The organism is Pseudomonas arsenicoxydans (assembly GCF_006438915.1).
In the GTDB taxonomy this organism is placed as follows: domain Bacteria; phylum Pseudomonadota; class Gammaproteobacteria; order Pseudomonadales; family Pseudomonadaceae; genus Aquipseudomonas; species Aquipseudomonas arsenicoxydans_A.
The window spans coordinates 1-57,671 of sequence record NZ_RCZE01000021.1 but is presented as its reverse complement, the minus strand read 5'-3'; the positions used below and the strand labels follow the sequence as shown (position 1 = coordinate 57,671).

42 protein-coding genes, 2 rRNA genes and 6 pseudogenes are annotated in these 57,671 nt (G+C 59.6%); 17 read left to right on the top strand and 33 right to left on the bottom strand.

The features are described 5' to 3' along the window. Window positions 1–374 precede the first annotated feature (374 nt). From EAH78_RS30570 to EAH78_RS30550, 5 genes are all read right to left on the bottom strand, one after another. The gene (locus tag EAH78_RS30570; RefSeq protein ID WP_140671912.1) at window positions 375–563 is read right to left on the bottom strand and encodes a hypothetical protein; all 189 of its coding nucleotides are present in this window, start codon (window positions 561–563) and stop codon (window positions 375–377) included. Window positions 564–644: 81 nt separating this feature from the next. Further along, on the bottom strand, window positions 645–1,226 hold the full coding sequence (locus EAH78_RS30565; RefSeq protein ID WP_140671910.1) for a hypothetical protein: 582 nt from the start codon (window positions 1,224–1,226) through the stop codon (window positions 645–647). Next, entirely contained in the window at window positions 1,223–1,789 is a 567-nt protein-coding gene (locus tag EAH78_RS30560) for an RNA polymerase sigma factor (RefSeq protein WP_140671908.1), read from the bottom strand. The genes EAH78_RS30565 and EAH78_RS30560 overlap by 4 nt, the downstream gene beginning before the upstream one ends. Window position 1,790: 1 nt before the next feature. Beyond that, a complete protein-coding gene (locus EAH78_RS30555; RefSeq protein ID WP_140671906.1) occupies window positions 1,791–3,494 on the bottom strand; it encodes a vWA domain-containing protein in 1,704 nt (567 codons plus the stop codon). A gap of 88 nt (window positions 3,495–3,582) precedes the next feature. Further along, complete coding sequence (locus tag EAH78_RS30550) at window positions 3,583–4,143, bottom strand: YbhB/YbcL family Raf kinase inhibitor-like protein (protein WP_140671904.1); 561 nt, start codon at window positions 4,141–4,143, stop codon at window positions 3,583–3,585. 139 nt (window positions 4,144–4,282) lie between these two features. Between EAH78_RS30550 and EAH78_RS30545 the strand changes: the two genes are divergently transcribed. Further along, window positions 4,283–5,812, top strand: coding sequence for an apoptosis inducing factor family protein (locus EAH78_RS30545; protein ID WP_140671902.1), 1,530 nt, complete (start codon window positions 4,283–4,285; stop codon window positions 5,810–5,812). Window positions 5,813–5,887: 75 nt separating this feature from the next. Here the strand turns inward: EAH78_RS30545 and EAH78_RS30540 are convergent, their stop codons facing one another. From EAH78_RS30540 to EAH78_RS30510, 7 genes are all read right to left on the bottom strand, one after another. Beyond that, window positions 5,888–7,396 carry a YdgA family protein gene (locus EAH78_RS30540; RefSeq protein ID WP_140671900.1) on the bottom strand — a complete coding sequence of 503 codons (1,509 nt, stop codon included), beginning with the start codon at window positions 7,394–7,396 and terminating at the stop codon, window positions 5,888–5,890. A 326-nt stretch (window positions 7,397–7,722) separates the two neighbouring features. Further along, on the bottom strand, window positions 7,723–8,358 hold the full coding sequence (locus EAH78_RS30535; RefSeq protein ID WP_140671898.1) for an NADH:ubiquinone oxidoreductase subunit N: 636 nt from the start codon (window positions 8,356–8,358) through the stop codon (window positions 7,723–7,725). A gap of 82 nt (window positions 8,359–8,440) precedes the next feature. After that, entirely contained in the window at window positions 8,441–9,889 is a 1,449-nt protein-coding gene (locus tag EAH78_RS30530; protein WP_140671896.1) for an efflux transporter outer membrane subunit, read from the bottom strand. Next, window positions 9,886–10,773 carry an efflux RND transporter periplasmic adaptor subunit gene (locus EAH78_RS30525; RefSeq protein WP_123436299.1) on the bottom strand — a complete coding sequence of 296 codons (888 nt, stop codon included), beginning with the start codon at window positions 10,771–10,773 and terminating at the stop codon, window positions 9,886–9,888. The genes EAH78_RS30530 and EAH78_RS30525 overlap by 4 nt, the downstream gene beginning before the upstream one ends. Then, window positions 10,770–10,979, bottom strand: a complete 210-nt coding sequence (locus EAH78_RS30520) for a DUF1656 domain-containing protein (protein WP_140671894.1) — start codon at window positions 10,977–10,979, stop codon at window positions 10,770–10,772. Before EAH78_RS30520 ends, EAH78_RS30525 begins: the two co-directional genes overlap by 4 nt. Further along, a complete protein-coding gene (locus tag EAH78_RS30515) occupies window positions 10,976–13,048 on the bottom strand; it encodes an FUSC family protein (RefSeq protein WP_140671893.1) in 2,073 nt (690 codons plus the stop codon). The genes EAH78_RS30520 and EAH78_RS30515 overlap by 4 nt, the downstream gene beginning before the upstream one ends. Continuing rightward, the gene (locus EAH78_RS30510; RefSeq protein WP_140671891.1) at window positions 13,045–13,473 is read right to left on the bottom strand and encodes a MarR family winged helix-turn-helix transcriptional regulator; all 429 of its coding nucleotides are present in this window, start codon (window positions 13,471–13,473) and stop codon (window positions 13,045–13,047) included. The genes EAH78_RS30515 and EAH78_RS30510 overlap by 4 nt, the downstream gene beginning before the upstream one ends. Window positions 13,474–13,671: 198 nt before the next feature. Here EAH78_RS30510 and EAH78_RS30505 point away from each other — a divergent pair, with 198 nt between their 5' ends. Next, window positions 13,672–13,950: an antitoxin of toxin-antitoxin stability system gene (locus tag EAH78_RS30505; RefSeq protein WP_140671889.1), complete on the top strand. Its 279-nt coding sequence runs from the start codon at window positions 13,672–13,674 to the stop codon at window positions 13,948–13,950. Beyond that, window positions 13,947–14,228 carry a type II toxin-antitoxin system RelE/ParE family toxin gene (locus tag EAH78_RS30500; RefSeq protein WP_140671887.1) on the top strand — a complete coding sequence of 94 codons (282 nt, stop codon included), beginning with the start codon at window positions 13,947–13,949 and terminating at the stop codon, window positions 14,226–14,228. The genes EAH78_RS30505 and EAH78_RS30500 overlap by 4 nt, the downstream gene beginning before the upstream one ends. Window positions 14,229–14,231: 3 nt before the next feature. Here EAH78_RS30500 and EAH78_RS30495 read toward each other — a convergent pair whose 3' ends face one another. Further along, window positions 14,232–14,477 (bottom strand): DUF2789 domain-containing protein, encoded by a 246-nt coding sequence (locus EAH78_RS30495; protein ID WP_140671885.1) that lies wholly within the window; start codon window positions 14,475–14,477, stop codon window positions 14,232–14,234. Between the two features lie 117 nt (window positions 14,478–14,594). Next, window positions 14,595–15,056 (bottom strand): aminoacyl-tRNA deacylase, encoded by a 462-nt coding sequence (locus EAH78_RS30490; RefSeq protein WP_140671883.1) that lies wholly within the window; start codon window positions 15,054–15,056, stop codon window positions 14,595–14,597. Between the two features lie 199 nt (window positions 15,057–15,255). Between EAH78_RS30490 and EAH78_RS30485 the strand changes: the two genes are divergently transcribed. Both EAH78_RS30485 and EAH78_RS30480 read left to right on the top strand, forming a co-directional pair. Then, window positions 15,256–15,789 carry an NfeD family protein gene (locus tag EAH78_RS30485; RefSeq protein ID WP_140671916.1) on the top strand — a complete coding sequence of 178 codons (534 nt, stop codon included), beginning with the start codon at window positions 15,256–15,258 and terminating at the stop codon, window positions 15,787–15,789. Window positions 15,790–15,791: 2 nt separating this feature from the next. Then, window positions 15,792–16,550 carry a slipin family protein gene (locus tag EAH78_RS30480; protein WP_027926014.1) on the top strand — a complete coding sequence of 253 codons (759 nt, stop codon included), beginning with the start codon at window positions 15,792–15,794 and terminating at the stop codon, window positions 16,548–16,550. Between the two features lie 22 nt (window positions 16,551–16,572). On the opposite strand, the gene EAH78_RS30475 is transcribed toward EAH78_RS30480, so the two are convergent. Then, entirely contained in the window at window positions 16,573–18,144 is a 1,572-nt protein-coding gene (locus EAH78_RS30475) for a glycosyltransferase family 39 protein (RefSeq protein WP_140671881.1), read from the bottom strand. Between the two features lie 275 nt (window positions 18,145–18,419). Between EAH78_RS30475 and EAH78_RS33505 the strand changes: the two are divergent. After that, window positions 18,420–18,617, top strand: a pseudogene (locus EAH78_RS33505) (type II toxin-antitoxin system RelE/ParE family toxin); the annotation flags it as partial. Window positions 18,618–18,655: 38 nt separating this feature from the next. Further along, window positions 18,656–18,961 (top strand): XRE family transcriptional regulator, encoded by a 306-nt coding sequence (locus EAH78_RS30465; RefSeq protein WP_140671879.1) that lies wholly within the window; start codon window positions 18,656–18,658, stop codon window positions 18,959–18,961. Between the two features lie 72 nt (window positions 18,962–19,033). On the opposite strand, the gene EAH78_RS30460 is transcribed toward EAH78_RS30465, so the two are convergent. From EAH78_RS30460 to EAH78_RS32220, 12 genes and pseudogenes are all read right to left on the bottom strand, one after another. Beyond that, window positions 19,034–20,617: an efflux transporter outer membrane subunit gene (locus EAH78_RS30460; RefSeq protein ID WP_140671877.1), complete on the bottom strand. Its 1,584-nt coding sequence runs from the start codon at window positions 20,615–20,617 to the stop codon at window positions 19,034–19,036. Further along, complete coding sequence (locus EAH78_RS30455) at window positions 20,614–21,678, bottom strand: HlyD family secretion protein (RefSeq protein WP_140671875.1); 1,065 nt, start codon at window positions 21,676–21,678, stop codon at window positions 20,614–20,616. Before EAH78_RS30455 ends, EAH78_RS30460 begins: the two co-directional genes overlap by 4 nt. Before the next feature lie 26 nt (window positions 21,679–21,704). Then, window positions 21,705–23,240 (bottom strand): MFS transporter, encoded by a 1,536-nt coding sequence (locus tag EAH78_RS30450; RefSeq protein ID WP_140671873.1) that lies wholly within the window; start codon window positions 23,238–23,240, stop codon window positions 21,705–21,707. 211 nt (window positions 23,241–23,451) lie between these two features. Further along, entirely contained in the window at window positions 23,452–24,378 is a 927-nt protein-coding gene (locus EAH78_RS30445) for a LysR family transcriptional regulator (RefSeq protein WP_140671871.1), read from the bottom strand. 202 nt (window positions 24,379–24,580) lie between these two features. Then, window positions 24,581–25,447 carry an ABC transporter permease gene (locus tag EAH78_RS30440; RefSeq protein WP_140671868.1) on the bottom strand — a complete coding sequence of 289 codons (867 nt, stop codon included), beginning with the start codon at window positions 25,445–25,447 and terminating at the stop codon, window positions 24,581–24,583. Window positions 25,448–25,467: 20 nt separating this feature from the next. Beyond that, window positions 25,468–26,328 (bottom strand): ABC transporter ATP-binding protein, encoded by an 861-nt coding sequence (locus EAH78_RS30435; RefSeq protein WP_140671866.1) that lies wholly within the window; start codon window positions 26,326–26,328, stop codon window positions 25,468–25,470. A gap of 5 nt (window positions 26,329–26,333) precedes the next feature. Next, the gene (locus EAH78_RS30430) at window positions 26,334–27,359 is read right to left on the bottom strand and encodes an ABC transporter substrate-binding protein (RefSeq protein ID WP_140671864.1); all 1,026 of its coding nucleotides are present in this window, start codon (window positions 27,357–27,359) and stop codon (window positions 26,334–26,336) included. Between the two features lie 18 nt (window positions 27,360–27,377). Further along, complete coding sequence (locus EAH78_RS30425; RefSeq protein WP_140671862.1) at window positions 27,378–28,265, bottom strand: TauD/TfdA dioxygenase family protein; 888 nt, start codon at window positions 28,263–28,265, stop codon at window positions 27,378–27,380. 304 nt (window positions 28,266–28,569) lie between these two features. After that, window positions 28,570–29,937: an HlyD family type I secretion periplasmic adaptor subunit gene (locus EAH78_RS30420; RefSeq protein ID WP_140671860.1), complete on the bottom strand. Its 1,368-nt coding sequence runs from the start codon at window positions 29,935–29,937 to the stop codon at window positions 28,570–28,572. Further along, complete coding sequence (locus EAH78_RS30415; protein WP_140671858.1) at window positions 29,927–32,083, bottom strand: type I secretion system permease/ATPase; 2,157 nt, start codon at window positions 32,081–32,083, stop codon at window positions 29,927–29,929. Before EAH78_RS30415 ends, EAH78_RS30420 begins: the two co-directional genes overlap by 11 nt. Before the next feature lie 36 nt (window positions 32,084–32,119). Continuing rightward, a pseudogene (locus tag EAH78_RS33500) lies at window positions 32,120–32,276 on the bottom strand (TolC family outer membrane protein); the annotation flags it as partial. Next, window positions 32,213–32,602 (bottom strand): hypothetical protein, encoded by a 390-nt coding sequence (locus EAH78_RS32220; protein WP_161599714.1) that lies wholly within the window; start codon window positions 32,600–32,602, stop codon window positions 32,213–32,215. The pseudogene EAH78_RS33500 and the gene EAH78_RS32220, both read right to left, overlap by 64 nt. A 390-nt stretch (window positions 32,603–32,992) precedes the next feature. On the opposite strand from EAH78_RS32220, the pseudogene EAH78_RS33495 reads away from it, so the two are divergent. The 5 genes and pseudogenes from EAH78_RS33495 to EAH78_RS30400 all read left to right on the top strand — a co-directional run. Beyond that, window positions 32,993–33,793, top strand: a pseudogene (locus tag EAH78_RS33495) (retention module-containing protein); the annotation flags it as partial. Then, window positions 33,785–41,584 (top strand): annotated as a pseudogene (locus EAH78_RS33490) (beta strand repeat-containing protein); the annotation flags it as partial. The pseudogenes EAH78_RS33495 and EAH78_RS33490, both read left to right, overlap by 9 nt. Continuing rightward, window positions 41,579–41,899: pseudogene (locus tag EAH78_RS33485) on the top strand (Ig-like domain-containing protein); the annotation flags it as partial. The pseudogenes EAH78_RS33490 and EAH78_RS33485, both read left to right, overlap by 6 nt. A 177-nt stretch (window positions 41,900–42,076) precedes the next feature. Further along, on the top strand, window positions 42,077–45,067 hold the full coding sequence (locus EAH78_RS33480; protein ID WP_430539955.1) for a type I secretion C-terminal target domain-containing protein: 2,991 nt from the start codon (window positions 42,077–42,079) through the stop codon (window positions 45,065–45,067). A 149-nt stretch (window positions 45,068–45,216) separates the two neighbouring features. Continuing rightward, complete coding sequence (locus EAH78_RS30400) at window positions 45,217–45,555, top strand: hypothetical protein (protein ID WP_007948790.1); 339 nt, start codon at window positions 45,217–45,219, stop codon at window positions 45,553–45,555. Between the two features lie 157 nt (window positions 45,556–45,712). Here the strand turns inward: EAH78_RS30400 and EAH78_RS30395 are convergent. The 4 genes and pseudogenes from EAH78_RS30395 to lapG all read right to left on the bottom strand — a co-directional run. Beyond that, a pseudogene (locus EAH78_RS30395) lies at window positions 45,713–45,967 on the bottom strand (DUF6124 family protein); the annotation flags it as partial. Between the two features lie 500 nt (window positions 45,968–46,467). After that, window positions 46,468–46,743, bottom strand: coding sequence for a DUF6124 family protein (locus tag EAH78_RS30390; RefSeq protein WP_140671854.1), 276 nt, complete (start codon window positions 46,741–46,743; stop codon window positions 46,468–46,470). Window positions 46,744–47,231: 488 nt separating this feature from the next. Beyond that, entirely contained in the window at window positions 47,232–49,178 is a 1,947-nt protein-coding gene (lapD, locus tag EAH78_RS30385; RefSeq protein WP_140671852.1) for a cyclic di-GMP receptor LapD, read from the bottom strand. Between the two features lie 14 nt (window positions 49,179–49,192). Further along, a complete protein-coding gene (lapG, locus tag EAH78_RS30380; RefSeq protein ID WP_140671914.1) occupies window positions 49,193–49,885 on the bottom strand; it encodes a cysteine protease LapG in 693 nt (230 codons plus the stop codon). A gap of 217 nt (window positions 49,886–50,102) precedes the next feature. Between lapG and EAH78_RS30375 the strand changes: the two genes are divergently transcribed. The 5 genes from EAH78_RS30375 (at window position 50,103) to EAH78_RS30355 (ending at window position 57,119) form a co-directional block, all read left to right on the top strand. After that, the gene (locus EAH78_RS30375; RefSeq protein ID WP_140671850.1) at window positions 50,103–50,813 is read left to right on the top strand and encodes a GntR family transcriptional regulator; all 711 of its coding nucleotides are present in this window, start codon (window positions 50,103–50,105) and stop codon (window positions 50,811–50,813) included. Between the two features lie 684 nt (window positions 50,814–51,497). After that, the gene (locus tag EAH78_RS30370) at window positions 51,498–52,274 is read left to right on the top strand and encodes a DUF3050 domain-containing protein (protein ID WP_140671848.1); all 777 of its coding nucleotides are present in this window, start codon (window positions 51,498–51,500) and stop codon (window positions 52,272–52,274) included. Next, complete coding sequence (locus EAH78_RS30365) at window positions 52,271–53,200, top strand: diiron oxygenase (protein ID WP_140671846.1); 930 nt, start codon at window positions 52,271–52,273, stop codon at window positions 53,198–53,200. The genes EAH78_RS30370 and EAH78_RS30365 overlap by 4 nt, the downstream gene beginning before the upstream one ends. A 14-nt stretch (window positions 53,201–53,214) precedes the next feature. Next, window positions 53,215–56,628 (top strand): non-ribosomal peptide synthetase, encoded by a 3,414-nt coding sequence (locus tag EAH78_RS30360; RefSeq protein ID WP_140671844.1) that lies wholly within the window; start codon window positions 53,215–53,217, stop codon window positions 56,626–56,628. 23 nt (window positions 56,629–56,651) lie between these two features. Further along, a complete protein-coding gene (locus EAH78_RS30355; RefSeq protein WP_140671842.1) occupies window positions 56,652–57,119 on the top strand; it encodes an SRPBCC family protein in 468 nt (155 codons plus the stop codon). Between the two features lie 79 nt (window positions 57,120–57,198). On the opposite strand, the gene rrf (EAH78_RS30350) is transcribed toward EAH78_RS30355, so the two are convergent. Together rrf (EAH78_RS30350) and rrf (EAH78_RS30345) are read right to left on the bottom strand one after the other, a co-directional pair. After that, a 5S ribosomal RNA gene (gene rrf, locus EAH78_RS30350) occupies window positions 57,199–57,314 on the bottom strand. A gap of 107 nt (window positions 57,315–57,421) precedes the next feature. Next, window positions 57,422–57,537 (bottom strand): 5S ribosomal RNA (gene rrf, locus EAH78_RS30345). Between the last annotated feature and the right edge of the window lie 134 nt (window positions 57,538–57,671).

Below are 57,671 nucleotides of genomic sequence, written 5' to 3'. Positions count from 1 at the left end.
TGATTTCTCGCGGAGTAACTTGTGATGCTGATAATCTTGTTGACTATCAGTCTGACTCCACAAGCACCCACACGAATTGCTTGATTCAGTTGTTAAAGAGCGGTTGGTTAAGATCTTTCGTCTCAACCGAGGCGCGCATTCTACAGCAGCCTCTGTTGCTGTCAAGCGGTTATTTTCAGAAGTTTTCAAAGTTTCGCTTGGAAATCTTTAACAACTTCAACCACTTGCGCTTCCGATCACTCGGTAGCGGGAGGCGAATTCTACAGCGTTCCAATACTACGTCAAGCCTCTTTTTGAACTTTCTTTCCCGCTTCGTACACTTGTACTTCAGAGGCCTTTCCAGCGCGCATCAGCAGGGTAACCCAGCGGAGTTCCTACTCAGTCGTCCAGTCGAGATCGTCATCCCACTCCTCATCGTCCTCAAAGTCTTCCTCATCCTCCTCCTCCGCTTCCGGTTGGTTAAGGAGGAAATCCTTACGACTCTCAGTAATTGCCCGCCTTAGTTCCTCCCCCTTCACGGGGCAGTTGAGCATTTGGGCGATGCGATCGATTTTTTTCGCCACGGCTTCCTCCAACGCATCGTGCTATGCCCCGATAGTGCGCGCTTTCGGGCACGGATGCCAAATGGCTGACCGTCTTGCGACTCAGTTTCTCTGCAACTCCTTGAGTCGGGCCTCGACGTTTTCGTCAGGAAAGCGTTTGTGCAATGCCTTCATTAACGTATCTGCCGCCTGTGCCTGACCGGCATTCTGCAGGCGCACCACCTCACGCAGTTGCTCATCCAGCGTTATTGCTGGCGCCGTTGCACGCTTGGCAACTTTCGCCTCTTCAGCCCTCTCGGCATTAATCGACTCGCTCTGCGCGGGCGCAACATCATCAGCCATCGGCGCTGCCGGGGCAGCCAGAGCGCGCGAAGCCTCTTTTTTAACAACCGGTGCGGATGCCTTAGGCGCCGGGACGACGTCATAGCCCGGCGCTTGCTCCGGTGTACGCTGCACCAACGCCAGCATCAACGCGACACCCACAAGACTCGCAAACCCAACCTGCCAGCGAGGCTTCTGGCAAACCTGAACCCAGCGTCGCCAGAGGTTCGGCTTCGGTACCGGAGTTTCCGTATGGGCCACGGCAAGGATCAATGAATCCAGGTGAGCCGGCGGTTCACCCGTCGCGTGCTCATGAAAGTGCTTCACCATCTCATCTTCAGGTGTGGGACGGGCGTCAGTCATGTCAGTACCTCCTCGGCCAGCATCCGACGCAGTTTTTGCTGGGCGTAACGCAAACGGCTTTTGATGGTTTCCAGTGGTGCTCCAGTGAGCGTGGCGATCTGCGCCAGGTCGAGATCGCCATGAACACGCAGGAGGAAGACTTCACGCTGGTCAGCGGGAAGGTCTTGCAGCGCCGTTTCCAGACGCTGACTGTCGCGACTCAAGCTCAGCAATTGCTCCGGATCGGTCGCCTCATCAATTACCGCATGAGCCTGTTCGTCATAGCTGTCGTGCAAGGGATTGTGGATTCCGTGCTTGCGCCAGTGATCAATCAGTCGATTACGGGCGATCTGGTAAAGCCACGTACGAAAGTTCGCCCGACCTTGTGGCTGACTGGTGCTGCGAATCAGGCTGAGCCAGGTGTCCTGGTAAACCTCTTCAGCCAGCTCGGGTTTACCGCTGAGGCCGAGCAGGAATCGATAGAGGCCCAGGCGATGGCGGGCGTACAAGATCTCGAACGCCGACCCGTCACCTGCTCGATAACGGGCCAGCAGCGTTTCGTCGCCCGGCTCAGGAGCTGACATGTCAGTTGTAGCCTCCTTTAATAAGCGGCTCACTGTTCGATGCCGTCGTGGTGCGCAAGCTTTGGGCCAACTCAACCAACTGCACAAACTCGGCACGCAGCCCGTATCGATCCTCACCCCGCGCACCGCGAGCCAGTGCTTGCGTGTCCTTCAAACTGAAACCACCTGTATACCGCCCATCTTTAAGCTGCTGGGAAAACGCGGCGACGGCCGCCGCAAACCTCAGGTCATCGCTGGCCTTGCCGGCCTGACTGCCACTGATGGGTCGCTCGATCAAGCGACTATTCCCACCTTCGGGCAGCTGATACCTCACTCGCAGCATCGCCATTTCTCCGGTATTCCCCGAAACGGCCGACTCAGGTTTGCCATAACGCAACGGCTCCAACCATCCCTTCTCGCCCTTGGGCACAACTTCGTACAGCGCTGTCACCGTATGTCCTGCACCGATCTCGCCCGCATCGACCTTGTCGTTGCTGAAATCCTCGCGCTTCAGCGCCCGATTCTCATACCCCAACAGTCGATATTCGCTGACCTGAGCCGGATTGAACTCCACTTGCAGCTTCACATTCTTTGCCACGACCGCGAGGGTTGAGCCGAGCTGATCCACCAGCACCTTGCGCGCTTCACGCAGGTTGTCGATGTAGGCATAGTTACCGTCGCCGGCGTCGGCCAGTTGCTCCATCAGGTGTTCATTGTAGTTATCCACCCCAAAACCCAGGGTCGTCAGGGAAACGCCTGTCTTGCGTTTATCCACAGCCATTTGTTTGAGGCTATCGAAGTCGCTGATGCCGACATTAAAGTCACCGTCGGTGGCCAGCAGGATGCGGTTGATCCCCTTGGGGATAAACGCCTGCTGCGCCATTTGATAAGCCAGTTCGATGCCCGACGCGCCAGCGGTCGAACCGCCGGCAGACAATTGATCGATTGCTGTACGAATTTTCGCCTTTTCGCGTCCGGAAGTTGGCTCGAGCACCACACGCGAATCGCCAGCGTAGACCACCAACGAAACACGATCCTGTTCGCGTAATTGATCAACCAGTAATTTCAGGGTGCTTTTGACCAGCGGCAGACCTTCGCGACGATCCATTGAACCGGACACGTCCACCAGAAACACCAGGTTCGCCGGGGCCAATTCCGTCACTGCGCGGTCAGACGCCTTGATGCCGATGCGCAGCAGGCGTGTATGCGGGTTCCAGGGTGACAGCGCCAGTTCAGTAGTCACGCCGAATGGCGAGCCATCGGAGGGTAACGCATAGTCGTAGGGAAAGTAGTTGACCATCTCCTCCAGCCGTACCGCACCGTCGGGAGGCAAGCGCCCCTGATTGAGTAACCGTCGGACGTTGGCGTAAGCGCCAGTATCCACATCGGCGCTGAAGGTCGAGACCGGCGCCTCGGCGACGCTGTGGATGGGGTTGTCCGCCAGCGTCTGGTATTGCTCTCGCTGTTCATCTCGATACCCCGGCGGCAACGACTCAGGCGCAAAACGTGCGACCGGTGCCGGACGAGCGCTGCGTTTGGCCATCGACGTATCCGCCATGGCCGTTTCGCTACGCATCACCCCGGCCGCCTTCATCTCGCTCTGAGCCGGTGGCGACACTTGTGCGGAATCGGGTGTGGAGGAAACGCCACAACCGGCGATGGCCAGCAGCAACCCGGTAGTGAAACCCTGGGCGGCCGGGCGGAGAAAATGCAGAGGGAGGGACATGGGGGCTGACCTCAGGAGGAAAATGATCCATTCATCCTCTGAGACGAGCCCCCGTTCAGGTTCGGGTTAAACCGGCTGAAAATTAATCTCAGCGGTGGTAACGGCGCACCACGCTGCTGTTCCTGAGCACATGACCTTTGATTTTTTCCAGCAGTTGCGCACGTGTCAGACCGGCAGGCAAGGCGTCTGGAGCGAGATCCAGTGCATACAACTGAATAATGTAGTGATGGGCGCTGTCGCCAGTCGGCGGGCACGGCCCCATGTAACCGGTGGTGCCTTTGCTGTTGGTGCCGCCGACACCTTCAAGGGCTGATTTTGCCCCGACGCCGGCGGGAATCTGGTGGGTGGTGGCCTTGATGCCGTAATGCACCCAATGATCAACACCCTGGCCCTTCTGGCCGTCCGGGTCGTGCATGACGATGGCATAACTCAGCGTTCCCGCCGGCCCGGTATTCCAGTTCAGCGCCGGCGACGCATTATGTCCGCCACAACCCGGGGCATCGCTGGCAGCCGCCGAGGTAAACAGCCGGTCATCCGTGACACCAGGGATGTTCAGGGTGAAACGCTCCTGGGCCTGCGCCGAAAATTGCACGCAAAAGGCGACTGCAACGGCCGCCAGCCAAGGGTTCAGAGAGGTCAATCGGGTCATTCCGGAGCACCTTGTGCGGATAGGGCCGTCGTCGGCTTGCGAACTATAGCTGGACCGTTCGTGCGGTGGCAGTGGGAATTGGCTGAACCTCGCGTAAAGGGCCAAACTCTTAAGTGAAACGTCTGTCTGGAGAGCCGCCATGGCACTGCACCGCGTTGCGCGTTTCGCCGATGTGTCCGAGAGCCGGGGCCTTGAAGTCCGGATTGCAGACACCAAAATTGTTTTGTTGCGAGTGGGTGATCAATTGCGCGCCTATCAGGGCGAATGCCCGCACGCCGGGGCACCGCTGGCGGACGGTGCGCTGTGCCACGGACGCTTGATCTGCCCGTGGCACAAAGCTGCGTATCGGATTGAGGACGGGGCATTGTGCGAGCCGCCGGCCCTGGACAGTCTCAAGCGCTATCCGCTGGAAGTACGCGATGGCGAGATCTGGGTCGACGACCAGCCATTAGCCGATGCGCATGCACCGCCGGCAGACGACGAACGCAGTTTTGTCATCGTCGGTGCCGGGGCGGCCGGTACGGCGTGTGCGGCGGCGCTGCGCGAAAAGGGCTTCGGCGGCCAAGTGCTGCTGATCGACCGCGAAGCCGTCGCAGGCTACGACCGCACCGTCCTGAGCAAATTTGTCATTGCCGGGGAAATGCCACCGGAAGAAGTCCCGCCGCTAAGGGATGATGCGTTTTATCGCGACCAGCGTATCGAGCGCATCAGTGGTGAAGTCGCCAACCTGGACTCGTCGAGCAAAACCCTGCGGCTGACTGATGGGCGATCGTTGAGCTATGACGCCGCGATGCTTGCCACTGGCGGCAAGCCCAATCCACTCACCCTGCCTGGCGCCCATTTGCCACAAGTGTTCGTGCTGCGTTCAAAAGATCAGGCACGGCAGATTCTGCAGGCGGCAAAACCCGGCCAGCGAGCAGTGATCATCGGCGACAGTTTCATTGCCCTTGAGTCCGCTTCAGCCCTACGTGAATACGGATTGGACGTGACTGTCCTGGCACGACATGCCATCCCCTTCGCCGCACAATTTGGCGAAACCGTCGGCAAGGCGATTCGCGCGTTGCATGAAGCCAATGGCGTGGTGTTTCACACCGAAGGCGAAGCCTCCTATATAGAAGGCACGGAAAACGTCGAAGCGGTGTGCCTGGACAATGGGCAACGCTTGCCGGCGGATCTGGTGCTGGCCGGCATCGGCGTCACCCCCGCAACCGATCCGTTTACCGATCTGCCCAAGGAAAAAGACCGCTCCCTGAAGGTCGATGGCGCCATGCGCGTCACCGACGGGGTGTGGGCGGCCGGTGATATCGCGACCTTCCCGCTGCACGGCCAGCCTCAGCGCATCGAGCATTGGCGCCTGGCTCAACAACAGGCGCGGATCGCCGCCGCGAATATGCTGGGCGCCGACGAGCATTACCTCGATGTACCGTATTTCTGGACGTGGCACTTCGGCAAAAACTACGACTATCTCGGCCATGCCCAAGCCTGGGACGAAGTCGAGTTCAAGGGTGATCCCTACCATCCGCCCTTTATAGGCCTGTTCGGCAAAAATGGCGTGGTGGCGGCGGCGGTTGCCTGCGATGAAGAACGGGCCATGGCGCTGCTTGCCGAACGCATGAAACAGCCGCTGTCAGTGGATGAAGCGTGGCAACTGATTCGGGACATGGGTTAGCAGGCAAACACCCCACAGCAAAACGCCCGGCCTCTGCGTGCAGCAATGGCCGGGCGTTCCTTTGAGCCGCGCGTCTTATTCCTGGATCTCGCCACCGCCACCGATTTTGCTCATCACGAAACCGACAAACTCTTCAACGGTCATTTTCTGGCCATTGAATTCCACCTGATTGTTGGCGTAGTGAAATTTGCTGACGATGTTATTGCCGTCCAGTTTGGCGAACTGCGTACCGACCGCCATGCTGCCGAACATATCGGCCGTGGCGGTCGCCTGGTCGGCGATGAGCTTGGCGTCGGTCTGACCATCAAGCTGGCTTTGCACGGTGAACACGTCGACAAGCATTGGCTTGGACACTTGTACGTTGATATCCAGCAGTGCAATCAACTGTTGGGTCAGTTGATCGGGTGGCAGGTCCATGGTCGGCGGCTTGGTGAGGTCGAGCACCAGGTTGGCGCGGCTTTCGCCATTGGTGGTGTTGAACGACAGGTTTTCCAACGCCACCTGCGGGCCGGCAGCCAGCAGTTTTTCGAGGCCGGTTTTGACCTGCGCCTCTTCGGCCGGGGTCAGGACCAGTTCTGGAGACGGCTGACCGGCCGCAGCGGCCTCGGCGGCGGCTTTCTCGTAAGGCTGCAGTTTGGTCTGGTAAACCTGCATCAGCGACATGGTCGCCGGGATATCGAGGTTCTTCAGGCTCATGGCCATCTGCGCGGAACCAACCGCCTTGCCGTTCACCGACACTTCACCCACTTTGTAATCGGCACGCCCCGAAGCGCTGGTGCCCGATTCCTCGGTCTGGTTTTTCATTTCGAATTTTTTCAGGCCCAGTACCGATTGCTTGGGGCCGAAGGTGGATTTGCTGTCGGTCAGCTCGAGGGTGTTCTCGCCGGTGTAGTAGCCGTACGTGCTTTTTACCAGGTTGCTGGCCATGGTCAGGCCATTGAGCTCGACCTTCACCGGGGTTTGATCTTCGGCCACGGTGGTCAGCGTCAGGCTGTCCATGTAGCCGTTGGCCTTGACCTTCTGGGCCTGGGCGCTGGCGGCGACTTCGAGGTTTAGACCGGAGAATTTCAGGTTGGACTTTTCATCGAGCGCGACGTCCAGCGGCAGTAATTCGAGGGTGCCGTTGGTGGCATTGTCGTAACCGATGTTGACCACGCCGGTGAGCGGCGATTTGTCTTTGGCGGCGGCAAACCATTTCTCGGTGAGCGGGGTGCGTTCCAATTCATAGTGACTGGTGGCCATGACCGGCAACCATTTCAACGAGACCAGGCGCGAGAACGGCAGCGGACCGTGTTCGATGTGGTCGACAAAGAGCAACTCAACCGGTGATTCACCAAACATCTCGCCTTCGCCCTTGAGGCGGTAGTGCGCGGTGCTGCTGAACACATGACGCTCAAGCGACACCAGTTCCAGCGAGGCCGTGCCATTGGAACCGACCAGCGCAGCCTTCAGCTCTTTGTTGGCGTCGGCGATCGAGGTGTTCAACACGCCTTCGATTTTGGTCCCGGTGTACCAGGCACCCCCCGCGCTGATTGCACCGATGGCTACGACGATTCCAAGAAGCACGCCTGCTGATTTATTCATGAATGACCCAGTCAATGTCCGTTGTTTGAAGGTGTCGTCGTCTTCCCTGAACCCTTGAGGGGTTGCGGCTCGACTCCGCTAAAAGTGCGGTGGAGATTAGCACTAGGCGCATCGGGCGGCCCAATGTTTAAAGGTTAAAGAGTGTCTAGAAACACTGTTGCCTATGGACACTTCGCAGGAGGCGAGAGTTTCAGAGGTTACCAGGCTCTCTTCGCGAGCAAGCCCGCTCCCACATTAGATCTTCAGTGGACACATAATTTGTGAACAAGGAGATCAAATGTGGGAGCGGGCTTGCTCGCGAAGGCGTCAGTTCCGCCAATACACATTCAGGAATACTGCACTTCCATCTCATCCAGCTGATGATCAAAGCTCTTGAGCCGTGCCGTCCACGTATACACCAGCACCTCGAAGTCTCGATTGATCACCGCCCCGCCGGTCACCTCCGAGCGCGGATCACAAACGTCCAGTTGATAGCGCTCCCGCGCCATTTTGGTGGCGACGTCCGACAGCTCACGGGCATTGTTGAGCCAGTGCCAGCCGTCCTCGGACACCTGTTTATCCAACGCCAGGCATTGTTTCTTCAAGGTCTCGAGGCTTTTTTCCAGCGGTGTGCCGGTGAGCTCGCCCATGACTTCCTGGAACGTGCGCCCCGGTTGCCAGTAGCTGCCCCAGAAATATTGGTCAAACACCGTTTCGACACGACGCAGCGCCACCTTGGTGTCCCAGATAACCACCAGGGTCTTGCCTTGTTCGAGTTGTCTTTTTTTGATGCGCTGACCCTGGACGGAAGCCCAGGCCACCACCACGATTGCCATCACGGCGATAAGCGCGGTAGCGCTGTCGAGAAACACCAGCGCCTTGTCGATCTGGTGGGCCAGCATGATGCCGTAGAAATAGGTGGCCGACAGCAAAACCAATGCTGCAATAGCGCACCAGAAGCCAGGAGCATAAGGGTTTTTCATTATTTTTAATCCCCATGACCAACGCGAGCTTGATCGATGAAGTCGACTCGCGACTCCATCAAATCAAAGCATAGCAACGGCCTCAGGGTTTGCTGGTGTTCGTGCCTTGCGTTCGTCCGCTTTCCCAGCCGCCGCCCAAGGCGAGGAACAAATCAATTTGGCTGGCGGCAACCTGGGTGTTGGCAGCGGCCAGTTGCGCCGTGACATCCGTGTAGGTGCGGGTCGCTTGCAGGTCCGCCAGGAATGATTCGCGCCCGGCCTGGAAGAAACGATGCGTCTGGTCCGCTGCCAGCCTTGCCGATTGCTCGGCGTCTGCCAGGGCGTCACGACGTTGCAACAACGCAGCGTACTGGGCCAGGCTGGTCTGGGTTTCGCGAATGGCGTTGAGCACCACCCCATCGAAATGCGCCAGCGTCGCCTGGGTCACCGCTTCGGCTTCGCGGATGCGTGCCCGGGCGCCGTTGGTCGGCACGTTCCAGGTCAGCGACGGACCGAAACCCCAACGGTTGGTGGACGGGTCGCCGAGATCGTCGAGGATACCGACAGTGCCGATGGTCGCGCCGATGCTGATGTTCGGGTACAGCTCACCCGTGGCGACGCCAATCCCGGCCGTCGCAGTCGCCAGCCGGCGCTCGGCCTGCCGCACATCGGGACGACGCTTGAGCAATGCGGCGCCATCGCCCACCGGAATCAATTGCGCGATTTTCGGCAGCTCGTCGCAGGTGGCGGTGCCGGCCGGCAGTTGATCCACTGGCTTGGCCAGCAACATCGACAGGCGATACAGCCCGGCCTGACGCGAGGCCTCATAACGCGGCATGTCGGCGCGCAGGGATTTGAACTGGGTTTGCGAACGGGTGACCTGGGTTTCGTCGCCACGGCCGGCATCGCGCAGGCGCTGGATCAGCGTGGTGCTCTGGGCCTGCAGGTCGAGGGAGTGCTGGGCAATCTCCCGCTCCTCATTGGCCGCGCACACTTGGTTGTAGGCTCGGACCACGTCGGCCACCACGGTGATGCGAGCCGTATCGGCAGCTGCCTGCGTCGCATCGGCGTTGGCCTTGGCCGCTTCGATGCCGCGCTGCAACGTGCCGAACAGATCGAACTGGTACGACGCGCTGATGCCGATATCACCGACGTTGGCCACCGGCACTTTTTCCGGAAGCAGGAACGCTTGGCCAGACTCCTGCAGTCGCTGGGCGCCCATCTTCACACCGCCGCTCCAGCCACCCGCTGCTTCTGCCTCATCGACCTGAGCGCGGGACCGCGAAAGACTGGCCGCCGCAACGCGCAAATCGGTATTGGACGCCATGGCCTGTTGCACCAACTGGTCGAGTCGCGGGTCCTTGTACAGGCGCCACCAATCGGCCGGCACCGGTGCGGACACCACCGTTTTGCCGTCGACCGCCAGATCGCCCTGCAAATCGGGTCGATGGACAGCCGCTTCGTCGGGCAAATGGTAATCCGGGCCAACGACCTGACAGGCCGACAGCAGCAAACCTAATCCGGCAACCGCCAAACCCGACGCCTTGCTCATTTCGCCGGCTCCTGCGGTTGATCGTCGAGGATCGACACAGTCGCGGTGCGCCCGGCGATCATGCGAAAGTCCGCCGGCACATCGTCAAAGACAATCCGCACCGGAATCCGCTGTGCCAGCCGCACCCAGCTGAATGCCGGATTGACGTTGGGCAGCAGGTTGTTGCCGATGGTGCGGTCGCGGTCTTCGATGCCGGCAACGATGCTTTCCACATGACCACGTAGCCGCGCGCGGTCGCCGATCACGCGGATGTCGACACTTTGGCCGACATGAATGCCGTTCAGTTTGGTTTCTTCGAAATAGCCGTCGATGTGGAATGAATTGCTGTCGACCACCGACAAAACCGGCCGCCCGGCGGTGACGAACTCCTGCGCCCGCGGTGCACGGTCGTTGACGTAGCCGTCGACCGGGCTGCGGATGGTCGAGCGGTCGAGGTTCAACTGGGCGCTGTCCACCGCCACTTGCGCTTCCATCAACGCCACTTCGGCGCGAGCGACCCGGGACTGGCTTTCTTCCAGTTGCTCGCCCGGCACCAGATTGCCCAGGCCACGGTTACGCTTGGCTTCGCGTTGCGCCTGAGCCAGCGTTTCCTGACGGTCGGCGACCGCCGCTTTGGCTTGGCGCAGGGCCAGTTTGAAACGGTCCTGATCGATACTGAACAGCACCTGACCGCGTTTCACCAACTGGTTGTCGCGCACATCCACCTGCTGAATCAGCCCGGAAACGTCCGGAGCGATTTGCACGATGTCGGCACGGATATGCCCGTCGCGGGTCCACGGCGCAAACATGTAGTACATCACCATGCGCCAGACCACGACGACGGCGAAGGTCACGATCAACAGGGTCAGCACCACGCGACCCAGGGTCAAGAAAGGTTTTTTCATGTCATCAGGTATCGACTGAGTGAGTCCACAGCGCCGAGCAGCAAAGCGTAGAGAGCCACGTTGAACAATGCCCGGTGCCAGACCAGACGGTAAAAGTGCAGGCGCATCAGCAACCCGTGCACCAGCAGGTACAACACATACGTAATGCCCATCAGCACCAGCAGCGTGGGCAGAAACACCCCGCTCACATCCACATCACCGATCATAAGGGTGCTCCATCGATGCCATGGGACAGCGGTTCTTCGAGTTCGCCCGAGCTGACGAATTCCACGCCGGGCAACAACGCCAGGCGCAGGCCACTCAGGGCATGCAACAAATTCAGACGTGTGTCCTCATCGCAACTTGTATCCAGCGCTCGGCGGGCGCGGTCGAGGGTCATCAACAACGGGTTCGGTGGCGGCAGTCGCTCACCCGCCTTGAGGCAGGTTTTGAAATACTCGCCGACTTCTGCCACCACCTGATGCAGCAACGCTTGCGGGGCACCGACTACTCGCGGGGTGTACGCCAGCAGGTCGAGCAGGTTCAGCGCCACGCGCACTTCGCGCAAGGCGATGCCGGTGTCCTGGCCGGTCATGGCCAGACGCGGCAAGTGCTGCATCAGCCGATCGAGCACCTGGATGCCCAATTGCCGGTGTTCGGCCAGGCTGGCCGGTTCGGTGAGGCTGACAATGTCGCGCCAACTGAAACGGGTCAGCCGCTTGGCCGCCAGTTCTGCACCAAACGGCCGGGCGATCAGGGTCCAGATGAAGGCAAACAACAACCCGATGGGACCGGCCAGGTTGGAGTTGGCGAAGCTGAGGAAATCCGCGTCGTAGGCGCCCTGAATACTGATAAACGATGACGTGTTGACCAGGGTCAGGAGCATGCCCAGGTAAAACTGCGGCTTGACCGTCAGGGTGCCGATACAGATAAACGGCACGGCAAACGCCAACACCAGCATCGGGAAATCGTGCAGGTTGGGCAGCACCAGAAACAGGTAAAGGCTGGCCAGCACCACCGACATCGCGGTCCAGAAGAAGAACCGGTAAATCTGTGGTGCAGGGTCATCCATCGAGGCGAAAAAGCTGCACGCCACGGCGGCCAGAATCACTGCCGAGCCTCCATCGGTCCAGCCGAGCAGAATCCACAGCACCGAGGCAACGATGATCGCGGTGACCGTCGAGGCCGCCGAGTAGAGCATCAGCCCACGGTCGAGAAACGGCGACAGGCGACCCAGGCGCCAGTGGCGATAAACCGCGCGCCAGCTGTCCGGGCTTTCGCACTGGATGGCGTATTGCAGGCTGCGGCAGTCTTGCCACACGTCGATCCATTCGCCGAGGCGATACAACGCATTTGAGAACAGCAGCTGTTTGCGATCATTCAGGGCTTCGGCGGACGGTTGCAGGGCATCAAGCTGATCTTTGAGCGCCTGCCAGCGCGCGAGGTCGGCGTCTTTGTGATTGAGCCATTCGGTGGTAGCGGCCAGTAGCGGTGCGAATTTTTCCACCAGCTCGGGCGTGCGCCGCTCAAGGGCATACAGCGCATCGTCGAGGGCGTCGATCACCGGCAACAGGTGAATCATCCGCCCACGCAATTCCTTGGTGTTTCGCACGGTTTGCCGGTGCGCGCCCTCGTGCGGCAACTGGCCAATCATCAATTCCAGGGTGTTGAAGGTTGTGACCATCGCGGAGCGCAGCGCGCTGACTTCGTCCGGCTGCACCTGGCGGCCGAGGAAACGCAGGCTGTACGTCGAGGCATCGGTAAACCATTTGCTCACCGCATCGTTGAACACCGGCGCCAGCCGCCGAGGCCAGAACATGGCGCCAACCACCGCCGCCACGGCAATGCCGAGGAAGATTTCTTCAGTGCGCGCTTCCGCCACGTCCCAGACGCCCAACGGATTGTTCACCACCGGCAGGGCGATCAGCGGCAAGGTGTAACCGGCCAGCATCAAGGCGTAGTTGTTGGCGGTGCGCAGGTGCAAGGACAGGAACAGCAGCGTCCCGGTCCACAGCGCGATGACCACCACCAATACGTAAGGGCTCTGGACAAACATGGGCACAAAAAGAACCGCCGCCGCCGCGCCGAAAAAGGTGCCGATTGCCCGGTAGAGCGCTTTGGAGCTGGTAGGGCCGACAAAGGGACTGGACACGATATAAACCGTGGCCATCGCCCAATACGGACGCGGCATTTGCATGAGCAGCGCGATGTACAACGCGATCATTGAGGCGGCGAAAGTACGCACACCGTAGAACCAGTCTCGCGCTGCAGGCATACCGGTGAAAAATCCGCTCAAGGGTTGACCACCGACGGCGCATTCGCCGCTTCAAAGGCTCTCAGTACCCGTAGCGTAGCTTCCAGATCGCTTGGGTCGATGCCTTCTAGCACTTCATGGCGCAAACGCACGAGCTCGATTTCGACGGCCTGCACCAATTCGCGACCGGTGGCGGTCAGGCTCAGGCACTTGGCGCGTCGGTCATGGGCATCTTCCGTCCGGCAGACGTAGCCCGAATGACACAATTGGTCGAGCAAACGCACCAGGGACGGACTTTCCATCCCCGCCGCCTGCGCCACCGTCACCTGGCGCACGCCCTCGCCCAGGCGGCCGATCATCAACAACGGGACGGCGCAGGCTTCGGAGATTCCATAGTTGACCAGCGTGGTCTGGCAGATCTTCCGCCAATGCCGGGCGGCCACCACCATGGAGCTGCTGATGTTCATCTGGAGAGCGTCGAGGTTCTTCGGCACGAGGGGAAACACACACTGTTAGTTTGCTAACTATCAATATCGCATTTGGGGGGAAAGGTGGTCAAGTTTTGAAACAAATTGGCAGTCATCCGTCGCGGAGCGTTCAATCTGAAATAGATTTAGTACTGACGATGTATATACTTCGTCAGCACACGGACCGAGGATACAGAAATGTCAAAACAAGCCGTTTTCACGATGAAACTTGAACCAGAACTGCGCGAACAATTTATGGCTGAGGCAGAAGCCTCCCATCGTCCTGCTTCGCAGATCGTCCGGGAAATGATGCGCCAGTTCGTTCAAACACAACGAGAGTCGCGCGAGTACGAAGCGTTCCTGCAGAGGAAAGTCGACAGCGCACGTGTTTCCATGCGTGCCGGTGATGGCTTGACCAATGATGAAGTCGAAGCGCAATTCGCGGTCAGGCGTGCACTGGCGGCCAAAAAAGGATGAGGATAATCTGGACGCCCGCAGCAGCACAGGATCGTGCAGACATTTGGGATTACCTGTATGAGCTCAACCCAGTAGCCGCCATCGACATGGACAATCGCTTTCGCGACGCAGTATCTCGTATCGCGAGATACCCTGAAACCGGTCCGCTCGGCATCATTACGGGGACTCGTGAGTTGATACCCCATCAGAGTTATCGCTTGGTTTATCAGCCAGAATCGGACGCTACCTGGATACTCGCACTAGTCCACACTTCCAGACAGTGGCCACCGAGCAGTTGATGCTCACACCCCCCGCCCCTTCCTCAACAAAACATCCAACTGATCCACCACCTCCGCCCAATCCGCATCATCCAAAATATTGTCCCGCAAAAAATCCGCCTGGCTCTTGCTCCAGAAAAACGCATCTGCAAGGTGCAGTTCGGGCTTGAGCGGTGAGTGGGTGGCGATGAATTTATCGATGCTCTCGGCGTCATCCGCCAGGCCGAGTTGTTTGAACAGGTTGGGCAGGGTGTGGGTTGGGGATTCCATTTGGGGCTCCTATAGCAGATGAAAAATCATCGCGAGCAGGCTCACTCCTACATGAACACTCGGTCAACTGTGGGAGCGAGCCTGCTCGTGATGGCGGCGGCACTGACAACACAAAACTCACTGACTCAATTCCCGCACCTCGGCATGCGGCACCATTTTCAAAAACTGCGGCATGTTCATGTGCAACAGGTTGATGTGATTGCCGGCTTCCAGATAGATGTCTTTCTGCCGGGTTACCAGCGGGTCGATGACCACATCCAGCCCATAGGCCTCACCCAGCGCCGGCACGGCACCGCGTTCGCAATCATCGAACAGGTGCGGCAGATTGCTTTCCCGGGAGACCTGCCATTCGCCGCTGCTGCGGACTTTGCTCAGGTCCAGGTGACGGCTGGCAGGCAGTACGGCCATCAGGTAATGCCCATGGTGATCGTCGAGGATGACCGACTTGGCCACCCGTTCGGCAGGAACCCCCGCGAGCCGCGCCGTTTCCAGGCTGCTGGCCGAATGGGGATGGGTGACGATGTCATATTCGCAGTGAGCCGTTTCCAGGCTTCTCTGCACGGTTCTTGCCATACGCATGATGCACCTCGGTGTCCGCAACAGTGACGGGCGGACGATGGTTGACGCTTTTCTTCGTACTGAAAGTCTAGGCCTGATGGTGCATGCCGGCGGGAAATCCGCCCATCGGACGCCAGTCGGAAAGTGAGCAAAATTCAGATACGCCAAGGCTCAACTAAACTGTATACAGAGCCACCTGATGACTCTCGCGGAGGGTCACGTGAATATTCGCTGCTGTGCCGTTGCACTACTGCTGGCGTTGAGCGGGTCGGTGTTCGCCGCCGATAGCGTTGTGCTGCTGATGCCAAATCCCGTCGGGATCTGGTTGATCACCTTCGGCATCGCCTTTCTGATCGCCGAGGCCGCGTTGCCCAATTATGGCGTGATCGGTTTGGGCGGCATTGTGATGTTCGTAATCGGCGCAGTGATTCTGACCAATACCGAAATGCCTGTTCCCTTGATGATCGGCCTGGGGCTGGTGAGTGCCCTGCTCCTGATTTTCCTGCTGATCCGCGCCCTGAAAACCCGACCGCGGCGCAACGTCAGTGGCGATGCCGGGCTGCTGGGCAGCGTGACGCCGGTCCTGTCGTTGCTGCCCGACAATGCCTGCAACGGCTGGGTGCATCTGCAAGGGGAGCGCTGGCAGGTTTCAAGCTCGACACCGCTGCAGCCGGGGCAACACGTCCGGGTGGTGGCGCGAAAAGGATTACTGTTGCAAGTGGCCGCGGCTGACGCGGCGCCGGTGGGAGAATAAACATGGGCCTGCAAGTAGGTTTCGCCGCGCTGCTGCTACTGCTGATTGCACTGGCGGGGTCGACCTTCCGCATCCTGCGCGAATACGAGCGCGGCGTGGTGTTCCAGCTCGGACGTTTCTGGCAGGTCAAGGGCCCCGGTTTGATCCTGCTGATCCCGGTGGTTCAGCAAATGGTCCGCGTTGACCTGCGGACCATCGTCCTCGACGTTCCTCCACAAGACGTCATCACCCGCGACAACGTCTCGGTCAAGGTCAACGCGGTGCTGTATTTCCGCGTGCTCGATCCCCAGAAGGCGATCATCCAGGTCGAAGACTTCCTCGCAGCCACCAGCCAATTGGCCCAGACCACTCTGCGGGCGGTGCTGGGTAAACATGAGCTCGATGAACTGCTGGCTGAGCGCGAACGGCTGAACATCGACATCCAGCAAGTGCTCGACGCACAGACTGACGCCTGGGGCATCAAGGTCGCCAACGTCGAGATCAAACATGTGGACCTCAATGAATCGATGGTCCGCGCCATCGCCAAACAGGCCGAAGCCGAACGGGAACGCCGAGCCAAGGTGATCCACGCCGAAGGTGAATTGCAGGCCTCGGAAAAACTCATGCAGGCCGCCGAAATGCTCGGCCGTCAGCCTGGGGCCATGCAGTTGCGTTACATGCAGACGCTGAGCTCGATTGCCGGGGACAAAAGCTCGACCATCGTCTTTCCGCTCCCTATTGAATTGCTTAAGGGCATGGCGGATTTGTCGTCGAAGCCGTAAGGCCGAGGTGATACCAAGACTTTCAATGCAGCACAAACAAGCGCGCGTTAGCCCCGCCCGCCTGCGTAATACCGGCACTCTTCCAACCCACGGGCAGCGGCGCGAATTCATCCGCTAAACCGACGGTGCCGATCAGCCACACCCGGCCAGTGCCTTTGGGCAAGCTGTCGAGGCGATCCAGATAAATGTCCTGGGTGACCAGCGTGCCGAATCCATAGGCGTTTGGCCGGCTCGACCCGCCATTGGCTAACGGCTTCGTGTACAGCAGCGGTTTCGCGTCGGTGCGGTTGTAATAAACGTAGGCGAGGTACCAGAGCATATCGCTGGTGACGATCTGGTCGCCGGCAACGAAGTGCTGGTTAACGTAATCGACCATCACATTGATCTGATCGTGGGTATCGACCGTGGCGTTGTTCTTCAAGCCGACCAGTTCGACGCCGACAAACAACACCAGCACCGCCAGCGCCAGCACTCGAAAGCCTGAATACAGGCGATCAACAGCCAACGCGACAATCATCGGCAACCCCAGTGCATAGGCCGTCAGGTAGCGCTCGATGAACACCGGCGAGATAAATGACACGCCGAACACCAATAGCATCGGCAACGCCGTGTAGATCACCAGCAACATACTGCCGCGAATGACGCTGCGGTCGCGCGCCAACGCCACGCCGGTAATGCCCAGCAACGCCAGCGGCAGCGCGATAAAAATCAGCGTTGGCAGGTTTCCCCCATCGTCCTGGGTCAGTAACGACCAGATCATCGACGGCAACGAGCCGAATGTGACCGGCAACTCCCACCCCACATCGCCATTGGCTTTGAGCTGATCCATGTGCTGGGTCAGATCAATCAGGTTGGGTACCCACGGCAGGAAGATCAGCACGATTGCCACGTTCGCAAGCCACCAGCCGGGGCGTTGAATACAGCGCAAGCGATACGCTGGCAGTACACGAATCAACCCCAGGTACAGCCAGTGACACAACACGCACAGGGCGGTGAAGTAATGGGTGTAGAACGCCGCGCTCATCAATAGCACATACGCCACCAGATAGCGTGTACGCCGGGGATAGCGGATCCAGTAGACCAGCGCAATCGTCGCGCCGATCAGCCACAGGCCCAGCAGCGAGTACATCCGCACTTCCTGGCTATAGCGCACCGCCGTCGGCAACAGCGCCAGCAGAAAACCGGCCAGCAACGCGGCACGCCGGGTGGCGATCAAGTCCATCAGCCAGACGCCAAGCCATACCGTGACGATCCCGGGCAGAGCGCTGAGACAGCGAATCGAAAAAATGCCGTCGCCGAACACCTCGATCCAGCCATGTAACAGCATGAAATACAGTGGCGGGTGCACGTCATGGGCGGCATGCCCCCATATTTCCGCCAATGAATAGTGGCTCATCAGCAGGCTCGACCCTTCGTCGCCCCAAATGGCCGCCGCCGTCAGGTCGTAGAAACGCACCAGGGCAGCCAACGCCAGAATCGGCAACAGCCGGTGCTCCTGCGCCCACCGCAACCAACGCTGTACCACCGCCCAACCGCCAGGCACCGCGTGCGGATCCTGGGTACCGCCAAGCGAAGTTTCTCTGCGTGCTTCCATTGCCTCCCCCTGCAACCGGCCCGACATCACGAAGCCTATGGATCACTTTAAGGCGGCGCAGGTTCTTCGTCGATGCTGGCTTTGCGACCAGTGACCTCGGCGATCGTATCTCTCAGGGGATGACAGGAAGCGTTGACCCCGAGCTGGCGCGTCAGCGCAGAGTAATCCCTTATTAAAAGCGAAGACGCTGGACAGCGTTTTGCTGGGTAAGGTGATTTCAATACATCGAAAATATAACCTTGAAGGAATATTCCATAGAGTGCATATTCCGCGTCATGAATTGGGATATCGAATATACCGACGAGTTCGGTGACTGGTGGGCAGAACTGAGCGAAAGCGAGCAGAGCTCTGTGGCTGCAAGCGTCAAGCTGTTGGGCCAACTGGGCCCGGCTCTGAGGTTACCCCACAGCACAGGTATAAACGGAGCGCGCCATGGCCATCTAAGGGAGTTACGAATTCGATCAGCTGTACGATGAGCATCTCGACACATTGCGCAAAGAGGGTCACTGCTATGGCTAAGAAATTTGCCGAACTTGAAGCGCGGATGACACCCGAATCCCGGGCACGCGCCGAGTCGATTTATGAACAACACATTAAGGAAATGCCATTACACGAATTGCGTCAGGCCAAAGCTCTCAGCCAGGCCACGCTTGCAGAAACGCTGCATATCAATCAAGCAGCCATCTCAAAGATGGAACGTCGCACGGATATGTACATAAGCACGTTGCGTAACTACATCCGTGCCATGGGTGGTGAACTTGAAATAATTGCCACTTTTCCCGATGGCCAGATAAAGATCGAAAATTTTGCTAGTTGAGCAGCCAACAGGCTGCTCAATCGCGTTGAACCATAACTATCAAGACAGGCCACCTGGATTGATACGAGTGAACTAACGCTTCGTCAATTGCGCCAACGGATACACCGACTCCCATCCCCCGCCAAGCGCCTTGTACAACCCGACCATCGCCAGCGAAACCCCGGTCGAACTCTCCACAAATTGCTCCTGAGTTGCCAGCAATGCGCCTTGCACCGTCAGCACATTAACGAAGTCCACCACACCTTCGGTGTATTGCTGCTGCGCAGTGCGCAGGGCGATCTGGTTTTGGCGGACGGCTTCGGCGAGGCTGTCGCGGCGCAATTGGCTGGCGTTGTAGGCGGTCAGTTGATCGTCGATTTCATGCCAGGCGCGCAGCACGGTTTGTTGGTAGGCGATGGCCGCTTCCTGTTGCTGGGCTTCGCGCAGGTTCAGCACACCGCGCAGGCGACCGCCGTCAAACAGCGGCAGGCTGAATTGCGGGCCGATACCGAATGAACGCGAGCCCCACGAACCAAAATCGCTGAGCTGCATGGCTTGCGAACCCAGGTTGCCTGACAAGGTGATCCGCGGGTAGAAGTCGCCCTTGGCCACGCCGATGTTCGCGGTGGCAGCGTGCAGTTGCGCTTCAGCCTGGCGAATATCCGGACGGCGTTCCGCCAGCTGCGACGGCAAGCCGATCGCGACTTGGCGTGGGGTTTGCGGCACTGGGGCGTCTGTGGATAACTCGGCGTGCAGCGCTTGCGGCGGTTCACCCATCAGCAGGCTCAACGCGTTGATCAGTTGCGACTGCCGCTGCTCCAGCGCAGGCAAGCGCGATTCGATGGCGGCGACTTGGGCGGCAGCCTCGGCGACGTCCAGGTCGGTGGCAACGCCGTCGGCCAGACGCAGTTGCGAGAGTTTCAAACTGTGGCGGGCGACGTCGAGGTTCTGCTCGGTGACGGCCCGAGTGCTTTGCACGCCGCGCAGTTGAATATAGTCCTGAGCGGTTTCCGCGAGCACCGACAGCAGCACACCGCGACGATCGTTTTCCGCGACTTCCAGCGTGGCGTCGGCGGCTTCGGTTTCACGGCGCACGCGCCCCCAGAAATCCAGTTCCCAGGACGCGGAGAAGCCGGCATCCCACAGGTTGAATGCCGAGTCACCGTTGTGGCCCGATGGATCGCTCAGGCCTTCGCCGCTGTTGCGATTGCGTCCGTAACTGCCAGTCGCGGCCGTGTTGGGATAACGGTTGGCGGTGATCACTTGGCGCGCGGCACGGCTTTGTTGCAAGCGGCTGCTGGCGAGTTTCAGGTCGAGGTTGTCGGTCAGGGCGCGCTGGGTCAGGGCGGACAATTTGGGGTCGTTGAAGACCTCCCACCAGTGTTCGTTCATGTCGGAGGTGACCGCTTCACTGGCGGCGGGTTTGGCGGGTTTTGACCACTCGCTGATTTGTTGTGCTTGAGGTTTCTGGAAGTCGGGGCCGACGGTGCAGGCGCTTATTGAGAACAAGCTCAACACAAAAGCAACTGACTGAACGCGGCTCTTGTGGCGAGGGGGCTTGTCGGAACGCCGCATCGCCCCGTTCGAGTGCGAAGCGCTCGCCATTTTTGGGGCCGCTCCGCGACCCAACGGGGGCAAGCCCCCTCGCCACAGGGAAAGCGTTTTACCGAAGTTCATCGCTGAGTGACCTCATGCGACACCGCGCTCGCCGTATCAATATTCGCCTCCACCGACATCCCCACGCGCAACCGCGAGGTCAGCGCCTGACCCGGCTCCAGCACAATCTTCACCGGAATCCGCTGCACAACCTTGGTGAAGTTACCCGTGGCGTTGTCCGGTTTGATCGAGGCAAACGTGACGCCCGTCGCCGGGGCGATGCTCTCGACCCGACCGTTCAGCGCCTCACCGCCGAGGCTATCAACCCGCACCTGCACATCCTGCCCTGGCTGAACGTTGGTCAGTTGCGTCTCTTGAAAATTGGCCACCACGTAAGCCTGAGCCAGCGGCACCACCGCCAGAATTTTGCTACCCGGTGTCACATAAGCGCCGACTCGCACGGCGCGCTCGCCGACCATACCGTCCTGCGGCGCGACAATACGCGTGTAAGACAGCTCATAGCTGGCGATTTCCAGCGCGGCTTGCGCCCGTTTCAATCCGCCTTCCGCCGCATCGCGCTGGGCGGTCAAAATGTCCACTTGCTTGCGTTCCGCCGCCAGCACCGCCATCGCGTTGGCCAACCGCGCGTTGGCCTGATCGATGCGCGTGCGCGCTTGTTGAGCATTCTGCACCGTGCCAGCCCCGACGCCGGCCAGATGGTCGTAGCGATTCAACTCATGTTCGGCGAAAGCCATTTCAGCCTTGGCCGACACCACCGAGGCTTGAGCCTGAGCGATCACTGAGGCCTGACGTTCAAGAGTCGCGCGGGCATTTTGCAGCTGCGCCTTGGCCACCAGGGTTTCGGCGTCAGCCGCCTGGGCTGCAGCGCGCAGATCGCGATCGTCGATCAACGCCAGCAACTGCCCGGCCTTGACCTGCTGATTGTCTTCCACCAGCACCTCCTTGATAAACCCGGCCACGCGTGGGACCACCAGGGTGAAGTCCGCCGAGACAAACGCGTCATTGGTTTTTTGCTGCGTGCGCTGACCGAAAAGGCCGGGCGTCAGCAGACAAATCAGCACACCGACCGCCACCACTACGGCGACACCGACAGCTATTTTTTGCGTTGTTTGAGTCGTCATAAAAACCTTCTGTTTCAGTGAAGCGTTCATGTCGGCGCGCGCGGTGGATACATCCGCGTCGGCAGCCAGAAAATCAACAGGATCAGCGTCAGCGCGATGCCCGCCATGCACAGATAAAGATCGGAAGACGTCAGCACCACGGCTTGCTCGTGCAGGCGGTGGGCGAGGCGTGCGCTCTCGCGGTCGGCCAGGGGCGAATTGCCGAGGTTGTCTACCAGCATCGTCGAGTGAAAATGCAGTCTGGCGGTGGTCAACGCCTCGATGACGCCGGTAGCAATCACCGCTGACAGGCCTTTCACCGTGTTGAACCAGGCCGAAGCGAACGGCCCCTCCATCGGCGAGATGCTGCCGGTCGCCAGCATCAGCAGCGGCAGGACGGCCATGGGCTGACCGAAGATTTGCAGCAGTTGCAGCGCATAGAAATCGTCGCGAATCCACGCCGACGTCAGCTGCGAACCACCGATACACGACAGCGCCAACATGCTCAAACCCGCGCCCAGCACCCAGCGACAATCGACCCACCGCAGGTTGCACAATGCCGCCACCAACGGCAGCGCAATCAACTGTGGCAACGCCGCCAACAGCGTGATCGGCGCAGTCTGCACGGGGCGATAACCCTGCACCTGAGCGAGATAAGAGGACGGAATGATGATCACCGCCAGCAACACAACCAGCACCCCCGCCAGAGTGAGCAGGGCGAAGGACAAGTTGCGGATGCCGAGCATCTGCATCTTGAAAAACGGAATCGGCTGCGACCACTCATTGATCAGAAACAACACCAGCAACACCAGCCCACCGCCGAGCAATCCGCCGATCAGGCTCGACTCGAACCAGTCCAGCCGATTGCCCTGCAAAATGCCGATCACCAGCATGCAGATCGCCGGAAAACCCAGCAGCAGACCGCGCCAGTTGAAGTTTTTGAAGCGCTCAAGGCGCAGCGGGTCTTGGGGCAAACCATAAGCCACCGCTCCCAGAGCCAGCAGACACGGCACGATGATTTGCCAAAACGTCCATTGCCAACCGACATACTCGGTCCACAGCCCGGCCAATGGCGTGCCGAGACCGGGCCCGAACGTGGCAGTCAGGGCATAACCGGCCAGGCCATAGAGCTTCACATTGGCCGGCAAGAACCGCAACGCTACGGTCATCAACATCGGCGGCAATGCACCGCCAGCCAGGCCTTGCAACGTGCGCATGACCAGCAGGCTTTCGTAGTTCGGGGCGAACGGGCACAACATGCCCAGCAGCGTGAAGACGCTGATGGCGCAAAGGGTGAATCGCCGCAACGAGAACGTCACCGCACACCACGGCGCAAACGCCATGGCCGCCACCGAGGTCGCGGTGTAACTGGCGACCAGCCAGGTGCCTTCGTCGTAACCGATGGCCAACGCACCGCGAATGTCCGCCAGGGCTACCTTGGTCACCATCTCGTTCAGGCCCGACACCAACACCGCCAGCAACACCCCCACCAGACCGATGATGATCCGCGGGCCGAAGACCGGTGGCGTTACGGCGGAAGGTGGAGTCGCGGCGAGGGGTGCCGTGACCGTGAGGGAAGTCATTACTGCTTGCTCCGGGGGTTGAGTACCGGGGCATTCTAAAAAGCGATTGGGCTGACGAAAACTGACTTATCGACAGGTTATAAGTGCGCTGGACGCAACAATAAAAACCCTGTGGGAGCGGGCTTGCTCGCGAAGGCGGTGCCTCGGTCAAATACATGTCGACTGACACACCGCCTTCGCGAGCAAGCCCGCTCCCACACTAGATCGGCGGTCAACTTGAGTGTGGTTGCGCGGCCAGCCATGTTTCATCGCAGCAGGATTTGAGGGTTTGACGCAGCCAGCGGTGGGCCGGGTCATTGTCAAACCTGGGGTGCCAGGCCTGCGTCAGCATCAGGGTGGGCAGCGGAATCGGCAGGGTGAACGAGCGCAGTTTCAAGCCCAGGCGACGGACGCTTAGCAACGCTTCCTTCGGCACCGGCAGAATCAGATTGGAATCCGGCAACGCGAACATCGCCGCATGGAAACTCGGCGCAATCACCGCCACCCGACGCTCCAGCCCCAGTGCGTTGAGGGCCGTGTCGATCGGCCCACGGGCAATGCCCCGGCGCGACATGCTGATATGCGAAAAACCGGCGTAGCGCTCGGCGGTAATCTCTTCGTCGAACAGCGGATGGTCCTCGCGCACCAGTCCGACAAAGTGCGTTGAGAACAGGTTCTGCACCTTCACTTCCGGCATGACGGGACGATTGTTGCTGACACTCAAATCGATCCGCCCTTCGCGCAGCGCTTCATCATCGCCGTCGCCTTCCGGCACAAAGCGCAATTCACAGTGCGGCGCCTGGCGCTCCAGGGTGTCGAACAGTTTGCCGCCATAGACGCCGACGAAAAAATCATTGGCACGGATGCTGAACCGGCGGCGCATCGAACCGAGGTCCACCTCATCGGCTGAACGAAACAGCAGCGCGGCTTGCTCGACCACGTCGCGCACTTGTTCGCGCAACTCCAGCGCCTTGGGCGTTGGCACCAGGCCGCGACCGGCGCGCACCAGGATCGGGTCGCCGATAGCTTCGCGTATCCGCGTCAGCGTTCGGCTCATGGCCGCCGGGCTGAGGTTCATCCGCCGCGCGGCGCCGACCACGCTGCCCTCGTCGAGCAAGGCGTCGAGGGCGACCAATAGGTTCATGTCCGGGAGTTGCATGCTGAGCACTCGTGGCTGATCTGGATTGATTCAGACGCAATGCTAGCAAACATTCTTGGATTAGAGGGTGACAGGTCTGGCCCCTTCGCGAGCAAGCCCGCTCCCACATTAGCTCAGCTGTGAACACAGGGTTTGTGATCAGCCTAAATCCAGTGTGGGAGCGGGCTTGCTCGCGAAGAGGCCAGACCAGTCACCACAGAATTTAACGCTGCATCCCCCACCGCTTAACCGTCACCCGCTCCAGCGAATCAAACACCAGATTCTCCACCAGCAACCCAATCAAAATCACCACCGCCAACCCGGCAAACACCTTGTCGGTGTACAGCTCATTGCGGTTCTGGAAAATGTACCAACCCAAACCACCCTTGCCGCTGGTAGCGCCAAACACCAATTCCGCCGCGATCAACGTACGCCAGGCAAAGGCCCAACCAATCTTCAACCCGGCAAGAATCGACGGCAACGCCGCCGGAATCAGGATAAACAGCACGAACCGCATCCCCTTGAGCCCGTAATTACGCCCGGCCATGCGCAGCGTTTCCGAAACCCCGAGAAACCCGGCATAAGTGTTCAACGCCAAGGCCCACAGCACCGAATGCACCAACACAAAAATCAGACTGTTCTGCCCCAGGCCGAACCACAGCAGCGCCAACGGCAACAAGGCAATCGCCGGCAACGGGTTGAACATCGACGTCAACGTGCTCAGCAGATCCCGACCGAACTGGGTCGACACCGCCAACGTCGTCAGGGCAAACGCCAGGAAGATGCCGATCAGGTAACCCTTGAGCAACACCACCAGCGAAATCCAGACCTTGCCCAACAACTCACCACTCAGCAGGCCGTCGTACAACGCGCTGGCGGTTTGCAGAAAACTCGGCAGCAACAGGTCGTTGTTCTGAACGCGGGCGACCACTTCCCACAGCACCGCCAGCAACATCAGGATCAGGCTTTTACGAATCCAGCCCTGCTGCCAGAGGCGCTGACCGAGCGGTAATTCACGCTCCAGCGGTACGCTGGTCAGCGGCTGCAAAACCGTTTCGAACGCTTCACGCACAGATGATAAATGGCTCATCGGGCACTCCTCTCAATGGCTCAATAAGCGATGCGAATGTCGGAGAAATCCAGCTCACGCTCGGTTTCCGGCGACTGACCTTCATCGAACAACAACCGATGAATCCGCCGCGCCGACTCCTGAAACGCCACGCCGCCAAGGCTGTGCAAATCGTATTGATGGCTGTGGACTTCCGCCCGCACCCGACCCGGGTGCGGCGACAGCAACAGAATACGATTGCCCACCACCAGCGCCTCTTCGATGGAGTGCGTGACGAACAGCAGGGTGAAACGCACTTCTTCCCAGAGCAGCAGCAACTCTTCCTGCATCTTGCGGCGGGTCAGCGCATCGAGGGCGGCGAAGGGTTCGTCCATCAGGAGGATTTTCGGCTGCATCGCCAAGGCGCGAGCGATGGCGACTCGGGCTTTCATGCCGCCGGACAAGGTGTGCGGATAGGCGTCGGCAAACGCCGCCAGCCCGACTTTTTCGAGGTAGTGCAGCGCCCGCTCTTCAGCCTCTTTTCGCTTAAGGGTTTTGGACGCCAGCAGCGGAAACATGACGTTCTGTTTGACGGTTTTCCACGGTGGCAGCTGATCGAACTCCTGAAACACCACAATCCGGTCCGGCCCAGGCGCATGCACGGTTTGCCCTTGAAGACGGATCTCGCCCTCACACGGCTGGATGAACCCGGCAACCGCTTTGAGCAGTGTCGACTTGCCGCAACCGGACGGGCCGAGCAGCACAAAGCGGTCCGCCGGATCGATTTCAAAACTGACCCGATGGGTCGCTCGAACCACACGCTGTGGCGTGCGGTATTCGAGGCTGACGTTGTCGACCGACAGCAGCGCCTGGGCTGCGACGTTCGGTTTGCTGACCGTGTGGCCTTGCAAAGGGGCGTTCATTTCGATCAGCTCCCTTGCAATGGCTTGGCGTCCTGGAAGAAGTAGTCCTTCCACGAATCCGGTTTGTTTTTGATCGCACCGACGCGGTAGAGAAACTCGGCCAGTGGATACGTATTCTTCGGCGTGACGCTGAATTCGAACTGCGGGTTGTCGATGATTTTCAGCAAGGCTGCGCGGTCAATTTTTGCCTTGGTGACGCGGATGTAGGTGTCGGCGGCAGCGCCTTTATCGTTCTGGGCAAACTCCGCCGCTTCGGTCAGCGCCGCAATGAAGGCTTTATAGGTTTTCGGGTTTTCTTCGCGGAATTTCTCGGTGGCGAACAGCACCGTCGGCGAGTTCGGGCCGAGCACGTCGTAGGAGTTCAACACCACGTGGACGTGGGGGTTAGCCAGTTCCTGATCCTGGAACGGCGGGTTGGAAAAGTGCCCGGACAACTCTGTGCCCCCGGCCACCAACGCGGCCGTAGCGTCCGGATGCGGCACGGCGATGGTGTACTTGTCGAGGCGATTGAATTCCTTCTCACCCCACTGCTTGGCGGCCGCGTATTGCAGGAAACGTGACTGCACCGAAACCCCCACCGCTGGCACCGCAATCCGGTCCTTTTCGGTGAAGTCGGCGATGGTTTTGACCTTGGGGTTGTTGCTCACCAGGTAGTAAGGGAAGTTGCCGAGGGAGGCCACGGCTTTGACGTTCTGCTTGCCGTGGGTGCGATCCCAAATGGTCAGCAACGGACCGACGCCGGCGCCAGCAATATCAATCGAGCCCGAAAGCAGCGCATCGTTGACCGCCGCGCCGCCAGACAACTGGGTCCAGTCGACCTTGATGTCGATGCCTTCCTGCTTGCCGTACTTCTCGATCAGGTTCTGATCGCGCACCACGTTGAGCAACAGGTAAACGATGCCGAACTGCTCGGCGATGCGGATTTCACCTTCGGCGTGGGCCACGGTCGGCGCCACCAGGCTGCCGGCGATCAGGCTGAAACCCAGGCCGATGGCGGCCGCCAGCGGTGCAAAGGGAAGACGTTTGGACATGATCAAATCTCCGGCAAATCAGAAAGGCGCGTCGCCCTGGATGGTGGTGCGATACAGCTTGCGGCGCAGGTGGCTGGGGCATCCGGCGGCGAGGTGGATCAGCGAGCGGTTGTCCCAGAACACCAGGTCATGCGGCTGCCACTGATGGCGGTAGATGTTTTGTGGCAGCACGCTGTGGGCGTAGAGCTCGGCGAGCAGCTGCTGGCTCTCGTCATACGGCAAACCGACGATGCGGGTGGTAAAGCCTTCGCTGACGAACAACGCCTTACGGCCGTTTTCCGGGTGCGTGCGCACGATCGGGTGGACCACTTCGGCGACTTGCGCCAGTTGCTCTGGCGTCAGGGTCGGGCGCCAATTACCTTCGAATTTGGTTTCGCTGTAGCGCGCGGTATAGGAGTGCGCAGCGGAGCGGCCTTCAACCGCTGTGCGCAACGCGTCGGGCAGGTTGTCCCAGGCTTTGTGCATGTCGGCGAACAAGGTATCGCCGCCCTCGCACGGCAGCTCCTGGGCGTGCAGCATCGAGCCCAGGCTGGGCAGTTCTTTATAGGAAAGGTCGGAATGCCAGAACTTGCCGGCGTCACCGAGACCGATGGATTGGCCGTTTTCGATGATGTTGGAAACGATGAGAATTTCCGGGTGGCCGGTCAGCAGGAATTGTTTGAGCACGTGGATCTGCAACACGCCGAATCGACGGCTGAAAGCGATCTGCTGCTCGGGGGTGATGCGCTGGTCGCGGAACACTACGACGTGATGATCCAGGTGCGCGCGATGGATGCGCGCGAAGTCCTGGTCATTGATCGGGATAGACAGATTGAGGCCGATGATTTCGGCACCGACGGCGCCGCTGAACGGGCGGATGTCGAAGGTTTGTGGCGCGATGCGGTTGGTAGCAGAAACAGCTGACATAAAAATCACTCCCACGCACGGCACGCTCAAGGGCGCGCGCGTCGATCAAGAAACTCACGGAGGTCCCGTGTTGGTTCGTGTCGTGCGGCGCGCCGATTGGTCGGCAGGTACGCAGGAGAGTGACTTTATAGGTATAAGAATTGAAATTTAAATACCGTTAGTGAATAACGATATGGCTTTTGAATTGCGCTGCTCTTGAGGCTGCCTTCGCGAGCAAGCCCGCTCCCACACTTAACCTGAGTCACACACAGACCTAATGTGGGAGCGGGCTTGCTCGCGAAGGGGCCATCAGCCTCACTAAAAATTATCGCTCGTGCAACGCCTCAGCCCGCGCCCGAATAATCGGCTTGAGCAAATAGCTGAGCACCGACTTCTTGCCGGTGATGATATCCACCGACGCCACCATCCCCGGAATGATCAGCAACGGCTTTTCATCTGTCCCCAGGTGACTGCGGTCGGTGCGCAGCTTGATGATGTAGTACGTGGTCTTCTTGTCTTCATCGGTGATGGTGTCCGCGCCGATTTGCTCAAGCTTGGCCTTCAACCCACCGTAGATGGTGTAGTCGTACGCCGTGAACTTCACCGTTGCCTCTTGCCCCGGGTGCAGGAAGGCGATGTCTTGCGGGCGAATTTTCGCCTCGACCAGCAAGGTGTCGTCCAACGGCACGATTTCCACCAGGTCACTGCCCGGCTGGATCACGCCGCCAATGGTGTTCACCAGCAGCTTGTTGACGATGCCGCGCACCGGCGATGCCACCAGCGTTCGGCTGACCCGGTCTTCCAGCGCTTTGCCGGTGGCCTGGGCCTTGTTCAGATCGGTGCGTGCTTCGTTGAGTTGAGTCAGGGCTTCGCTGCGGAATTTACCGCGCGTCTCGTCAATCTTGCGCTGCACTTCCTTGATCGCCGATTCGGCGCGAGGGATCGCCAGTGTCGTGGCATCCAGTTGTCCGCGCGTTTCGACTTCGGCACGCCGCAGGCGCAGCACTTCAACCGGCGACACCGCGCCCTGGGCCACCAGCGGCTCGGACATGTTGATTTCCTGACGTTGCATGCTCAGCTGCTGGCGATACTGCGACTGCTTGGAGGTGAACTCACGCAGCTCTTGCTGACGCTGGATCAACTGCTCCTGCAAGCCACCGATTTCATCGTGCAGTTGCTGACGACGGCTGGTGTACAGCGACTCTTCGCTAGCCGCCTGAACGGGCACGGCTTTGAGCACGTCCGCCGCGAAATTCAGCGGACGGTCGTCGACTTCCGCGCTCAGGCGTTCGACGCGCAGCAGCATCGACAAGCGATCCGCTTCGGTCTCGCCGACGTTGGAGGCGAAGCGTGTATCGTCGAGGCGAATCAGCGGCGCACCGGCCTCGACGATCTGCCCTTCTTTGACGAACAGCTCGGAGACGATACCGCCCTCAAGGTTCTGGATTTTCTGGATCTTGGACGACGGAATCGCCTTGCCGTCGCCCTTGGTGACCTCATCGATCACCGCGTAGTTGGCCCAGAGCATCAGGAACACGAAGAAGGCGATGATTGCCCAGATCGTCAGTCGCACCACGCGCGGGGCGTCTTCGATGAGGGCTTTGTTGACCTCGGGCAATGGCTGGCCATGCAGCGAATCGGAGCCTTTGAAGTAACGGCCGATCGAATTTTTGAACCCCGACTTAAGCAACACTGATCTGCCCCTTCTTCAACGCTTCCATCACGGCGACTTTCGGGCCATCGGCAAGAATTTGTCCACGGTCGATGACGATCAAGCGATCCACCAGCGATAACAGCGAAGCCCGGTGCGTGACCAGCACTACGGTTTTACTTTCCACCACCGCCGCGAGGCGTTGCTTGAGGCGTTCTTCACCGGTGTTGTCCATGGCACTGGTCGGTTCGTCGAGCAACAGAATCGGTGGATCAAGCAACAGTGCCCGGGCCAGTGCGACATTCTGGCGTTGACCGCCGGACAGGTTCTGGCCGCGCTCACCGACTTGCAGTTCATAGCCTTGGGGGTGCAGACGGGCAAATTCGTGCACGCCGGCCAGTTCAGCGGCTTGCAGGACCAATTCGTCTTCGACATAACGCGCGCCCGACACCAGGTTGTCGCGCAAGGTGCCGGCCAGCAGCTGGATGTCTTGCGCTACGTAGCCGATGTTGTGGCGCAACTCGCTGACGTCGATCTGACGGATGTCGACGCCATCCACCAACAGCGCGCCGTCGTCCGGCTGGTACAGGCCCACCAGCAGTTTGGCCAGGGAGCTTTTACCCGAGCCGCTGCGACCGATGATGCCGATTTTTTCGCCCGGCTTGATGGTCAGGTTGATGTTCTTCAGCGCCGCGTTCTGCTGGTTCGGGTAGGTGAAGTTCATCTGCCGACACTCGATGGCGCCCTGCAGCACCTTGCGGCTCAGCGGGCGCTCTTCGAAATTGCGCTCTTGCGGCAGCTCCATCATTTGATCGACCGAGGTCATGGTCACCCGTGCTTGCTGATAACGCGTCAGCAGGCCGGACAGCGACGCCAGCGGGCTCAGTGCGCGACCGCTGAGCATGTAGCAGGCGATCAAACCGCCCATGCTCAGGTTGCCGGCGATGATCTGGTACACGCCGAAGACGATCATGATCACCCCGGCCAGTTGCTGGATCAGCAAGGTGATATTCATCGCCAGACCGGAGAGCATTTTCACTCGCAGCTCGAGGCGGCTGAGGGTGCCGATGGTCTGTTCCCACTGATACTGGCGTTCGCTTTCGGCGTTGTTGACCTTCACCGCGTCAAGGCCGGCGAGGGTTTCGATCAGGCTCGACTGACGCTCGGCGCCGAGGGCCATGGTTCGTTCCATGGTCGCCACCAGCGGTTTCTGCAAGGCGTAGCCGATCAGCAAGGCAATCGGGAACGCCAGCACCGGAATCCACACCAGGTGCCCGCCGAGGATCGCGATGACCAGGAAGATCAGCAGCGTAAACGGCAGGTCGATCAGGCTGGTCAGGGTCAGCGAGGCGAGAAAGTCGCGCAGGCTCTGAAACTCGTGGATGTTCTGGGCGAAGCTACCAACCCGCGCCGGGCGGTACTTCATGGCCATGCCGACAATGCGCTCGAACAACGTGGCGGAGATGATCAGGTCGGTTTTCTTGCCGGCCAGGTCCAGGCACAGGCTGCGCAGGCTCTTGAGGATCAAGTCGAACAGGTAGGCACCGGTAATGCCGATGGCCAGGACCCACAGGGTCGATTCAGCCTGGTTCGGCACCACGCGGTCGTAGACGTTCATCACGAACAGCGGTGCGGCCATGGCGATGATGTTGATCAGAAAACTGGCGGCGATGGCGTCGGCGTACAGCCAGCGCGACCGCTTGAGGGTGTCGCGGAACCACGAACGCGCACGCGGGATCAGCGTGCCGTGGTTGACGTCGAATTTGTGCTGCGGTTGCGCGAAAAACACTTTGCCGGTGTAGTCGTCGGCGAGCAGTTCGCGGCTGACCACGCTTTCGCCGCCATCGCTTTCGCTCAGCAGCACCCGGGCCTGGTCATCACCGTGCCAGCCAAGCAGGACCGCACTGCGGCCATCCTTGAGCAACAACAGGGCCGGCATCGCAATCGCCGGGATCTGCTCAAGCTTGCGTTGCAGCACCCGACCTTGCAGACCGGCGCGAGCGGCGGCGCGAGGCAGCAGCTCAACGCTCAGGCGTTGTTTGGGCAATGGCAGGCCGGTGGTCAACATCGCGGCGCTGGCTGGCTTCTGATGCAGAGTGCACAGGGCTAGCAGACCATCCAGTAACGGATCGTCATGCTGCGCGCGTGGATCATGGATGTGCTGAACCCGACTGACTTCTGATTCCACGCTCGACACTCTTGGCTAACGATAAAAAGGGAGGACTCAATTCATCCCGGGGAGCTGACCCTGGCTTCACGTCGTTCTGCACAACGGATGCCAACGGTGCGACCACTCCCTGGCTTTTGAGCAACCGGCTCATGGTCGCCTTGAATCGGTATTGAGTAAATAACTGAATGTTTCTGATCTCGGCGGCTTGTTGACGCACCCGTTCGCTGCACGACGAAAAACCGTCAACAGCCATTGGCGAGAAGCACTGGCGCGACGCCTGCGGAGCAAAATTTTCCGGTGATTATGGGTCGATGCTGTCCGCGTGGTGACGCTATCAGTGTCTCCATAACAATTACCGCCCAGCAGATCGCCACTTGGAAAGTATCCCCAATTGGCCGTCATTAACCGATAATCCGCGCCCAACCGACTATTAACACCTGCCTGGACTTCCGGATGGACTTCCAGTGCCCGTCGCATGGCCTGTGCAAAGCGCTGTACCTGAACAAAACCAGTGCCTGAAGCGATGAGTGAAGCCATGAAGCACTGCAGACGAACGGTTTCGATTTCCCTGAGTTACTTGTCGTGAATCACGGCGAAACATACGTACGCATCGGAAAATGAATACGCGCATTACCGTATGTCGGAAAGTTGAAAATTTGAACCGAATCACACTCGGCAAGACCCTTCGTCACTCAAATATCAATGTGACATTACTGGGACGAGTGTTTAGGATGGCACCTGCAAGGTCAATAGTTTGGCATATAGTCAATAGCGAAAAAGCATAGCCAATTTATTGACGAATGTCCGCGTCAAACTTGCGTCTATTCTTGTTTTAAACGTACGCCCGGACAGGGCTGGCCGAGTGCCGTCATGCCCCTGTAAGTCACCTGTGCAAGTCAACTGAATGTTCCACCCGGAGAGTCTTCAATGAGCAGTGTTGTTGCCATCGTCAAAAGCATTGTCGGTCAAGTTTTCGCGGTGTCCCCAGAGGGCGTCCGTCGTGTACTCGTTGAAGGCGATCGGTTGCTTGTGGGCGATCAGGTAGACACGGGGGCAGCGGGCGCCGTAACGCTCGAACTGGCTGACGGCCGGACCCTGGACCTGGGGCGCGACACTCAATGGAGCGCCAGCGCTCCGGCCTCCAGCACCGACCTGGCAGAGGCCACCGCACAGGCCGCTCCATCGGTTGAAGAATTGCAGCAAGCCATCGTCGCCGGCGCCGACCCGACCAAAGACCTTGAAGCCACTGCGGCGGGCCCTACGGCTGCCGGCACGGGCGGCGCGGCAGGTGGCGGTCACAGCTTCGTGATGCTGGATGCCACCGCTGGCCGGGTGGACCCGACCGTTGGTTTCCCGACGGCGGGTTTTGGCACCAGCGCATTAGCGGCACAGAACCCCCTCGACGGACAAATTGCCAACAACAACCCGACCCTGCAACGTGAGTCGACCCTGAGCCTGAGCGCCACGCCGACCATCACCGAAGCCGGCGGCGTACTCGTTTACACCGCGACCCTGACCCAGGCACCGCTGACCGACCTGAGCATCACCTTGTCCAACGGCTCGGTGATAGTGATCCAGGCCGGCCAACTGACTGGCACCGTCAGCGTGCCGCTGGCGCCGAACGACACCGTTTATAACGACCCGACCCAGATTGATGTGACCGTCACCGGCACCACGGGCGGCAACGGCATCATCGTCACCCCGCCGACGACCCCGGCCGTGACTCAGGTCACCGACACAGTCGACACCACCACGGTTTCGCTGACCGCAGGCGCCAGCGTGACCGAAGGCGGCGTGATCACCTACACCGCGACGCTGACCAATCCGGCTCAAACCCCGGTAACCATCACGCTGTCCAACGGTTCGACCATCACCATCGACGCCGGCAAAACCACGGGCACCGTTAACGTGCCGACTGCGGCCAACGACGTCTATAACAATGGCAGCACCGTCACCACCACGATTACCGGTGCTACCGGTGGCAACTTCGAAAACCTGGTCCCGAGCACCACGCCGGCGGTCACCACCATCACCGACTCCCGGGATGACACCGGCCTGAGTCTGTCGGCATCGACCGAAGTGGCCGAGGGCGGACAGATTCTGTACACCGCGACCCTGACCCATCCGGCCGGTACGCCAGTCACCGTGACCTTGAGCAACGGCGCGGTCATTACCATCGCGGCGGGCGCGACCACCGGCAGCGTGAGCGTCCCGGCACCGGCAGATGATGTCTACAAAGACGCTGGCAAAGTCGAAGCGACCATCAAGGACGCCACGGGCGGCAATTTCGAAAATCTGGTCAAAGACCCGGCTGCCGCCGTGACCAGCGTCACCGATACCCTCGACACCTCGACCGTCACCCTGACCGCCACCAGCAGCGTGGCCGAGGGCGGCACCGTGGTTTACACCGCATCGGTCGGTGCTCCGGTCACCGGTTCGCCCGTCATCGTGACCCTGGCCAACGGTCAAAGCATCACCATCGACATTGGCAAAAGCAGCGGCACCGTCAATGCCGTGGTCTCGAACGATGTGGTCAATGGTCACGCACCGGTCACCAACTCGATCACCAGCATCAGCGGTGGCAATTACGAAAACCTGGTCGCCGACAAGACACCGGTCAGCACCAGCGTGACCGACACCGTCGACACCACCACCCTATCGCTGACAGCTACCGGCAACGTCAACGAGGGTGGCTCGATTGTTTACACCGCGACCTTGACCAACCCGGCCGGCACGCCAGTGACCGTCACTCTGAGCAACGGCGCGACGATCACCATCGATGCCGGTAAAACCACCGGCACTGTCAAAGTCGATGCGCCGAAGGACGACGTCTATAAAGACGCCGGCAAAGTCGAAGTCACCATCAAGGATGCTACTGGCGGAAACTTTGAAAGCCTGGTCACCAACCCGGCGCCAGCCGTGACCAATGTGGCTGATACCACCGACACCACACGCCTGACCCTCAGCGCGGACACCGCGGTACTTGAAGGTTCGCACATTACTTACACCGCGACCCTGACCCACGCCGCGCAAACCCCGGTAACCGTCACGCTCAGCAACGGTGAGACCATCACCATTGCCGCGGGCAAAACCAGCGGTTCGGTGACCATCGCGGCGCCAAGCGACGACGTCTACAGAGACACCGGTTTGCTCAGCGTGAAGGTGACCGACGCCAGCGGCGGCAACTTCGAGAACCTCGTCGTCAGCCAGGCACCCGCCATCACCATCGTCTTTGACACCATCAACACCACGTTACTGTCTCTGTCAGCCAGCCACACCGTCAGCGAAGGTGGCCAGATCACCTACACCGCCACCCTGACCAACCCGACAGACACAGCCATGACCGTGAAGTTGAGCAACGGCGCGGTCATCCAGATCGCCGCTGGCGCTTCCAGCGGTTCGGTCGACATCGCCGCACCGGCTGACACACCGTACGTCGATGGCGGCAAAGTCGCGGCGATCATCGTCAGCCAAAGCGGTGGCAACTTCGAAAACGTCGCGGTCAATTACGCGCCAGCGGTGACCACCGTTGCCGATACAAAAGACACCACCGGCCTGACACTGAGCGCCACTCCGACGGTCGCCGAGGGCGGCTCGATTGTCTACACCGCGACCCTGACGAATGCCGCTGGCTCCGCCATGAGTGTGACGCTCAGCAACGGCGCCGTGATCAACATTGCCAAGGGCGCCACCACCGGCTCGGTGAACTTCGCCGCGCCCAAGGATGATGTGTACAAGGACGCCGGCAAAGTTGACGCCAGCATCACCAAAACCACCGGGGGCAACTTTGAGAACCTGGTGGCCGACAAGACGCCAGCCGTCACTAACGTGACCGATACGATCAACAACAGCACCGTATCCCTGACCGCCACGGCCCACACCGTCGAAGGCGGGACCGTGGTCTACACCGCGTCCGTCACCGCGCCAGTCACCGGCTCGCCGGTCGTCGTGACCTTGTCCAACGGCCAGACCATCACCATTCCGGTCGGCGCCAGCAGCGCCCATGTGAACGTCAAGGCGCCCAACGACGCCCTGGCTGGCGGCGCGACGCTGAGCGTGAAAATCGACGGCACCACCGGTGGCAACTACGAAAACCTGGTGGCCAATAAAACGCCGGCGGTCACTTCAGTGACCGATGTCAAAGACACCACCACCGTTAGCCTGACCGCCACCGATTCCGTCGCTGAAGGCGGCTCGATCGTTTACACCGCCAAACTGACCAACGCTGCCGGTACACCCGTGACCGTCACCCTGAGCAACGGCGCGGTGATCAACATCGCGGCGGGGGCGACCACTGGCTCGGTGACCGTCAAGGCACCGGCCGATGACGTCTACAAAGACGCCGGCAAAGTCGAAGCAACCATCAAGGACGCCACGGGCGGCAACTTCGAAAACCTGGTGAGCAGCCCGGCAGCGGCGATTACTGAAGTCACTGACACGATCAACACTTCGACCGTCAGCCTGACCGCAACGCCTGCCACGACCGAAGGCGGCAACGTGGTGTACACCGCGTCCGTCACTGCACCGGTCACTGGCCAGGCCGTGGTCGTCACCTTGGCCAATGGTGAAAAAATCACCATCGCGGTCGGTGAAAGCAATGCCTCGATCACCGTCAAGGCGCCGAACGATGCGCTGGTCGGTCACGAACCGCTGATCAACTCCATCAAGGAGGTGACCGGTGGCAACTTCGAGAAGCTGGTCGCCGACACAACGCCGACCTCGACCGCCATCAGCGATACCGTGGACACCACCAAGGTGACCATGACCGCCAGCGACTACGTGGTTGAAGGCGGCACCATCACTTACACCGTCAACCTCAGCAACGCCGCCGGCACTGACATGACGGTCAAGTTGAGCAATGGCGAGAGCGTCGTGATCAAGGCCGGCGACAAGTCGGGTTCCATCACCGTTCCGGCGCCGGGCGATGACGTCTACAAGGACGGCAGCAAGATCACCGTCGGCATCGCCAGCACCACTGGCGGTAACTTCGAAAAGCTCGACGTCAGCCAGACCACGCACACCACCACCGTCAATGACACCCTCGACACCACAACGCTGAAACTCAGCGCAGACGTGAGCACCGTCGGCGAAGGTGGCCAGATCCTCTACACCGCGACCCTGAACCACCCGGCTGACACGGCGATGACCGTGACGCTGAACAATGGCCTGGTGATCAACATCAAGGCCGGCGAGTCCAGCGGTTCGGTGCCGTACACCGTGCCGAATGACGTCTACACCGGCGCACCGGTTGTCCGCGCAGCGATCGCCGACAGCACCGGCGGCAACTTCGAAAAACTCGACACCGACCGCTCCGCCGTCGTCACCAAAGTGACCGACACCGCCGACACCACCAGCCTGACCTTGAGCGCCAGCGGTTCGGTGCAGGAAGGCGGGCAAATCGTCTACACCGCGACCTTGTCCAATGCCGCCGGCAGCGACATGACCGTGAAGCTCAGCAACGGCGCGATCATCACCATCCTCAAGGATGCCGTGTCCGGCCACGTCAGCGTGGACGCACCGAAAGACGACGTGAACCTGGACGCCGGCAAAGTCACCGCCAGCATCGATGAGGTCAGCGGCGGCAAATTTGAAAGCCTGGTGCCGGACAAGTCGCTGGTGTCCACCGACATCACTGACACCCTCAACGACGTGGTCGCCAAACTGACGGTGGATAACACCAGTGTCACCGAAGGCGGCAAGATCACTTACACCGTGACCCTGACCAACGCCGATGGCTTGCCGGTCAACAATCACGGTGACCTGACCTTTACGTTGACTGACGGCACCGTGGTCAAAGTTGCGGCCAACCAAACCAGCGGCAACACCGTGGTGACCACCCAGGACAACCACATCGTCAACCAGCCGGTGACGGTGGTTAATCAACTGACGGGCGTCTCGGGTACCAGTAACTACGAAAACCTGGTACTGAGCACCGACAAGACCAGCGTCACTGTCCTCGACAACGACCACGCGCCAGTGTCCGTTGGCGGTGCTGTCACTGGGCTCGAAGATTCGACGATCACCCTGAGCTGGAATGACTTCAAGGTCACCGACGTCGATAACGACAGCCCGCTCGGCATCACAATCACCCAGGTATCGGGCGGTGGCACCTTGCTGTTCAACGGGGTGCAGGTCACCTTGGGCCAGACCATCAGCCAGGCGGATATCGCGCTGGGCAAACTGACCTTTGTACCCGCCGCCAATGAATCGGGCGCCGATGGTTACGGCGGTACCGGCGTTGGTAACAAGGCGTCGGATTACGCGCAGATCCAGTTCAAACCTACCGACGGCTTCAACCAGGGCGCGGAATCGACCTTGAAAGTCGACATCACCCCGGTAGCTGACGCGCCAACGCTGAACGTCGCCGGCAACAACGTAACGTCGACAGGGTTGATCAAGGAAGTCTGGACCGGTCTGTCGGGCCTGGGCACCGATGGCAATGGCGCCGCTACGAACACGCTGAAAAGTGTCATCGATGGCGCGGGCACGCCGAATTCCAGCAGCACCGTGACCAACGTGCAATCCGGTGGCGATGTGGCCCAAGGCACCGCGTCGAAAACCTCCGGCCTGATGTATCTCGAAGCCGGCAAGACTTACACCTTCAGCGGCACCGGCGATGACAGCTTGCTGGTGACCATTGGTGGCAAGAACGTCGCGGCCACTACGTGGGGCGCAGGTGCCAACCTGAACGGTTCGTTCACCCCGTCCACCAGCGGTTACTACACGCTGGACATCTACCACCACAACCAGAGCGGCCCGGGTAACTACGACGTCAACCTGTCGGTCAACGGCAGCCCGGCGATCGATCTGAGCAGCGCTGGCGTGCCGCTTTATACCGGCGTGGCGGATCTGGCCGCTTCCGGCGTGACCGTGTCCGATTTGCACGGCAGCAACGGCGAAGGCTACTACGACGGCTACAAACTCAACACCGGCGCCGAAGGCACCAGCATTCACCTGTCCGCCATCAACACGGCACTGACCGACACCGACGGCTCCGAAAGCCTGAGCGTGAAGATCAGCGGCATTCCGGCGGGCTCGATACTCACTGACGGCGCGGGCCACACCTTCACCGCGACCGCGACGTCCGGCGAAGCCAACGTCACTGGCTGGAACCTCGGTTCTCTGACCGTGACTCCGCCGGCGACCTACAACGGCCAGTTCAACCTGACCGTGACCTCGACGTCCACCGAGACCCTCGGCGGTTCGGCGCCAAGTACCGCGACGATCCCGGTCACGGTATACCCGCCGGCCGCGATCAGCGAAGTGGTCGCAACCCTCACGGTGGATAACACCACCGTGGCCGAAGGCGGCCAGATCACTTACACCGTCACCTTGGCCAACAAAGACGGAATCGCCATCGATAACCATGATGCGCTGACTTTCAAGCTGACTGACGGCACCCTCATTACCGTTCCGGCCAACAGCACCAGCGGCTCCGCAACCGTGGTCGCCCACGACGACGTGTACAACGGTGGCCAGCCTTCGCTGGTCAATAAGCTGGAAACTGTCTCGGGTGGTAACGGGAAGTTCGAGCCGACGCTGGATAAAACTCAGCTGACCACCACCGTCACCGACGAACCTTCGGGTCAGGGTGACCAGACCACTGTTGGCATCAGCGGCACGACATCGGTGGATGAAGGCCACGCTGCGCATTACACACTGACGCTGAGCAACACCGCTCAGACTGAAGTGACGGTCACTTTGAAATACAGCGGCACCGCGACCAATGGCGTGGACTACAACGGTGTGGTCACCGTCAAGATTCCCGCCAACAGCAATAGCGTCGGTTTCGACATCAACACCCTTCATGACAAGCTGGCCGAAGGTACCGAGAACTTCAAAATCGCCATTGATTCGGTCAGCGGCGGTAACTTCGAAAACCTGGTGATCGACTCGGCCCACAAAGATGTCAGCACCAACATCACCGACCACGACCACGCCCCAGTGGCAGTCGGCGGCGCTGTCACCGGTGTCGAAGATACGGCCATCACCTTGGCCTGGGACAACTTTCACGTCACCGACGTCGATAACGACAGCCCACTCGGCATCACCATTACCCAGGTTTCGGGCGGTGGCACCCTGCTGTTCAACGGTGTGCAGGTCACCTTGGGCCAGACGATCAGCCAAGCGGATATCGCGCTGGGCAAACTGACCTTTGTGCCCGCGGCCAATGAATCGGGCATCGACGGTTATGGCGGTACCGGCGTAGGCAACAAAGCGGCGGATTACGCGCAGATCAAGTTCACGCCTACCGACGGTTTCAACCAAGGCACTGAAGCGACGGTGAAAATAGACATCACGCCGGTGTCTGACACGCCTACCCTCACTGTCAACAGCAACGCCGTCACCTCGACGGGCCTGATCAAAGAAGTCTGGACCGGCCTGTCGGGCCTGGGCACCGATGGTAATGGCGCCGCTACGACCACGCTGAAAAGTGTCATCGATGGCGCGGGCACGCCGAATTCCAGCAGCACCGTGACCAACGTGCAATCCGGTGGCGATGTGGCCCAAGGCACCGCGTCGAAAACCTCGGGCCTGATTTACCTCGAAGCCGGCAAGACCTACACCTTCAGCGGCAGCGGCGATGACAGCCTGCTGGTGACCGTTGGTGGCAAAAACGTCGCGGCCACCACGTGGGGCGCGGGGGCCAACCTGAACGGCTCGTTCACCCCGTCCACCAGCGGTTACTACACGCTGGACATCTACCACCATAACCAGAGCGGCCCGGGCAACTATGACGTCAACCTGTCGGTCAACGGCAGTCCGGCGATCGACCTGAGCAGCGCTGGCGTGCCGCTGTACACCGGCGTGGCCGACCTGACCCATGCTGGCGTGACGGTTTCCGACCTGCACGGCAGCAATGGCGAAGGCTACTACGACGGCAACACGTTCAATGTGGGTGCCGAAGACACCAGCATTCAACTGTCTGCAATCAAGACAGCACTGACCGACACCGACGGTTCCGAAAGCCTGAGCGTGAAAATCAGCGGCATCCCGGCAGGCTCGGTACTCACCGATGGCACGCCGGGCCACACCTTCACCCTGAACGGCACCGGCACCTTCGGCGAAGCCAATGTCACAGGCTGGAACCTGGCCACGCTCAAACTGACACCGCCGACGAACTTCAATGGCGACATCAACCTGACCGTAACGGCCACCGCCCAGGACGGCACTGCCGCTCCAGCCAGTACCTCGGCGCCACTGGTGGTGCACGTCACCCCGGTCGATGACCCGAGCGTCCTGACCCAGGACACCAACACCGTCGCGGAAGACCATGCGGCCACCGGCAACGTGCTCGAAAATGACCACGATATTGACAGCACGCTGAGTGTCGCCACATTTACCGTACAAGGTGTCACCGGTTCCTTTAACGCGGGTCAAAGCGCGCCTATTGACGGTGTCGGCAAGGTGACAATCGGCGCCAACGGCGACTACACCTTCACCCCAGCGGAAAACTGGAACGGCAACGTGCCGACCGTCACCTACACCACGAACACCGGCTCCACCAGTACGCTGAACATCACCGTCACGCCGGTCAACGACGCACCGACCGTCAGTTCCACTTCCGCCCACGGTGATGAAGATCATTTGATCGCCGTGCATCTGGGCGGCAATGACATTGACGGCAGCATCGACCACTTCACCCTGACCAGCCTGCCCGCCAAAGGCAGTTTTTACGCGGACGCCGCCGGGACCATTGCGTTGACCACCAGCAGCGCGATCTCCGCAACCGGCAACGGCGCAACGGTTTACTTCAAGCCCACTCCCGACTGGAGCGGCACCACCAGCTTCACCTACAACGCGACCGACAACGGGGGCCTGCCTTCCGCGTCTTCGGCGACCGGGACCATCGTCGTCGCCCCTGTAACCGATACCCCGAGCCTGTCACTGACCGGTGGCGGGACAGTCATCTCGACTGACCTCCAGGAAGTCGCGCTGAACAGTGCCTATGGTGACGTCGGTGTCGGCAAGCTCGGCAACGGCGCGTGGCACACAGACAACAGCGGCGGCATGGTCGAAATCGGCAAGGCCAGTGTCTACGGTGCCGGCGGCGATAATCAGGTCATCGAACTGGAACGTAATGCCGGCGATGCAAGCAACCTTTACACCACGATCGATGCCAAGGGCGGCAGCACCTACAACGTGTCGCTGGACTATGCACCGCGTGCGGGTGTGGCTGATTCGCTCATCAATGTGTACTGGGGAAGCCAACTGATTGGCACCCTGAACACCGCGACTACCGGCATGCAGCACTACAGCTTTGACATTCCGGTCACTGTCGATGGCAGCCAGAAACTCGAGTTCCGCGCCGGGGACAGCAACAGCCTGGGCGGCGTGCTGGACAATATCAACGTCACTCAGGTGCTCAACTCGGGCCTTGAAGACAACGCGATCCTGTTGTCCACCATCGTGGCCAAGACCACTGACGTCGATGGTTCAGAAACACTCAAGTCCATCACGCTGAATAACGTGCCTGCAGGCTCCACACTCACCGACGGCACCGCAAGCCACTCGTTCAATGCTGTCGACGGCAAGACCTCGGTGGACATCACAGGCTGGAACCTGTCCACGCTCAAACTGACACCACCGGCGAACTTCAATGGCGACATCAACCTGACCGTAACGGCCACCGCCAAAGACGGTGATGCCACAAGCGCCAGCACCTCGGTGCCACTGGTGGTGCACGTCGCCCCGGTCGATGACCCGAGCGTGCTGCAATCTGACAAGATCACCGTCGACGAAGACCACAGCGCAGTCGGCAACGTGCTGACCAACGACCACGATATCGATAGTGCCCTGAGCGTTTCCAGCTTCACCGTGGCTGGGGTCAACGGCAGCTTCACGGCAGGCGGCCTGGCCACCATCGCCGGCGTCGGCACCTTGACGATCGCCAGCAACGGCGACTACAGCTTTACCCCTGCCGACAATTGGAGCGGCAAGGTTGCGACGGTGTCCTACACCACCAACACCGGTTCAAGCACCACGCTGGACATTGGTGTGACCGCGGTGGCGGATAAACCGATCGTGTCCGCCACCACGACTCAGGTGGCCGAGAACGGCAGCGTAGCGTTGGGCTTGACGGTCACGTCAGCGGACAAAGATGGTTCTGAAACCCAGACCATCACCAAGATCAGCGGGATCCCGGCCGGTGCGACGCTGACCGACGGCACGCACACTTTCACCAGCACTACCGCTAACGGTGCCATCGACAACCTCAGCGGTTGGGATATGAGCAAGTTGAGCTACACCCCGGCTCCGTACGCCACCGGTACCAGCACGCTGACAGTGACGGCCATCTCAACCGAGAGCCAAGGTGGTTCAGCCAGCGGTACGACAGACATTGCGATCACGATTAATCCGGCGGTCTACAACGCCGTTACCGCCACGTCCGGCAATGACAACATCACTGGCACCAGCGGCAACGACATCATCGTCGCCGATATTGGCGGGCTGACCGTGGTGCCGGGCACCAACTACAACATTGCGTTCATGGTCGACACGTCTGGCAGCATGAGCTCAACATCGATCAGCGCCGCCAAGGACTCGCTGACCTCGGTGTTCAACACACTAAAGCAAAGCATGGGCGGCAACTCGGGCACCGTGAATATCTTCCTGGTGGACTTCGATACCCAGGTCAACAAATCGGTGTCGGTCAACCTGAACGACCCGAATGCACTGACCTTGCTCAAAGCCGTTCTGACCTCCATGTCGTCCGGTGGCGTGACCAACTACGAAGACGTGTTCAAAACCACTGCCAACTGGTTCCAGAGCACTGAAGCCGTGGCCAATACCGGGGCGAAGAACCTCACCTACTTCATCACCGACGGCCAGCCGAACTACTACCAGAGCGGCGAACAGACCAACCCGACGCTGTACGGCAGCGTGAAGCTCGATGACGTGGTGAAAACCAGCAATTACAAGCAGGGAGATACCTTCTCCACGACCATCGACAGTACTCACAAACTGACCATCGACAGTTACGGGAATGCAACGCTGTACACCTTGAACGGCTCCAAGAACTGGAAAGCCAGCGACGTGGGAACCCTGCACGCTCAGGGCGACGGTACTTACGAGGTGTCCTACACGACGGGCAGCGGCAGTGATCAGACGATTGTCGATAACTCCACGTCCAGTTTTGCGCTGCTGAGCAATGTGTCCAACGTTGAAGCCATTGGTCTGAACAAGGGCGTCACTCTCGCCGACTTGAGCCCGTACGACTCGAACCATACGGCGCAAACCAACATCGATCCGAAAGACCTGGCCAACTCGATCGTCGGTCATACCGAAGCGACGCAACCGGGTTCCGACACGGTCAATGGCGGTGACGGCAACGACATCCTGTTCGGCGACCTGGTGAGCTTCAACGGCATTGCCGGCGAGGGTTATCAGGCGATGCAGGCGTTCGTCGCCCAGCAGACCGGTGTGGACGTCAGCAAGGTCACTACCAGCAACGTGCACCAGTTCATCACCGAGCATTACACCGCGTTTGATATGTCCGGCGCCCACGACGGCAACGACACGCTGTTAGGTGGTGCGGGCAATGACATTCTCTTCGGCTCGGGCGGCAACGACAGCCTCGACGGCGGCAAGGGCAATGACATCCTGCTCGGCGGCAGCGGTAACGACACGCTGATGGGCGGTTCGGGCAACGACATCCTCATGGGCGGCTCGGGTGCCGATACCTTTGTGTGGAAGTCCGGCGACACCGGCAACGACGTGATCAAGGACTTCAAGGCCAGCGAAGGCGACCGCATCGACCTGCGTGATCTTTTGCAGGGCGAGACCGGAAGCACTATCGACAACTTCCTGAAGATCAGCACGGTGGATGGCGTGTCGTCGCTGCAAGTCAACTCCGGCGGCAAGTTCAACGCCGGCGACGCGGCGGCCGCGACGCCGGACGTGACGATCAAACTGGAAGGCAACAACTGGTCCACTGCCAACATTCACTCGTTGATTGCCGGCAGCGACCCGACCATCAAAGTCGACCACAACAACAGCTGATCCCACGAAAAACGGCCGCCCTTATGGGGCGGCCGTCACGTTTGTGCCTTTCTCCACGGTGACGATTTCGTCGCCGCACCGCATACTCGCGTCCAGTTGGCCTATGCTGCTGACAGCATGAGGCTGGTTCATTTCTGAGGGATGCTCACATGTTCTACGTGCAACGCGATGCGCAAGGCCAGTTGGTGCGCGTGGAAGCCGCAGCCTACGCCGAGGCCACGGAAACACTGCCGGCCGACCACCATGAAATCCAGGCCTGGTATGCCAACGAAGTGATGGAAACCAGCCTCAAACAGCTCAAGCAGAGCGACCTGGAAATGATCCGGGTACTCGACGACTTGATCCAGGTGCTGACCAGTAAAGGCGTGATCCGCGTTACCGACCTGCCGCCGGCGGCACAAGCCAAATTGATGGACCGGACCCAGGCGCGTGAAGCGTTGGGCGGGTTGAGTCATTTGATTGATGATGAAGAGACGGGGTTGATCTAACCCCCGAAATTGTTGGTGTCTGCGCTGACGCCTTCGCGAGCAAGCCCGCTCCCACATTAGATCTTCAGTGAACACAGCTTGTGTGAACGACGAAGTTTCAATGTGGGAGCGGGCTTGCTCGCGAAGGCGATAGTCATTTCACCAAAAAAATTCCCTGTTAAACCTTGACCGAACCCGGCGCCAACTCTGGCGATTCAAGGTGATCCAGCGCCCGCTCTACCAATAAATGCACCCCATCTGCCATTCGGCTAAGCCCCAGCGCGACGCAACGGCATGAGCCTTCGACATCGTCTGCCAGATTGGCGGCGATGGCGCTGATCGAGCGCAGGTCTTCGGAGGCGTTGGCCAGGAGGGCTTCGGTGGGGATGTCGGGGGAGACGGTGAAGAGGTGGCCTCTGCGGGGAGAAGGCGGATTTGGCGTTACTTTAAACATAAGAGATTTTCCTAAACAGTTAGTTGGGACCGTCACCGTTCGCTTGCACGCGAATAGGGTGGCGGCCGTGCGCAGGTGTGCAAGACCGGGACTGTTTAGGACACCCAGCAGATCCGAGGATCTCCTGCGCGCAGCCGCCATAAAGCAGTGAGCAAACAAATGCTCATCGTGAGATAAGGCAATGCGCAACCTAAACAGTGTGGTCGGACTTGCACGTCCGTGTCACCGATTATTCAGTGACAAGGCCAGACTAGACCTGCGCATTACCCGGAACAAGTTCACCAAAACCGACGCGACTCGAGGGAAATCTCCTAGGAGTTTTCCTTCAGAATTTTTGGCGACTGCACTGACACCATCGCGAGCAAGCTCGGTCCCACATTAGATCTTCAGTGAACACAGCTTGCGTGAACGACGAGGTTTCAATGTGGGAGCGGGCTTGCTCGCGAAGGCGATAGTCATTTCACCAAAAGAATTCCCTGCTAAACCTCGACCGAACCCGGCGCCAACTCTGGCGATTCAAGGTGATCCAGCGCCCGCTCTACCAATAAATGCACCCCATCTGCCATTCGGCTAAGCCCCAGCGCGACGCAACGGCATGAGCCTTCGACATCGTCTGCCAGATTGGCGGCGATGGCGCTGATGGAGCGCAGGTCTTCGGAGGCGTTGGCCAGGAGGGCTTCGGTGGGGATGTCGGGGGAGACGGTGAAGAGGTGACCTCTGCGGGGAGAAGGTGGATTTGGGGTAACTTTGAACATGTTGTATCTCCATCTGTATTGGGAGCTACGACAGTTCGCTTGCACGCGAATGGGTGGCAGCTGTGCGTGAGTGTGCAAGACCGGGCAGACGGACCCCGGCAGATCATTCTCGGAAGAAAGATCTCCCACGCACAGCCGCCATAAAACAAGCACCGCGAGCATGACTGCCCGTCACGTAACCAATGGCGTTGTGCGTCGTCTTTTACCCGGACTTGCACGTCCGTGTCACCGATTATTCAGTGACAAGGCCAGACTAGACCTGCGCATTACCCGTAACAAGTTCACCAAAACCGACGCGACTCGAAGGAAATCTCCTAGGAGTTTTCCTTCAGAAATCCCGGCCCGATCGTTCCCACGCTCCGCGTGGGAACGTCTCAAGGGACGCTCCGCGTTCCAGCCTCACCGCCAGCATTGCGCCTGGCACTGTTGTGACGCGGAGCGTCACGGGCTGCATTCCCACGCAGAGCGTGGGAACGATCCGTTCAGCCTCACTGCCAAGGCTTGGGCTCACCAAACAACTGCCCCTGAACGCCATAGATCCCCATCTCCCGAATCACCGACAACTCCCCTTCAGTCTCGACCCGCTCGGCAATCAGCGGCAAATCGATGCTGTGCGCCGCGCGCTGGATCGCTTCGATAAACAGGCGCTTGTCGCTCTCCTGATCAATCGCCCGAATGTATCCACCATCAATTTTCAGGTACGCCAACCCAAGCCGCGCCAGGTTGCCGATCATGCTGAAACGTCCGCCAAAGCGTTGCAGGCTCAGGGAGAAGCCGAGTTCTCGCAGACGCCGCGTCAGCTCTTCCAGCATCGCCTGCTCTGGCAACTGTTCCTCGCCGATTTCCAGGGTCAGGCGCGACCCCAGATTGGAATTTGCGCGCAAAATCTCGACAATTTTATTCAGCGTTTGCGGATCGCCCAACGTCGCTGACGACAGGTTCAGCGCCAGCGACTCTTCGTGGCCCGCCATCTGCTCCAGCACCAATTCCAGCATCAGCCGATCCAGTCGTGCGGTCCAGCCGAAACGCTCCAGCCACGGCAGGAAACGCCCGGCAGGAATGGTCTGGCCCTGCTCGTCGACCAAGCGCGACAGCACTTTGTAATGCAGCACCAGTTGCGTGTCCTGGCTGGCCACGACCGGTTGGAAATACAGCTGGAAGCGCCGCTGATTCAACGCCTGATCCAGCAAGTTGTTCCAGGCATGATGGTCATCGCCGACGCTGGCCGATGCACTGTGATCCAGACACGCCCAGCTCGGCTCACCCTGGGTTTCCGCCTGGGCCAGCGCCTGATCGCCCAGCCCGAGCACGGCTTGTGGGGAGTCGCCATGAACGAACGGCGCCAGCCCGATCGAAGCCACCGAAGCCACGTCGGTAGCGCCCGTCGCATGCAGGCTGGCCAAGGCACTGTCGAGGTTCTGCGCCAGTTGCAGCGCTTCTTCGCGCACCAGTCCCGGCGCCAACACGGCGAATTCGCCACCGCGAATCCGTGTGACGAGGTTCTGGGTTTCGGGGTATTTGGCACACTCGCGGGACAATTGCTCGCCCACCGCTTTCAGCAACTGGTCGGTGCGCTGGCCGCCCAAGCGCTGGTTCAAACCGGCCAGGTCCTTGACCCGCAGCAACAGCAGATAACCGGAACTGGCCTGTTCCGGATTGCTCACCCGGGCGTTCAATTGCATCTCGAAATAACGACGGTTGGCGAGCCCCGTCAGGTTGTCCTGATAGGACTCGACCCGCAGTTTTTCACTGCGCTCAGCCTGTTCCTGGAACAGTGCCTTGAGCTTCTCGACCATCTGATTCATGGCCTGCACCACGCGGCGCAGTTCCGGGGTGCGTGGCAGCTCCGGCAGGCTGAGGAATTCACGACGGGCGATGGCGTGGGATTGCTGGACCATGTAGTCCAGCGGTTTCAATTGGCGGCGCAACAACAGCGCGCCCAGCACCGCACTTACGGCGCCGCAGACCAGCAACCAGCCGAGGCTGCCCAGCGCGCTCTGCCACAGCTTGGCCAACGCGAACATCGGGTGGCTGACCACCTCGACCCGCGCCGCCTGCTCCCAGCCACGGCTGACAATCGCATCGCCGCCAGCGGCTTCGAGGCCGATCATTTTGACGAACCAGTCCGGCACGTTGTTCACCGCCGGAATCCCGCTGCGCTCGACGATGGTTTTGTCGTTGCTCAGGTCAACGACGCGGATGCTGGCGTAGTAGCCGCTGTCGAAAATCGAACTGACCAGCAACTCGACCATCGCCGGGTCGTCGATGTTCGGCGTCAGGGACAGCGCCAGCGCCGTGGCAGCGTCCTGGGCGTGCGAACGCAACTGGTTGACGTACTGGGTGCGCGAGCTCTCCAGGCTGACCATGAAGCTGCCGGTGAAGGCGACCACCAGGAACAGACAGATAGCGATCAACAGCTGTTTGAACAAAGACATCTGAGCGCGTGCTCCTAGTTTGTCGTTTCGACCGGGAAACCTTCGGCCTGCATTTTTTTCAACACGTCCTGCCAGCGGGACAGGCGTTTGGTGTCACCGACCTTTTTGTTGCCCTTGGCGCCCGGCAAATACAAACCTTCTGCATTGAAAGAGTAGACCGGTAACAGATCGGTTCGTTGATTGGCCGGTTTTATCTCGTTGATCAGGCTGTCGAGCACCAGCGGCATCGCCTCAGGGCTTGAATAGTAGGTCAACACCATGTGCGCCCGGTTCTGGCGCAGGGCCTTGACGTAGGTGATGCGCAGCTTGTCACTGGACACGCCGAGATGGCGCAGGCTGAAATACTTGGCAATCGCATAGTCTTCACAATCGCCGGCGCCCTTCCACAACGCTTCGATGGGCGTTTCCCAATAGTCGACGTCGTGCCACAGGTCGATGTCCTCGACGTAGCGCACCTGATTGTTGAAGAACAGGTTGACCACTTTGAGCTGTTCCAGCTCGCTGACCTGCTTCTGCGTGGCCAGCAAATGCTGCCAGGCGTCTATCCGTTGCTGCCCTTCACCCAACGGCCCGTACAGGGCTTGAGCGCGACGGCTGATCAGCGAAAAGTCCCAATCGGCCTGCAAGCCGCCCAGCATGACGCCAGCCAGCAGCAGCGCGCAGCACAGCCAGCGCAAGATCCGTGGGATTGCGAAACGTACCGCCAATGCGAGGCATCCAGAGCAGGCAAATGGAATTCGGCCGATGGTGCCGGTTACCCCGGCAAAAAACAATGGCACGGTGCAATCACGGGCGACGCGCTAGACTTTGTATTGTGAATGACATGAAAAGCTTTCGATTGAGAACCTGACTTGTTTGACAAGCTTCATCGCAGTCACTAGTGTCATTTGGATCCAAATATTTCAGTCGAATAGGGTGCGAGTAGTGCCACAAAAGACCAACCCTCTCAGCAGTATCAAGGTCAGCGGGCCGATTCCCGCTCACCTCGCACGTTCAGTCATCGAAGAAACGCTGCGCTCGGCGATTCTCGATGGGCGCATCCCGTGCGGCACCGCGTTGCGCCAGCAAGACCTGGCCGACCTGTTCGGCGTCAGCCGTATGCCCGTACGTGAAGCCTTGCGCCAGCTCGAAGCCCAGGCGTTGCTTAACGTTATCGCCCATAAAGGCGCCGTCGTCGCACCGCTGGTGCAGGGCGACGCCGTGGAAACCTATGCGCTGCGGATTCTCCTGGAATCTGAAGCCCTGCGATTGTCGATTCCATTGCTTGAAAAACAAGACTTCGAAGCCTCCGCCCGTCATATCGATGATTTGGAGACTGAGCAGGACTACGGCGAGATCGGCCGCCTCAATCGCTTGTTCCACATGTCGCTGTACTGCAAGGCACCTAACCGTCGCCTGTTGAGCCTGATCGAAGAAGGGTTGATCGAAGAAGAGCGCTTCCTGCGTTTCAACCTGGAAGCGATGGGCCTGGGCAAACTGTCCCAGGATGATCACCGGGCGCTGTTGCTGGCCGTGGAAGATCGCGACATCGAGCACGCAGTAAAGCTGCTTGCGCACCACCTCAACCGGGGTGTCGAAGTCATTACGCGCTACCTCGCCAGCCCTGAAGCTCTGAACAAGAAAACCGCCCGGTAAACCGTGCCATCAAGTTTGAACGGGCAGATCGGACTGCTCGTTTTCGCTTGTCACAACGCCGCTCAGCCCCTCGCTAAAGCCTCGCCCTCGATTTTCCCTTCCCAAGCCCAATAACTACACCGAGAAGTTGACGCTTCGGTGATAGCGGCTGCCGTGATTTACGCTCACTCTTGGACTGCCAACAACCAATGAACGGGCGACGCTGCGCACCTGCGCAACAGTCCCCGCAACAAGAACCTACGGAAGGAGTCTTGTCACGGGAAAGGAAGCTTCGGCGTTGATCCCAGCCAACTTCCACCCTCTAAAGTCATGTCATTGATTCAACCAAGAAAGTTGCTTCGAGTGAGGCATTCACTCTTCATTTCAATTCTGACTTTAATTAGTTGGAAGGAGCAACTACGCCCAAATAAAACTGCTAATTAAAGTTTTATTGGAACTTGTCGCGCCGAACAAACTTGAACTTTTTTTTAATTAAAAAAATGACTTGCCGGGAACTTTATTCGTGTATTAGTTTTTGTTCGCCGCACTGAGCACAGGCCCGCAAGGCTTGACCGGCGGACTCATAACTACGCAAACCGATCAATTAGATTGAGGCACTTGTTCGTTCACTGAAAACTTTAAACGCCAGGCACTGATTGATCGCAACTTCCTTAACGGCATTTCAGACCACTTATAGGCTCACTCATGAAAACGTATAAAGACCGTCTCACCCAGAAAAAAGCAGAACTGAGTGCACATCCGATCTTCTCTGAAATACATTCGCTCTCGGTACTTCAACGCTTCATGGAAACCCATGTATTTGCCGTCTGGGATTTCATGTCGCTGACCAAGCGTCTGCAACAGGAACTGACTTGCGTTCAACTGCCCTGGCTTCCACCTCGAGACCCGCAGGCTGCGCGCCTGATCAACGAGATCGTGCTGGGTGAAGAATCTGATGATCGTCCGGCCCAGGGTCATTACAGCCACTTTGAGTTGTATCTGGATGCGATGCGCGAAGTCGGGGCCAGTACCGTCGCCGTGGAGCGCTTTGTAGCGCTGCAACAAGAAGGCGTGAGCTACGACGTCGCGTTGCAAAGTGTGGATGTCGATCCGGCCGCCGCGCAGTTCGTGCGGCACACCTTGCACACGGCGCTGCATGCACCAGGACACAGCGTTGCAGCGGCGTTTTTGCATGGTCGTGAGAGTGTGATTCCGCAGATGTTCCAGCGAATTCTGGACGATTGGGGCATCGGCATCGAGCAAGCGCCGACCTTCCGTTACTACCTGGAACGGCACATCGAAGTGGATTCCGAAGACCACGGGCCCGCGGCGGAAAAACTCCTCGCACGGTTGATCGATGGCAATCCGCAACGGGAAGAGGACGTCTACGCCACCGCGATTGCTGCCGTGGAAAGTCGCATCGCCCTGTGGGACGGTCTGCGCCAGAGCATGGGCGAGCCATTGCGTGAGGTGACCGCATGAACGCCGCCGATTACCAATCCTTTGCCGACGCCTGGGAAAGCCGCGCAACCATCCGCACTCGTCCACGGCGGGTGTTGGAGAACGACGACAAGCTGATCTATCCCTTGAGCCGTCAGCCGCTGGTGCTGAGCGAAATCTTCCTGCGCGAATGCCCCGAGCAACGGGACTTCGCGCTGGTGCAGACGCTCTACAAATTCATCAACGACGTGGTGATTTTCGAAACCGAGATCGTCGACAAGACCGCACGCAGCATCGCCAAGAATCGCTTCGCCGTGGCGTTCCCGTTCGCCTGCCGTTACGACGCCATGACCGTGGTGGTGGACGAGGATTACCACGCCTTGGTGGCCATGGACTTCATGCAGCAGACCATCGCCATGACCGGCATCACACCGATCGTGTTGCCCGACGAAATCGAGCTCAGTCGCGCCATCCCGACGGCCGTGGCGCTCGCGCCGGAACACTTGCGCAGTGCCGTTGAATTGATCTGCGTGGCCATTGCCGAGAACACCGTGACCGGTGATGTCGCGGCGTTCGCCAAGGACGACACAGTCAAGCAATCGATCAAAGGCCTGATGGCCGATCACTTGCTGGACGAAGGTCGCCACTCCGGCTTCTGGGCGCGCCTGGTGCGCATCTACTGGCACACCGCGAGCGAAGAAGACCGCCATTGCATCGCACAGATCCTGCCGGTGTTCATCGGCCATTACCTGACCAACGATATTCAGAAGTCCTTCGACTTCCGGTTGATCGAGTCTTTGCAGATCAGCGACGCGGCGCGTCAGGCACTCAAGAGCGAAGTCTCGGGACTGGCCTTCCCGATCAATCGCCATCACCCGCTGGTCGCCAACATCGTGCGGTTTTTCCACAGCAGTTCGCTGCTCGATTCGCCGTGCGTGCAAGACGCCCTCAGCGACTACCTGGTTTAACGAGGAGAACCTCCATGAGACGTCTCGACATTTTGCTCATTGGGCAAAGCCAGGCCTTGACCGACCTGGCGCTGGAACTTGAACAACACGGTCATTCGCTGGTGCGGTTTTTCGACACACTTGATGAGGAACCGTCGTTTGATTTACTGATCGACGACGCGTCGATGCCTTTCGGTAATTCTGCTGAGACACCGCGACTGACGTTGCAACTGGGTATCGGCGGATCGGAGGCTGGCGGCTTGCCGTCGCTGGACCTGTTGTGCTCGTACAACTCGGCACTGTTCACACGCGTGCCGATCGCCGACGAACCTTCCGGCAACGGCCAGGCATTGCGCCTGCGAGCGGTGGCGGAGCTGGTGGATCACGTCGCGCTGCTGGTCAGCCGCTTCTCCCGGGACGCCGAGTATTTTCTGCACGCACAACCGGCGGCGCCGGCTCACTTTGAGCGTGTGGATAATCTGGTGTGGCTTGAACACTTGGCGTTCGTCCATCAGCTCAACGCCACCGCTCAACCCTGGCTGCTGGAACTGGGGCAGATCCCGATGATCGAGCGCCTTGAACAGCGCTTTGTTCAATCCGCCGAACGACCGGCGCTGAGCATCGACGGTACGTCGCTGAGCTATCGGCAACTGCATGCCCATAGCCGTGCTATCCAACAGCGGTTACAGCTGCTGCTCGATAAAAATCAGGGGCCGTTGGTGATCGGGATCTGCCTGCCGAAATGCAGTGCGCTGTATGCGGGGATTCTGGCGATTCTTGGCAGCGGCGCGGTGTACCTGCCGCTGGAGCCAAGCCATCCGCTGCAACGTCAGCAGTACATCCTTTCAAACGCCGGGGCCGTGTTGTTGCTGCATGACGGCCAGCACCCGCTCGCCGACGACATGCCGGGGCTGGACATCAGCCACATCGACGTCGACGACGTGGATCTCCAACAACCCTTGATGCGTCAGCGGCCTGATATGGATGCGCCGTGCATGGCGCTCTATACCTCGGGCACCACCGGGCATCCCAAAGGCGTGTTGCTCAGTCAGGCCAACCTCGCACACTTCACCGCGTGGTACGCCGACTACGTACACCTCACCGAACAAAGTCGGGTGCTGCAATTTTCGTCTCTGAGCTTTGACTCGTCGCTGATCGATATTTTCCCGACCCTGCTGCAGGGCGCCGAACTGATCGTGCCCAGTGACGATCAACGCCGCGACCCTTTGCAACTGGTCGAGCTGATCCGCCACCAGCAACTCAGCCACGCATTTTTGCCGCCGGCACTGCTGAGCATTCTGCCGCTGGATCAGTTACAGGGCCTGGATCATGTGATGACCGGCGGCGACGTGTGCGAACCGTACGTGATCGAGCAGCTGACGCGTCAGGGCAAGCTCTACAACCTGTATGGCCCGACCGAAGCCACGGTGCTGATTACCGCGCGACAGTTGCGTCCCGGCGACAGCAATCGGACTCTCGGCGCGCCGATTGCCAACAGTCAGGTGCTGATTCTCGATGAGGACTTTCAACCCGTCACCGACCACACCGTCGGTGAGTTGTACATCGTCGGGCCGGGTGTGTGCCTGGGGTATCTGAACAACCCGCAGCAGACCGCCGAACGCTATCTGAACCTGAGTTTGCCAAGCGGCCAACGCCTGCGCGCCTATCGGACCGGCGATATGGCGAAGTGGACATGCGACGGCATCGAGCTGTGTGGGCGGCGGGATAACCAGGTGAAAATTCGCGGCTTCCGGGTTGAACCGGAGGAGATCGAGCGCTGCCTGCGCGATAGCCAGTTGTACCGCCAGGTGGCGGTGGTCATCGACAGTCAGCGACGCATTCTGGCCTTCCTCACACAACCTCAGGAAGACCGGCCCGGTGCCGCTCGCGAAGCGTTGAAAGCTCACGCGTTGCAGTTTTTGCCGGACTACATGCATCCCGCTGCCTGGACTGAATTGCAAAGTATGCCCTTCGCCAGTAATGGCAAAGTCGATCGCAAAGCGTTGCTTGCCATGCCGGTGAACGTCCTGGAAAACAGCGCTCGGCGCTTGCCAGTCAGTGCCGATGAGGCCTTGCTGTTGGAGATCTGGGCCGAGTTGCTGGAGCTGCCGGCCAGCGACATTTCAACCGATGAAAGCTTCTTTAATCTGGGCGGCCACTCGATCCTGTTATCGCGCATGTTGCTGCGATTGCGTGAGGAATTCGGGCGCAGTATTTCGATCAACCGCTTCATTGAACTGCCGACTATTGCGAAGTTGGCGACCTTGGTGCGCGGCTCCGGCACTGAAGAGGTGCTGAGTGAAAAGGCCTTGGCCGATGCCTTCCGTGAGCTGGATATTCAGCCGCTGCCGGTCAGCCGCATGGGCGATGTGCACAAGGTGATCGTCACCGGCGCGAACAGTTTTGTCGGTGTGCATATCGTCGAGGCGTTGCTGGGTTGGGGCGCCACTGAAGTCGCGTGCCTGGTGCGCGATGGCGGTGGACAATCGGCAGCTGAGCGCTTTGCTCATGCGCTGCGCGAGAACCGCCTGGAGCATCTGGACCTCAGCCGGGTGCGGGTGTATGCCGCGGACATCACTCGTCCATCTCTGGGACTGTCCGCTGAAGTTTACGAACGCCTCGATCAAGAGTTCGGCGCACTGGTGCACAACGCTGCCAACGTCAATCACGTACTCGATTACGAATCACTGGCGCGGGACAACGTCGAACCGATTTTCGAGTGCCTGAGGTTGTGTGAAGGGCGCAGCAAGAAAGTCTTCAACTTCGTCTCGACGCTCTCGGCGTCCAGCACGATTACCGCCGATGGCCGAGTGCTTGAATTGCCCGCTGCACAGACACCGCCGATCTATATCAAGAACGGCTACAACCTCTCCAAGTGGGTCGGCGAACGAATTCTTGAACGGGCTCGCGAGCGTGGAGTGCGCGTCAATCTCTATCGCCCCGGCAACATCAGCTTCAACAGCCTCACGGGCGTCTGTCAGCCGCACAAAAACCGTTTGATGTTGATGCTCAAAGGCTCGATCCAGCTCGGCCAGGTGCCAGAGTTCGCGCTGAATTTCGACCTGATGCCGGTGGACTTTCTCGCCCGGTTCATCGCCTTTCATGCCAGCCGATATCAGCCTGAAAAAGCGGTGTTCAACCTGCACAACCCCGAACCACTGAGTTGGGACGACTACGTGGCGTCCTTTCGTGAGGCCGGGCGGGAATTCTCCATGGTCAGCGTCGCGGACTGGCAGCAGCAATTGAACCGGGTCGACAGTGACAACGCGCTGTTCGGCGTGCTCGGTTTTTACCTCAATGGCTTCGAGGAAGACATTGGCGACATCTCGATGATCGGCCACGCCAACGCCCAGGCCGGCGTGCGGCAGATGGGCGCGCATTACCCGGAAAAAACCCCGGCGCTGCTGCGTCGTGGCTGCGACTACCTGAAAGAAATCAACTTCATCTGATTCAACCCAAACGGAGCAAAACCATGAGCACTCTGCAACCCGATACCCTGATCAAAAACCCTCAAGGCTGCCACGTGGTGTCCTCGGTGGAGGTACCGGCCGAGGCCGCGAAAGTCTGGGCAGTTGTTGGTAACTTTGCCGGCTTCGACCAGTTCATTCCGGCGCTGTCGCACATTGAGATGACGGGCGAAGGCGTGTCGTCCTTGCGCAAGAAATTCTTCAAGGACGGCAACCTGGTGGTCGAGCAACTCAACTCGCGGGATGAACACGCGTTGAACATGACCTGGACCACGATCTACAACACCCTGGGCGTGGCCAATTTGTGGGCTGCAATGAGTGTTGAGCCGCTGGGAGTGGGCAAGTCCCGTGCGACCTGGACCATCATCGCTGAACCGGCACAAGGAGGAGTCGAGGCTCTGCCCGCGTTCAAGGAGTTTGTGCAGGGGTTTGCTGATGATGCGATGGGTAATGTGTTGAAGCGGTTTGTATAAGTCTGAGTTTGATCAATAACGCAGGCCTGAAACGACAAAACCCCTGTTTGCGTTAGCAGACAGGGGTTTCGGAATTCAATCTTGACGATGACCTACTCTCACATGGGGAAACCCCACACTACCATCGGCGATGCATCGTTTCACTGCTGAGTTCGGGATGGGATCAGGTGGTTCCAATGCTCTATGGTCGTCAAGAAATTCTGTGACCAGCCCGTTACACCGTAACGAGCCAGCAAAAAATGGTGACTTCTACTAAAACAAAACCCCTACCTGCATACGCAGATAGGGGTTTCGGAATTTAATCTTGACGATGACCTACTCTCACATGGGGAAACCCCACACTACCATCGGCGATGCATCGTTTCACTGCTGAGTTCGGGATGGGATCAGGTGGTTCCAATGCTCTATGGTCGTCAAGAAATTCGGTAGCCAGGTCGTTTTCTCTTGCGAGATCACGCTCCAGCGAATGGGTATGTAATAGATTTGTGTGTTTGATTCGAACTTTCGACAATGTATCGTCTTCACACACCGCAATCTGGTGCTCGTTCGCTT

Bases quoted from the DNA above. Each gene is read 5' to 3' on its own strand.
- EAH78_RS30565 (WP_140671910.1), bottom strand. From the start codon at position 1,226: ATGACTGACGCCCGTCCCACACCTGAAGATGAGATGGTGAAGCACTTT.
- EAH78_RS30560 (WP_140671908.1), bottom strand. From the start codon at position 1,789: ATGTCAGCTCCTGAGCCGGGCGACGAAACGCTGCTGGCCCGTTATCGA.
- EAH78_RS30555 (WP_140671906.1), bottom strand. From the start codon at position 3,494: ATGTCCCTCCCTCTGCATTTTCTCCGCCCGGCCGCCCAGGGTTTCACT.
- EAH78_RS30550 (WP_140671904.1), bottom strand. From the start codon at position 4,143: ATGACCCGATTGACCTCTCTGAACCCTTGGCTGGCGGCCGTTGCAGTC.
- EAH78_RS30545 (WP_140671902.1), top strand. From the start codon at position 4,283: ATGGCACTGCACCGCGTTGCGCGTTTCGCCGATGTGTCCGAGAGCCGG.
- EAH78_RS30540 (WP_140671900.1), bottom strand. From the start codon at position 7,396: ATGAATAAATCAGCAGGCGTGCTTCTTGGAATCGTCGTAGCCATCGGT.
- EAH78_RS30535 (WP_140671898.1), bottom strand. From the start codon at position 8,358: ATGAAAAACCCTTATGCTCCTGGCTTCTGGTGCGCTATTGCAGCATTG.
- EAH78_RS30530 (WP_140671896.1), bottom strand. From the start codon at position 9,889: ATGAGCAAGGCGTCGGGTTTGGCGGTTGCCGGATTAGGTTTGCTGCTG.
- EAH78_RS30525 (WP_123436299.1), bottom strand. From the start codon at position 10,773: ATGAAAAAACCTTTCTTGACCCTGGGTCGCGTGGTGCTGACCCTGTTG.
- EAH78_RS30520 (WP_140671894.1), bottom strand. From the start codon at position 10,979: ATGATCGGTGATGTGGATGTGAGCGGGGTGTTTCTGCCCACGCTGCTG.
- EAH78_RS30510 (WP_140671891.1), bottom strand. From the start codon at position 13,473: ATGAACATCAGCAGCTCCATGGTGGTGGCCGCCCGGCATTGGCGGAAG.
- EAH78_RS30505 (WP_140671889.1), top strand. From the start codon at position 13,672: ATGTCAAAACAAGCCGTTTTCACGATGAAACTTGAACCAGAACTGCGC.
- EAH78_RS30500 (WP_140671887.1), top strand. From the start codon at position 13,947: ATGAGGATAATCTGGACGCCCGCAGCAGCACAGGATCGTGCAGACATT.
- EAH78_RS30495 (WP_140671885.1), bottom strand. From the start codon at position 14,477: ATGGAATCCCCAACCCACACCCTGCCCAACCTGTTCAAACAACTCGGC.
- EAH78_RS30490 (WP_140671883.1), bottom strand. From the start codon at position 15,056: ATGCGTATGGCAAGAACCGTGCAGAGAAGCCTGGAAACGGCTCACTGC.
- EAH78_RS30480 (WP_027926014.1), top strand. From the start codon at position 15,792: ATGGGCCTGCAAGTAGGTTTCGCCGCGCTGCTGCTACTGCTGATTGCA.
- EAH78_RS30475 (WP_140671881.1), bottom strand. From the start codon at position 18,144: ATGGAAGCACGCAGAGAAACTTCGCTTGGCGGTACCCAGGATCCGCAC.
- EAH78_RS30465 (WP_140671879.1), top strand. From the start codon at position 18,656: ATGGCTAAGAAATTTGCCGAACTTGAAGCGCGGATGACACCCGAATCC.
- EAH78_RS30460 (WP_140671877.1), bottom strand. From the start codon at position 20,617: ATGAACTTCGGTAAAACGCTTTCCCTGTGGCGAGGGGGCTTGCCCCCG.
- EAH78_RS30455 (WP_140671875.1), bottom strand. From the start codon at position 21,678: ATGACGACTCAAACAACGCAAAAAATAGCTGTCGGTGTCGCCGTAGTG.
- EAH78_RS30450 (WP_140671873.1), bottom strand. From the start codon at position 23,240: ATGACTTCCCTCACGGTCACGGCACCCCTCGCCGCGACTCCACCTTCC.
- EAH78_RS30445 (WP_140671871.1), bottom strand. From the start codon at position 24,378: ATGCAACTCCCGGACATGAACCTATTGGTCGCCCTCGACGCCTTGCTC.
- EAH78_RS30440 (WP_140671868.1), bottom strand. From the start codon at position 25,447: ATGAGCCATTTATCATCTGTGCGTGAAGCGTTCGAAACGGTTTTGCAG.
- EAH78_RS30435 (WP_140671866.1), bottom strand. From the start codon at position 26,328: ATGAACGCCCCTTTGCAAGGCCACACGGTCAGCAAACCGAACGTCGCA.
- EAH78_RS30430 (WP_140671864.1), bottom strand. From the start codon at position 27,359: ATGTCCAAACGTCTTCCCTTTGCACCGCTGGCGGCCGCCATCGGCCTG.
- EAH78_RS30425 (WP_140671862.1), bottom strand. From the start codon at position 28,265: ATGTCAGCTGTTTCTGCTACCAACCGCATCGCGCCACAAACCTTCGAC.
- EAH78_RS32220 (WP_161599714.1), bottom strand. From the start codon at position 32,602: ATGGCTTCACTCATCGCTTCAGGCACTGGTTTTGTTCAGGTACAGCGC.
- EAH78_RS33480 (WP_430539955.1), top strand. From the start codon at position 42,077: ATGGTCGAAATCGGCAAGGCCAGTGTCTACGGTGCCGGCGGCGATAAT.
- EAH78_RS30400 (WP_007948790.1), top strand. From the start codon at position 45,217: ATGTTCTACGTGCAACGCGATGCGCAAGGCCAGTTGGTGCGCGTGGAA.
- EAH78_RS30390 (WP_140671854.1), bottom strand. From the start codon at position 46,743: ATGTTCAAAGTTACCCCAAATCCACCTTCTCCCCGCAGAGGTCACCTC.
- lapD (WP_140671852.1), bottom strand. From the start codon at position 49,178: ATGTCTTTGTTCAAACAGCTGTTGATCGCTATCTGTCTGTTCCTGGTG.
- EAH78_RS30370 (WP_140671848.1), top strand. From the start codon at position 51,498: ATGAAAACGTATAAAGACCGTCTCACCCAGAAAAAAGCAGAACTGAGT.
- EAH78_RS30365 (WP_140671846.1), top strand. From the start codon at position 52,271: ATGAACGCCGCCGATTACCAATCCTTTGCCGACGCCTGGGAAAGCCGC.
- EAH78_RS30360 (WP_140671844.1), top strand. From the start codon at position 53,215: ATGAGACGTCTCGACATTTTGCTCATTGGGCAAAGCCAGGCCTTGACC.
- EAH78_RS30355 (WP_140671842.1), top strand. From the start codon at position 56,652: ATGAGCACTCTGCAACCCGATACCCTGATCAAAAACCCTCAAGGCTGC.